Source organism: Sphingomonas sp. Leaf22 (assembly GCF_001421715.1).
Taxonomy (GTDB): Bacteria; Pseudomonadota; Alphaproteobacteria; order Sphingomonadales; family Sphingomonadaceae; genus Sphingomonas.
This window is the reverse complement of record NZ_LMKP01000017.1, coordinates 1-51,264: the sequence shown is the minus strand read 5'-3', so window position 1 is coordinate 51,264 and position 51,264 is coordinate 1. Positions and strand designations below refer to the sequence as shown.

The 51,264-nt window shown below is 67.4% G+C and carries 42 protein-coding genes and 2 tRNA genes; 22 read left to right on the top strand and 22 right to left on the bottom strand.

Annotation, left to right across the window (positions count from 1 at the left end; translation table 11 throughout):
• Nucleotides 1-272 precede the first annotated feature (272 nt).
• Both ASE70_RS09830 and ASE70_RS09825 read right to left on the bottom strand, forming a co-directional pair.
• Complete coding sequence (locus tag ASE70_RS09830; RefSeq protein ID WP_056504132.1) at nt 273-2,438, bottom strand: primosomal protein N'; 2,166 nt, start codon at nt 2,436-2,438, stop codon at nt 273-275.
• 149 nt (nt 2,439-2,587) lie between these two features.
• Nucleotides 2,588-4,666, bottom strand: coding sequence for a TonB-dependent receptor (locus tag ASE70_RS09825; RefSeq protein WP_056504129.1), 2,079 nt, complete (start codon nt 4,664-4,666; stop codon nt 2,588-2,590).
• Nucleotides 4,667-4,804: 138 nt separating this feature from the next.
• On the opposite strand from ASE70_RS09825, the gene ASE70_RS09820 reads away from it, so the two are divergent.
• From ASE70_RS09820 to ASE70_RS09800, 5 genes are all read left to right on the top strand, one after another.
• The gene (locus ASE70_RS09820; protein ID WP_056399128.1) at nt 4,805-5,617 is read left to right on the top strand and encodes an IclR family transcriptional regulator; all 813 of its coding nucleotides are present in this window, start codon (nt 4,805-4,807) and stop codon (nt 5,615-5,617) included.
• Nucleotides 5,618-5,876: 259 nt separating this feature from the next.
• Nucleotides 5,877-7,166, top strand: coding sequence for an L-fuconate dehydratase (locus ASE70_RS09815; RefSeq protein WP_056504127.1), 1,290 nt, complete (start codon nt 5,877-5,879; stop codon nt 7,164-7,166).
• Between the two features lie 271 nt (nt 7,167-7,437).
• On the top strand, nt 7,438-8,652 hold the full coding sequence (locus ASE70_RS09810; protein ID WP_235519751.1) for an efflux RND transporter periplasmic adaptor subunit: 1,215 nt from the start codon (nt 7,438-7,440) through the stop codon (nt 8,650-8,652).
• A 3-nt stretch (nt 8,653-8,655) separates the two neighbouring features.
• Nucleotides 8,656-11,844 (top strand): efflux RND transporter permease subunit, encoded by a 3,189-nt coding sequence (locus ASE70_RS09805; RefSeq protein WP_056504125.1) that lies wholly within the window; start codon nt 8,656-8,658, stop codon nt 11,842-11,844.
• Entirely contained in the window at nt 11,841-13,400 is a 1,560-nt protein-coding gene (locus tag ASE70_RS09800; protein ID WP_056504122.1) for an efflux transporter outer membrane subunit, read from the top strand. The genes ASE70_RS09805 and ASE70_RS09800 overlap by 4 nt, the downstream gene beginning before the upstream one ends.
• Nucleotides 13,401-13,671: 271 nt before the next feature.
• Here ASE70_RS09800 and ASE70_RS09795 read toward each other — a convergent pair whose 3' ends face one another.
• Together ASE70_RS09795 and ASE70_RS09790 are read right to left on the bottom strand one after the other, a co-directional pair.
• Nucleotides 13,672-14,118 (bottom strand): hypothetical protein, encoded by a 447-nt coding sequence (locus tag ASE70_RS09795; RefSeq protein WP_056504120.1) that lies wholly within the window; start codon nt 14,116-14,118, stop codon nt 13,672-13,674.
• 49 nt (nt 14,119-14,167) lie between these two features.
• Nucleotides 14,168-14,878, bottom strand: coding sequence for a hypothetical protein (locus tag ASE70_RS09790; protein WP_056504117.1), 711 nt, complete (start codon nt 14,876-14,878; stop codon nt 14,168-14,170).
• 124 nt (nt 14,879-15,002) lie between these two features.
• Between ASE70_RS09790 and ASE70_RS09785 the strand changes: the two genes are divergently transcribed.
• Both ASE70_RS09785 and rarD read left to right on the top strand, forming a co-directional pair.
• Nucleotides 15,003-15,224 (top strand): hypothetical protein, encoded by a 222-nt coding sequence (locus ASE70_RS09785; RefSeq protein WP_056504114.1) that lies wholly within the window; start codon nt 15,003-15,005, stop codon nt 15,222-15,224.
• 4 nt (nt 15,225-15,228) lie between these two features.
• Nucleotides 15,229-16,131, top strand: a complete 903-nt coding sequence (rarD, locus tag ASE70_RS09780) for an EamA family transporter RarD (protein ID WP_056504110.1) — start codon at nt 15,229-15,231, stop codon at nt 16,129-16,131.
• Nucleotides 16,132-16,143: 12 nt separating this feature from the next.
• Here the strand turns inward: rarD and ASE70_RS09775 are convergent, their stop codons facing one another.
• Together ASE70_RS09775 and ASE70_RS09770 are read right to left on the bottom strand one after the other, a co-directional pair.
• Nucleotides 16,144-16,707: a glycine zipper 2TM domain-containing protein gene (locus tag ASE70_RS09775; protein WP_056504108.1), complete on the bottom strand. Its 564-nt coding sequence runs from the start codon at nt 16,705-16,707 to the stop codon at nt 16,144-16,146.
• 93 nt (nt 16,708-16,800) lie between these two features.
• Entirely contained in the window at nt 16,801-17,625 is an 825-nt protein-coding gene (locus tag ASE70_RS09770) for a class I mannose-6-phosphate isomerase (RefSeq protein ID WP_056399553.1), read from the bottom strand.
• Between the two features lie 128 nt (nt 17,626-17,753).
• On the opposite strand from ASE70_RS09770, the gene ASE70_RS09765 reads away from it, so the two are divergent.
• The 4 genes from ASE70_RS09765 (at nt 17,754) to ASE70_RS09750 (ending at nt 21,916) form a co-directional block, all read left to right on the top strand.
• Entirely contained in the window at nt 17,754-18,752 is a 999-nt protein-coding gene (locus tag ASE70_RS09765) for an outer membrane protein assembly factor BamD (RefSeq protein ID WP_082450938.1), read from the top strand.
• A gap of 388 nt (nt 18,753-19,140) precedes the next feature.
• On the top strand, nt 19,141-20,805 hold the full coding sequence (gene recN / locus ASE70_RS09760; protein WP_056504105.1) for a DNA repair protein RecN: 1,665 nt from the start codon (nt 19,141-19,143) through the stop codon (nt 20,803-20,805).
• Nucleotides 20,802-21,116, top strand: coding sequence for a hypothetical protein (locus ASE70_RS09755; protein WP_056504102.1), 315 nt, complete (start codon nt 20,802-20,804; stop codon nt 21,114-21,116). Before recN ends, ASE70_RS09755 begins: the two co-directional genes overlap by 4 nt.
• 308 nt (nt 21,117-21,424) lie before the next feature.
• A complete protein-coding gene (locus ASE70_RS09750; RefSeq protein WP_056504099.1) occupies nt 21,425-21,916 on the top strand; it encodes a hypothetical protein in 492 nt (163 codons plus the stop codon).
• Nucleotides 21,917-22,174: 258 nt separating this feature from the next.
• Here ASE70_RS09750 and ASE70_RS09745 read toward each other — a convergent pair whose 3' ends face one another.
• Nucleotides 22,175-22,819 carry a DNA-3-methyladenine glycosylase family protein gene (locus ASE70_RS09745; protein WP_056504095.1) on the bottom strand — a complete coding sequence of 215 codons (645 nt, stop codon included), beginning with the start codon at nt 22,817-22,819 and terminating at the stop codon, nt 22,175-22,177.
• 59 nt (nt 22,820-22,878) lie between these two features.
• Here ASE70_RS09745 and ASE70_RS09740 point away from each other — a divergent pair, with 59 nt between their 5' ends.
• Nucleotides 22,879-23,196: a 2Fe-2S iron-sulfur cluster-binding protein gene (locus tag ASE70_RS09740; RefSeq protein WP_056399167.1), complete on the top strand. Its 318-nt coding sequence runs from the start codon at nt 22,879-22,881 to the stop codon at nt 23,194-23,196.
• Nucleotides 23,197-23,552: 356 nt separating this feature from the next.
• On the opposite strand, the gene rlmB is transcribed toward ASE70_RS09740, so the two are convergent.
• Nucleotides 23,553-24,305 carry a 23S rRNA (guanosine(2251)-2'-O)-methyltransferase RlmB gene (rlmB, locus tag ASE70_RS09735; protein ID WP_056003516.1) on the bottom strand — a complete coding sequence of 251 codons (753 nt, stop codon included), beginning with the start codon at nt 24,303-24,305 and terminating at the stop codon, nt 23,553-23,555.
• A 1-nt stretch (nt 24,306) separates the two neighbouring features.
• Nucleotides 24,307-25,902, bottom strand: coding sequence for a M20/M25/M40 family metallo-hydrolase (locus ASE70_RS09730; RefSeq protein WP_056399173.1), 1,596 nt, complete (start codon nt 25,900-25,902; stop codon nt 24,307-24,309).
• A 137-nt stretch (nt 25,903-26,039) separates the two neighbouring features.
• On the opposite strand from ASE70_RS09730, the gene ASE70_RS09725 reads away from it, so the two are divergent.
• Both ASE70_RS09725 and ASE70_RS09720 read left to right on the top strand, forming a co-directional pair.
• Nucleotides 26,040-26,126 (top strand) — tRNA-Tyr (locus tag ASE70_RS09725).
• 22 nt (nt 26,127-26,148) lie between these two features.
• On the top strand, nt 26,149-26,490 hold the full coding sequence (locus ASE70_RS09720; RefSeq protein WP_443024867.1) for a YnfA family protein: 342 nt from the start codon (nt 26,149-26,151) through the stop codon (nt 26,488-26,490).
• A 5-nt stretch (nt 26,491-26,495) separates the two neighbouring features.
• On the opposite strand, the gene ASE70_RS09715 is transcribed toward ASE70_RS09720, so the two are convergent.
• Nucleotides 26,496-26,569 (bottom strand) — tRNA-Gly (locus ASE70_RS09715).
• Nucleotides 26,570-26,731: 162 nt separating this feature from the next.
• Between ASE70_RS09715 and hisS the strand changes: the two genes are divergently transcribed.
• The 4 genes from hisS (at nt 26,732) to ASE70_RS19165 (ending at nt 31,397) form a co-directional block, all read left to right on the top strand.
• Entirely contained in the window at nt 26,732-28,030 is a 1,299-nt protein-coding gene (hisS, locus tag ASE70_RS09710) for a histidine--tRNA ligase (RefSeq protein WP_082450936.1), read from the top strand.
• A complete protein-coding gene (gene prfA / locus ASE70_RS09705) occupies nt 28,027-29,100 on the top strand; it encodes a peptide chain release factor 1 (RefSeq protein ID WP_056504092.1) in 1,074 nt (357 codons plus the stop codon). The genes hisS and prfA overlap by 4 nt, the downstream gene beginning before the upstream one ends.
• A gap of 251 nt (nt 29,101-29,351) precedes the next feature.
• Nucleotides 29,352-30,170 (top strand): peptide chain release factor N(5)-glutamine methyltransferase, encoded by an 819-nt coding sequence (gene prmC, locus ASE70_RS09700; protein WP_056504091.1) that lies wholly within the window; start codon nt 29,352-29,354, stop codon nt 30,168-30,170.
• Nucleotides 30,171-30,413: 243 nt separating this feature from the next.
• A complete protein-coding gene (locus tag ASE70_RS19165) occupies nt 30,414-31,397 on the top strand; it encodes a DUF4167 domain-containing protein (protein WP_235519739.1) in 984 nt (327 codons plus the stop codon).
• Between the two features lie 133 nt (nt 31,398-31,530).
• Here ASE70_RS19165 and ASE70_RS09690 read toward each other — a convergent pair whose 3' ends face one another.
• The 11 genes from ASE70_RS09690 to lgt form a co-directional block, all read right to left on the bottom strand.
• Nucleotides 31,531-32,136: a DedA family protein gene (locus ASE70_RS09690; RefSeq protein WP_056504085.1), complete on the bottom strand. Its 606-nt coding sequence runs from the start codon at nt 32,134-32,136 to the stop codon at nt 31,531-31,533.
• 36 nt (nt 32,137-32,172) lie between these two features.
• Nucleotides 32,173-33,126: a glutathione synthase gene (gene gshB, locus ASE70_RS09685; RefSeq protein ID WP_056504082.1), complete on the bottom strand. Its 954-nt coding sequence runs from the start codon at nt 33,124-33,126 to the stop codon at nt 32,173-32,175.
• 56 nt (nt 33,127-33,182) lie between these two features.
• Nucleotides 33,183-34,112: a cell wall hydrolase gene (locus tag ASE70_RS09680; protein WP_056504079.1), complete on the bottom strand. Its 930-nt coding sequence runs from the start codon at nt 34,110-34,112 to the stop codon at nt 33,183-33,185.
• A gap of 172 nt (nt 34,113-34,284) precedes the next feature.
• Complete coding sequence (locus ASE70_RS09675) at nt 34,285-37,125, bottom strand: M16 family metallopeptidase (RefSeq protein WP_056504076.1); 2,841 nt, start codon at nt 37,123-37,125, stop codon at nt 34,285-34,287.
• 118 nt (nt 37,126-37,243) lie between these two features.
• Nucleotides 37,244-37,444 (bottom strand): hypothetical protein, encoded by a 201-nt coding sequence (locus ASE70_RS09670; protein ID WP_056003549.1) that lies wholly within the window; start codon nt 37,442-37,444, stop codon nt 37,244-37,246.
• A gap of 21 nt (nt 37,445-37,465) precedes the next feature.
• Nucleotides 37,466-38,599 carry a tRNA guanosine(34) transglycosylase Tgt gene (gene tgt, locus ASE70_RS09665; protein WP_056504073.1) on the bottom strand — a complete coding sequence of 378 codons (1,134 nt, stop codon included), beginning with the start codon at nt 38,597-38,599 and terminating at the stop codon, nt 37,466-37,468.
• Nucleotides 38,600-38,971: 372 nt separating this feature from the next.
• Complete coding sequence (locus tag ASE70_RS09660; protein WP_056504070.1) at nt 38,972-40,291, bottom strand: cystathionine gamma-synthase family protein; 1,320 nt, start codon at nt 40,289-40,291, stop codon at nt 38,972-38,974.
• Nucleotides 40,292-40,468: 177 nt separating this feature from the next.
• Nucleotides 40,469-41,254 carry a peptidoglycan editing factor PgeF gene (gene pgeF / locus ASE70_RS09655; RefSeq protein ID WP_056504063.1) on the bottom strand — a complete coding sequence of 262 codons (786 nt, stop codon included), beginning with the start codon at nt 41,252-41,254 and terminating at the stop codon, nt 40,469-40,471.
• Nucleotides 41,251-41,760 (bottom strand): GNAT family N-acetyltransferase, encoded by a 510-nt coding sequence (locus ASE70_RS09650; RefSeq protein WP_056504060.1) that lies wholly within the window; start codon nt 41,758-41,760, stop codon nt 41,251-41,253. Before ASE70_RS09650 ends, pgeF begins: the two co-directional genes overlap by 4 nt.
• Entirely contained in the window at nt 41,757-42,803 is a 1,047-nt protein-coding gene (locus tag ASE70_RS09645) for a class I SAM-dependent methyltransferase (RefSeq protein ID WP_056504053.1), read from the bottom strand. Before ASE70_RS09645 ends, ASE70_RS09650 begins: the two co-directional genes overlap by 4 nt.
• Before the next feature lie 142 nt (nt 42,804-42,945).
• A complete protein-coding gene (lgt, locus tag ASE70_RS09640) occupies nt 42,946-43,845 on the bottom strand; it encodes a prolipoprotein diacylglyceryl transferase (RefSeq protein ID WP_056504052.1) in 900 nt (299 codons plus the stop codon).
• A gap of 218 nt (nt 43,846-44,063) precedes the next feature.
• Here lgt and ASE70_RS09635 point away from each other — a divergent pair, with 218 nt between their 5' ends.
• From ASE70_RS09635 to ASE70_RS09620, 4 genes are all read left to right on the top strand, one after another.
• The gene (locus ASE70_RS09635; protein ID WP_056504051.1) at nt 44,064-46,295 is read left to right on the top strand and encodes a xanthine dehydrogenase family protein molybdopterin-binding subunit; all 2,232 of its coding nucleotides are present in this window, start codon (nt 44,064-44,066) and stop codon (nt 46,293-46,295) included.
• 263 nt (nt 46,296-46,558) lie between these two features.
• Nucleotides 46,559-47,566 (top strand): ferrochelatase, encoded by a 1,008-nt coding sequence (gene hemH / locus ASE70_RS09630; RefSeq protein ID WP_056399221.1) that lies wholly within the window; start codon nt 46,559-46,561, stop codon nt 47,564-47,566.
• A gap of 30 nt (nt 47,567-47,596) precedes the next feature.
• Entirely contained in the window at nt 47,597-48,319 is a 723-nt protein-coding gene (gene phbB / locus ASE70_RS09625) for an acetoacetyl-CoA reductase (RefSeq protein ID WP_056504048.1), read from the top strand.
• 675 nt (nt 48,320-48,994) lie between these two features.
• Nucleotides 48,995-49,912, top strand: coding sequence for a DUF3667 domain-containing protein (locus ASE70_RS09620; RefSeq protein WP_056504045.1), 918 nt, complete (start codon nt 48,995-48,997; stop codon nt 49,910-49,912).
• A 474-nt stretch (nt 49,913-50,386) separates the two neighbouring features.
• Here the strand turns inward: ASE70_RS09620 and ASE70_RS09610 are convergent.
• A partial coding sequence (locus ASE70_RS09610; RefSeq protein ID WP_327196828.1) for a LysR substrate-binding domain-containing protein occupies nt 50,387-51,264 on the bottom strand: 878 nt, incomplete at its 5' end.

Genomic DNA, 51,264 nt, shown 5'->3' with positions numbered 1-51,264 from the left:
CGCTTCAACCGCCGAACCAAACGCGCCTCCAAGACCCAACAGATGCTCGAGATCACCCTCGACATCTTCCTCGCCAGAAAACGCCTACAGAGTCCGACGTGAACACTCCCCGCGTAGGCGGGGGTCCAGAGCCGAGGGTAACAACGGCTTGCGCTTGTAACTCTGGACCCCCGCCTGCGCGGGGGTACGGCAGGGGGCAGGAATCAGGACTTTTCGCAGACGTCTTGATCAAGTGCGGGGTGACGGTAGTTCTTCGAAGGCTAGGGTGCCCCCTATACGAAGCTGTACGGATCGACGTCGACGGCGACGCGGACCTTGGCGCTCCAGTCGACCCCGTCCAGCCAGTCGCGGATCACGTCCTGTATGTCGAGTGCGCGGGTGGCGTGGACCAGCAGGCGGAAGCGGTGCCGTCCGCGCAGCATCGCCAGCGGCGCGGGGGCGGGGCCATAGACGTGGCAGCCATCGACATGCGGCGCGGCGCGGCCGATCGCGCGCGCGGTCGTCTCCGCCGCGCCCTTGTCCTCCGACGACACGATGATCGCGGCATAGCGGCCGAAGGGCGGCACGCCGGCATCCTCGCGCGCTTCGGTCTCGGCGGCGTAGAAGCTGTCGGCATCGCCCGAGATCAGCGCCTGCATCACCGGGGCGTTCGGCTGCGTCGTCTGGATATAGACATGGCCGGGCTTGGTCCCGCGCCCGGCGCGTCCGGCGACCTGCGCGATCTGTTGAAAGGTCCGCTCCGACGCGCGCAGGTCGCCGCCCTGCAATCCCAGATCGGCGTCGATCACCCCGACACAGGTGAGGTTGGGAAAATGATAGCCTTTCGTCACCAGCTGCGTGCCGACGACGATATCGATATCGCCCGCCTCCATCCGCCCGACGAACTCCGCCGCCTTGGCCGGGGACCAGATGGTGTCGGAGGTGACGATGGCGATCCTGGCGGTCGGCCATAGCGCGGAGGCTTCGTCGGCGATCCGCTCGACGCCGGGGCCGCAGGCGACCAGTGCGTCTTCGGCATGGCATTCGGGGCAGGCGCGCGGGGTCGGGATGACATGGCCGCAATGATGGCACGACAGCCGGTGGATCAGCCGGTGTTCGACCATCCATGCGGTGCAATTGGGGCATTGGAAGCGATGCCCGCACGACCGGCACAGCGTCAGCGGGGCATAGCCGCGCCGGTTGAGGAACAGCAGCGCCTGTTCGCCGCGCGACAGCGTCTCGTCGATCGCCTTGACCAAGGGTGCTGCGATCCAGCGGCCGCGTTCGGGCGGTTGTTCGATCAGGTCGATCGCCTCGATCGTCGGCAACTGCGCCTTGCCGTAGCGGCCGGGCAGCTTCACCTCGGTATAGCGGCCCTGCGCCACCTGTTGCCGGGTCTCGATCGCCGGGGTCGCGCTGGCGAGGATCACCGGGCATTTCTCGAACAGCCCGCGCATCACCGCGACGTCGCGGGCGTGGTAGTGCACGCCCTCTTCCTGCTTGAAGCTGGTTTCGTGCGCTTCGTCGACGACGATCAGCCCGAGATCGGCATAGGGCAGGAACAACGCCGATCGCGCGCCGACCACGACCTTCGCCTGGCCCGACGCGATGGCCCGCCACGCCCGGCGGCGCTGCGTCGATCGCAGGTCGCTATGCCACGGCACCGGCTCGCAGCCGAAGCGCGCGGTGAAGCGTTTGAGGAACGGTTCGGTCAGCGCGATTTCGGGGAGCAGCACCAGCACTTGTCGCTCCGCCGCGATCGCCGCCGCCACCCCCTCGAAATACACTTCGGTCTTGCCGGAGCCGGTGACGCCGTCGAGCAGGAAGGGGTGGAAGGCATCGGCCTCGACCGCCGCGGTCAGCCGGTCGGCCGCCGCATGCTGGTCGGCGGACAGTTCGGGGCGGTGATGGTCGGGATCGGGCGTCGCATAGGGCTGGTCGATATCGACCGACACCGCCTCGATCGCGCCGAGCTTGACGAGGCCGCGGATGACCGCGTCGGACACGTCGGCGATGCTGGCAAGTTCACGCACCAGCCCGCGCCGCTCGCCGATCCGCTCCAGCGCCTGTGCCCGCTGCGGGGTCAGCCGGTCGGGGATTTCGCCGGTCGCGCGATATTCGATGGCGAGCTTCGCCCCCTCCAGCGCGGAATTCGAGGCGAGGCACATGCGCAGCACCGATGCGGGTGCCGCCAGATAATAGCCCGCCGTCCATTCGACCAGCCGGCGCAAGGGCGCGGCGATCGGCGGCACGTCGGCAACGGCGAGGAGCGGCCGCAGGCGATTGTCGCCGACTTCCTCGGTCGCCAGCCGCTCGGCATCCCACACCACGCCCAGCAACTGGCGGGGGCCGAGCGGGGCGGTGACGATCGAGCCCGGCTCGACGGTCATGCCATGCGGCACCCGGTAGTCGAGCGGCCCGAGTGCGGCATTGAGCAGGAGGACGCGGGCGCGGGACATGGACGGGTAGATAGGGTGGTCGGTTCCTCCCGTCATCCCGGCGCAGGCCGGGATGACGGGAGGAGCGAGACGATGACCCCCTTCGTCATTCCCGCCTTCGCGGGGACGACGGGGTATGTGCGCCGCGAGGGCCTCCCCCGCAACCGCGGTTACAGCGCCAGCCGCGCCGTCACCCGGACATCGCGCCCGGCCAGCGGGGCGAAGTCCTTGAGGAAGCTCGCATGGCGGCGCGCCTCGACGTCGAACAGGTTGTTCGCCGACACCATCAGCGTCGTCTTGCTGTCGCGGCCGAAGGGGCGCAGCGAGACCGAGGCGTTGACCATCGTATAGGCCGGGGTCGTCGTTTCCAGATCGGCGACGCGGTCCTGGCGGGTCACATGCTCGACCTCGCCGCGCACCTGCACCAGCCGGCCCTGCGCCTCGATCCCGCCGAGCACGCGCAGCGGCGGGATGCGCGGGGCGGGGCCGCGATCGACGATCGTGGCGCGGGTATAGTCGGCCAGACCGTCGAGGTTGATCGCGGTCTCGCCGATCTTCGCCAGTCGTGCCGACGCCTCCGCCTCGAACCCCCATAGCCGGGCATCGGCCTGCTGGTACTGGAACACCGGCAGGTCGTCCTGCTCGGCACCGGTCGGGTTCTCGTAGATGAAGTTGCGGAACCAGTTGTGATACGCCGACAGGCCGAAGCTGTAGCCGTCGCCCGACCCCTTCAGCGTCGCTTCCAGCCCGTCACTGATTTCCTTGGCAAAACCGGGGTTGCCGACCTCGAACGCCTGCGTGCCGGCATGCGGCCCGTTGGCGAACAGTTCCTCGGCCGATGGCGCGCGTTCGGTGTGGCTGGCGTTGATGCCGATGCGGACATGGTCGGCCAGCGCGACGCTGCCGCCCAGCGATCCGGAAAAGCTGTCGAAGCTGCGACGGATATCGTCGTTGCCGAGCAGCGCGTCGGCCGCGGCGCGCGCGGTGGTATATTCATACCGCCCGCCCGCTTCGGCACGGAACGCGCCCAGATCGAACGACTGAAGCGTGAAGAGGCCGAATTGCTGCGTCTCGCTCTTGGGCAGGAATTTTTCGTCGCCGACGATGTTCAGGTCGCGGAGGAACATCTGTCCGCCCACCGCCCCGCGCCACCCGCCGCGCGCCGCCTGCACCAGTTCCACCCGTGCCTCGATCCCCCGGTTGAAGAAGCTGGTGCCGATTTCGCCGGTATCCTCGATCTCGTCATGGCGGTAATCGGCGAAGCCCGCGCGCAGGCGGATCTTTTCGAGCAGGCCGCCGCCGGTATCGACCTCGGCACGCATGTCGGCGCGGGTCTGCTGGACATGCAGCGTCACTTCCTCCGCTTCGCCGCCGTTCAGCGAATAGCGGATCGGCACCCCGTAGCGGTTGTCGAGATGGTTGACCGAAAAACCGAGATTGCCGGTGTCGGTGACGATCGCGGCACCGCCGGCGACTTCCCACATTTCCGACTGCGAATTGGGCAGCTTGCCCCGCAGGTCGGCCAGCGAACGGACGTCGGGATCGGTGCTGGCGGCGGCCTGCCGGCGCAGCGGCTGCGACAGGATATACCCGCCGGTGTCGAGGTCGTCGGTCTTGCCATAGGTGCCGTCGAGGTGGAACACGACCTTGTCGGTGACCGGCACGTCGACCGCCGCCGATCCGCTCCGCTCGTTCGCGGCCGAGCCATAGGTGGCGAGCGCGTCGACATGGACGGGTTCGGTAGGCACGCGGCGCGGAATGCGGCTGTCGATGACGTTGACCACGCCGCCGATCGCCGACGATCCGAACAGCAGCGCCGAGGGCCCACGCAGCACTTCGATCCGGTCGGCGGTCAGCGGGTTGATCGCGACGGCATGGTCGACCGAGGTATTCGACACGTCGAAGCTGCCGATCCCGTCGGTCAGCACGCGCACCCGCTCGCCCTGAAGCCCGCGCAGCACCGGACGCGAGGCGTTGGGGCCGAAGCTGGTCGCCGACACGCCGGGCTGCCGCGCCAGCGTCTCGCCGATGGTCGGGCGCAGTTCGCGGGTCAGTTCCTCGCCGCTCAGGACACTGGTGCCCGACAGGATGTCGGCCTGGGTGCGGGCATAGGGGGCGGTGACGATGATCTCGGGCGGCGCATCGCGGTGATAGTCGTCGCCGGTCGCCGGTGCGGCGGCAGTCTGGGCGAAGGCGGCGGCGGGAAGGAACAGGGCGGCGCTCGACAGCCACAGGGCGGCACGGACCATTTGATACGACTCCGAAGTACGATGATCCGTCGCGCTACCGTAATATGATACAACATATCAAGTCGTTTGTGCGATGCAGCGACGACGGTACGGCGCATCGGGTTGCACGGGCAGCGTTTTTTGGCGAGGGTTGCGGCCATGACCACCGTTGTCCCGGACCCCGCCGCCGAACCCGATACCGACGCCGGGGACGATCGCCGCTATCGTGCGCCCGCGCTCGAAAAGGGGCTCGACATCCTCGAACTGCTGGCCGGTTGTGCGACGCCGCTGACGCTGACGCAGATCGTGCAGCGGCTGGGGCGGTCGCATGGCGAGTTGTTCCGGATGGTGCAGGTGCTCGAATATCGCGGCTATCTGACGACCGAGGCGGGGGGCGAGGGCTATAGCCTGAGCGACCGGCTGTTCTCGCTGGGCATGAACCAGCCGCGCACCCGTTATCTGATCGAGGTCGCGTTGCCCGAAATGCGGCGGCTGGCGCAGGATACCGGCCAGTCATGCCATGTCGCGGTCCATACCATGGGCGACATGGCGGTGGTCGCGCGGATGGAATCGGCCGAACAGCTCGGGTTCTCGGTGCGCGTCGGCTATCGCCGGCCCTTGTTGCAGGCGGCGTCGGGGGCGGTGCTGTATGCGTTCCAGCCCGACGACGTCCGCGCCCGCTGGGAAAAGCTGCTCGACCCGCAGCCCGATGCCGCAACGCTGGCGGCGTTCCGCATCCATGCCGACGAAATCCGCCAGCGCGCGGTCGAACGCACCCCCAGCCGCTTCGTCAGCGGCGTGACCGACCTGTCGGCCCCGATCCTGCGCGGTGGTGGTGCGGCAGCGGCGCTGACCATGCCCTATCTGGCGAAGCTCGGCGAACCCGACGCGATCGATGCGGCGGCGGCCGCGGTGCAGGCGGCGGCGGCGCGGATCTCGGCGCAACTGGTGGACGACGACCATCATCCTTGAAGTTTGCAGTCGGGTTCCGAAACGCACGTCACCCCGGGCTTGATCCGGGGTCCCGCTTCTTCTGCTACACTGGAAAGAAAGCGGGACCCCGGATCAAGTCCGGGGTGACGAGAGAAGGAGCTAGCCCCTTCAGACTACCCGACGCTTTCCAGTTGCAAGCAAAAATCCGTTCACATATGAAAACGGTTCGGCATCGATATCGCGGTGACCGGAACGGGGCGGATCGATCATTACCGGCGATGCCCCATGGGGGCTGCACATGACGATCATCACCCGGCTATCGGTGCACGACATCCGGTTTCCGACCTCGGCGTTCCTCGACGGATCGGACGCGATGAATCCGGAGCCGGACTATTCGGCGGCTTATTGCATCCTCGAAACCGACACGCCGGGGCTGGAAGGGCATGGCCTGACCTTCACCATCGGTCGCGGCAACGACCTGTGCTGCGCGGCGATCGCGACGCTGGCGCCGTTGGTCGAGGGGCTGTCGCTCGACGATATCCGCAGCGACGGCGCAGGCTTCTGGCGGCGAATGACCGGTGACAGCCAGCTGCGCTGGGTCGGCCCGGAAAAGGGGATCATCCACCTCGCCACCGGCGCGGTCGTCAATGCGGTGTGGGATCTGCTGGCCAAGGCCGCCGGCCTGCCGCTGTGGGATTATATCGGGTCGATGTCGGCGGCCGAGATCGTCGGCCTGATCGATTTCCGCTACATCACCGACTGCATCACCCCCGACGAAGCCGTGGCGCTGCTGGAAGAACGCGCGATCGGCAAGGCGGAGCGGCGGCAGACGCTGCTGGCGGAGGGCTATCCGGCCTATACGACGTCGCCCGGCTGGCTCGGCTATTCGGACGAAAAGCTGGTCCGGCTGTGCCGCGAGGCGGTGGCCGACGGCTTCACCCATATCAAGCTGAAGGTCGGCGGCGATCCCGAAAACGACCGCCGCCGCGTGGCGCTGGCGCGGGATACGGTCGGGCCGGACATCGACCTGATGATCGACGCCAATCAGGTGTGGGAAGTGTCCGACGCGATCGCGCGCGTCAACGACCTCGCCTTCGCCAAATTGCGCTTCATCGAGGAGCCGACCTCGCCCGACGATGTCGAGGGGCATCGCGCGATCCGCGAGGGCGTGAAGCCGGTGCAGGTCGCCACCGGCGAGATGTGCCAGAACCGCATCGTCTTCAAACAGTTCATCATGCGCCACGCGCTCGACGTGGTGCAGATCGACGCCTGCCGGCTGGGCGGTGTGAACGAGGTGCTGGCGGTGCTGCTGATGGCGGCGAAGTTCAACCTCGCCGTCTGGCCGCATGCCGGCGGCGTCGGGCTGTGCGAATATGTCCAGCACCTTTCGATGATCGACTATCTGTGCTTTTCGGGCGTCAAGCACGACCGCGCCGCCGAGTTCGTCGATCACCTCCACGAACATTTCGTCGATCCGTGCATCGTCGAGCGGGGTGCCTATCGCGCACCGACCCTGCCGGGCTGTTCGATCGAGATGAAGCCGGAATCGCGCGAGGCGTATCGCTGGACGGGCGGCGCATCGGTTTAAACCGGCACCTATCGTCACCCCGGGCTCGACCCGGGGTCCCGCTTCTTCTTCGTCTTCGGTCGGGGAAAAGCGGGACCCCGGATCAAGTCCGGGGTGACGATCCGATGCGGCCGGACGGTCCGGGCCAAACCCCGCGACAATTTGCGACAACTCGCGCATTGCGTCGCTTGACGCCAAGCGTATGAAAACGGTTCATGAAACTTTCGGGTGTCCGGCCGGTTATGCGGCCGGCGCATCCGCGCCGTATCCCGTCGTGAAGGTTGCCGCCTTGATCCGATCCGCGTCGTCGCGCGTTCGCCCGTGCCTGTTGCTGTTGTCGTCCGCCTTGCTCCTGTCGAGTTGCGGCAGCAGCGGCGAAAGTGAGGAAAAGGGCAAGAACGGTCGCGGCAATCAGGGACCGGCCGCGGTCGGCTTCGTCGTCGTCCAGCCGACCAGCGTCGCCCAGACCGCCGATCTCGCCGCGCGCGTCGTCGCCTTCCAGCAATCCGAAGTCCGTCCGCAGGTCGCGGGACTGATCCGTCGCCGCTTCTTTACCGAAGGTGCGTTGGTCCGCGCCGGACAGACGCTCTACGAGATCGACCCGCGCCTGTACCGGGCGCAGACCAACGAAGCGGTCGCGAACCTGAACAGCGCGCAGGCGAATGCCGAGGCGACGCGCGTCCGTGCCGAACGCTATCGCCCCCTTGCCGAGATCGAAGCGGTCAGCCGTCAGGACTATACCGATGCCGCCGCGCAGGCGCGGCAGGCCGCCGCCGCCGTCGCGCAGAGCCGCGCCCAGCTGGAAACGGCGCGCGTGAACCTGTCGTTCACCAACGTGCCCGCGCCGATCACCGGGCGGATCGGGCGCAGCTATTTCACCGAAGGCGCGCTGGTCACCAGTAACCAGACCGATCCGCTGGCGGTGATCCAGCGGCTCGACCCGATCTTCGTCGATATCCAGCAATCGGCCGCCGACCTGCTCGCGCTGCGCCGGCAACTGGCGAGCGGCGGGGCGGTGCCGGCATCGGCGGCGGTGCGCCTGACGCTGGAGGATGGCAGCGATTATGGCCGGACCGGCAGCGTCCAGTTTGCCGAGGTGATGGTGAACGCGCAGACCGGCACGGTGACGCTGCGCGCCCGCTTCCCCAATCCACAGGGCGTGTTGTTGCCCGGCATGTTCGTCCGCGCCAAATTCGCGCAGGCGATCGACACGCAAGCAATCCTCGTGCCGCAACAGGCGGTCAAGCGCGATCCCAAGGGGCTGGCGACGGTCTTCGTCGTCGGGCCGAACGATACCGCCGTGCAGAAGACGGTGCAGGCCGATCGGACGCAGGGTCAGTTCTGGGTCGTGACCGGCGGGCTGAACCCCGGTGACAAGGTGATTACGCAGGGTACCGCGAACCTGCGCCCGAACGCGAAGATCCGGCCGATGCCGGCGAACGCGCCGCAGCGTATCGCCCCCAAACCCGCCGGTGACGCCGCGTCCGCGCCCGCAAAGGCCGGATAACGCATGTCCCGCATCTTTATCGACCGCCCGATCTTTGCATGGGTGATCGCGATCATCACCATGCTGGCCGGGCTGGGCGCGATCCTGTCGCTGCCAATCGCGCAATATCCCGACGTCGCCCCGCCGCAGGTCAATATCCGCGCGACCTATCCCGGTGCCAATGCCGAGACGATCCAGAATTCCGTCACCCAGATCATCGAACAGCAGCTGACCGGCATCGACGGCCTGCTCTATTTCAGCTCGCAAAGCTCCTCGCGCGGGCAGGTGACGATCAGCGCGACCTTCGACAAGGGCGTCGATCCCGACATTGCGCAGGTGCAGGTCCAGAATCAGGTGCAGCAGGCGCTGTCGCGGTTGCCGCAACAGGTCCAGCAACAGGGCATTCGCGTCACCAAATCGAACCCCGACTTCCTGATGATCGTCGGCATCTTCGACGAAACCGACCAGCGTACCAATGGCGACGTGTCGGATTATATGGAGGCGAACCTCGTCGAGCCGCTGGCGCGGATCAACGGCGTCGGTGAAACCAACGTGTTCGGGTCGCAATATGCGATGCGTATCTGGCTCGATCCGGCGCGGCTCGCCTCCTTCTCGCTGATGCCCGGCGACGTCATCACCGCGATCCAGAACCAGAATACCGAAGTCGCCGCCGGCGAGCTGGGCGGCCAGCCGTCCGGCCCCGAACAGCAGCTGAACGCGACCGTCACCGCGCAGTCGCGGCTGCAGACCCCGGCGCAGTTCAGGGCGATCATCCTGAAGACCCTGCCCGACGGGTCGACCGTCCGGCTGTCCGACGTCGCGCGGATCGAACTGGGGCAGGAAAATTATTCGGCATTGAGCCGGGTCAACGCCCATCCCGGCGCGGGCCTCGCCATCAGCCTCGCGCCCGGTGCCGACGCGCTGGAAACCGCCGAGCTGGTGAAGGCGGAGGTCGAAAGGCAATCGGCCAAATTCCCCGCCGGCCTGACCTATGCCTATGCCAACGACACCACCGCCTTCATCAAGCTGTCGATCGAGGAAGTGGTCAAGACGCTGATCGAGGCGGTCATCCTCGTCGTCATCGTCATGTTCGTGTTCCTGCAAAGCTGGCGCGCGACGCTGATCCCGACGATCGCGGTGCCGGTGGTGCTGCTCGGCACGTTCGGCGTCTTCTATCTCTTCGGCTTCTCGATCAACACGTTGACGCTGTTCGGCCTCGTCCTTGCCATCGGCCTGTTGGTCGACGACGCGATCGTCGTCGTCGAGAATGTCGAACGGTTGATGGAGGAGAATCCCGACCTCTCGCCGCGCGACGCGACGATCCAGTCGATGGAGGAAATCCAGGTCGCCCTGATCGCGATCGGTATCGTCCTGTCGGCGGTGTTCCTGCCGATGGCGTTCTTTGGCGGATCGACCGGGGTCATCTATCGCCAGTTTTCGGTGACCATCGTCGCGGCGATGATCCTGTCGGTGCTGGTCGCGCTGATCCTCTCGCCCGCGCTCACCGCGACGCTGCTCAAGCAGAAGAAGCGCGGTGAGGACGGCAGCTTTGAGGGCGGCTGGCTGGAGCGCAAATTCCCGCGCGTCGCCCATGTCGGCGAACGACTACGCAACGGCTTCAACAGCCGCTTCGACAGGGGCGTCGCGAAATACGAACGCGGCGTTATCCACGTCATCGACCGCAAATGGCTGTATCTGCTGCTCTATACGGCGGTGCTGGCGATCCTCGCGCTGCTATTCTTCCGCCTGCCGACCAGTTTCCTGCCGACCGAGGATCAGGGTGCGGCGTCGATCCGCTTCCAGTTGCCCGCCGGATCGACGCGCGGTCGTACCGAAGAGGTGCAGCGCGCGGTCGAAAAATATCTGATGACCTATGAGAAGGACAATGTCCGCACGCTGCTGACCGTCGCGGGTGGCGGCGGTGGCGGGGCTGCGGGGCAGAATACCGGACAGGGGTTCATCAACTTCACCGACTGGGCGGACCGTCCGGGCAAGGACAACGGCGCCGATGCGATCATCGACCGCGCCTCGTCCGCGTTCCGCAATTTCCGCGATGCGCAGGTCTTCGCGCTGCTGCCGCCCGCCGTGCGCGGGCTGGGGCAGGCGAACGGCTTCACCATGGAATTGCAGAACGCCAGCGGGATGAGCGCGGCCGATTTCGCCGCCGCGCGCGACAAGCTGCTCGCCGCCGCCAGCGCCGATCCGATGCTGACCGGCGTGCGCCTGTCCGAACTGCCCGACATCGCCACGCTGAACGTCGATCTCGATCAGCAGCGGCTGTCGACGCTGGGGCTGACCCAGGGCGACGTCAACAACACGCTGTCGACCGCATGGGGTGGTCGCTACGTCAACGACTTCATCGATCGCGGCCGGGTGAAGCGCGTGTTCGTGCAGGGGGACGCGCCCTATCGCAGCGAACCCGGCGACCTCTCGCAATGGTTCGTGCGCGGCAGCAACGGGCAGATGGTGCCCTTCTCGTCCTTTTCGCGCACCGGCTGGACGGTCGCGCCGACCACGTTGTCGCGCTTTCAGGGCCTGCCCTCGTTCGAATTTCAGGGGCAGGCGGCGTCGGGCGTCAGTTCGGGCGAGGCGATGGACCGCATCGCCGAACTCGCCGGACAGATTCCGGGTACCAGCGTCGCATGGGCCGGGCTGTCGTTTCAGGAACGGCTGTCGTCGGGACAGGCACCGATCCTCTACGGCCTGTCGATCCTCGTCGTGTTCCTGTGCCTTGCCGCCCTGTACGAAAGCTGGTCGATCCCGATCGCGGTGCTGCTGGTCATCCCGCTCGGCCTGATCGGCGCGATCGCGTTCGTGACGCTGCGCGGGTTGGAGAACGACGTCTATCTCCAGATCGGGTTGCTGACGACGATGGGCCTTGCCGCCAAGAACGCGATCCTGATGATCGAATTCGCCGAACAGGCGGAAAAGAAGGGCGCACGCGTCATCGATGCCGCGCTGGAGGCGGCGCGCATCCGCCTGCGTCCGATCCTGATGACCTCGCTCGCCTTCATCTTCGGCGTGTTGCCGCTCGCGATCTCGACCGGGGCGGGGGCGAACAGCCGCATCGCCATCGGCACGGCGGTGATCGGCGGCATGTTCACCGCGACGGTGCTTGCGATCTTCTACATTCCGCTGTTCTTCGTGCTGGTCCGGCGCGGGGTGCGCGACGGCCTCGCCAAGTTGCGCGGCCGCAAGGAGGTGGCGGCATGAAGCGGCTGACGCTCGCGCTGCCGGCGCTGTTGCTGGCGGGTTGTTCGATGACCCCGGCCTATGAACGGCCGCAGGCGGTGGTGCCGCCGTCATGGCCGGTCGGCGATGCCTATTTGAAGCAGCGCGAGGCGACGCTGCCCGCGCTGACCTTCGAACAGGTGTTCACCGACCCGCGCCTGCGCACGCTGGTCGGACAGGCGCTGGTCAACAACCGCGACCTTCGCATCGCCGCGGCCAATATCCGGGCGGCGCGCGCCCAATATCGCATTCAGCGCGCCGACCTGTTCCCACAGATCGATGGCTCCGCCCGCTACAGCTATCGCGGCACCGGCGACGGCGCGACCACGACGACCATTCCCGGGACCGTTGGCAACGGGACGGGCACCGGCGGCACCGGTACCGGCGGGACGATCGTCACCAGTGGCCGGTCACCGAGCGCCTTCTCGCTCGATCTCGGCGCGACCGCGTTCGAAATCGACCTGTTCGGCCGCATCCGGTCGCTGACCGAGGCCGAACAGAATCGCTATTTTGCGACCGAAGCCGGCGCACGCGCCACCCGCCTGACGCTGGTCGGCGACATCGCCGAGGCATGGGCCGCCTATGGTGCCGACCGCAGCCTGATGACCATTGCCGAGGCGACGGCGGCCAGCGCCCGGCGCAGCGTCACCCTGACCAGCGCGCGGCTACAGGGCGGCGTCGCGCCGCGCACCGACCTGCGGCAGGCCGAACAGATCCTCGCCACCGCGCAAAGCGACCTCGCCGAACAGCGGACGCAGGTGGCGCAGGACGTCAACGCGCTGCAATTGCTGGTCGGTGCCCCGGTCGATCCGGCGTTGCTGCCCGCATCGATCGACATCGTGTTGCCGACCATCGCCGACCTGCCGGCGGGAATCGATTCGGGGATATTGCTGCGCCGACCCGACGTGGTGCAGGCCGAATATGAACTGCTCGCCGCCAATGCCGATATCGGTGCGGCGCGTGCGGCGCTGTTTCCGCGCCTGTCGCTGACCGGGCTGGTCGGTTTCGCCAGCGATGCGCTGCGCACGCTCTTCACCGGTGGCGCATTCAACTATTCGGTCGCGCCGTCGCTCAGCTATCCGATCTTCCGCGCCGGGGCCGGCCGCGCCGGCGTCGAATTCAGCCAGGCCCAGCGCGACGCGCTCCTCGCCACCTATGAACGCACGATCCAGTCGGCATTCCGCGACGTATCCGACGCGCTCGCCCGGCAGGGGACGATCGCCGAACAGACCCGCGCCGACCGCGCGAACCTGCTCGCGGCGCAGGACACGTTCCGCCTGACCGAGGCACGGTATCGCGGCGGCATCGACACCTTCCTCACCAGCCTCGACGCGCAGCGATCCTATTACACCGCACAGCGCCGGCTGGTCGCGACGCAGCTCGTCGCGGCGACCAACCGGGTGACGCTGTACCGGACGCTGGGCGGCGATTCGCTGCTGGAGGCCGGCGCGAACGGGCCGGTGCCGGTGGCGGATACCGTCGCCCCAGCCACCAACCGTGCCCCCGCGCAGGCGGGGGTCCAGAGCCAGGATCGATAGGCTCCGTTGTATCGCCCTGGACCCCCGCCTGCGCGGGGGTACGGCGGAAGGCAGGGAACCGGCACGTTCGTGAGAACCCGGATCGATTCGGGACCTCTACGAAACGCCGTTTACCGTACCCCGGCGAAGGCCGGGGCCCAGTTGGGGGACGTTCGTACCGTACGGAAAAGCCTTCCCAACTGGACCTCGGCCTTCGCCGGGGTACGGCGCGGTTTGGTTCAGCGCGCGACTTTCGCAAAGGTCTTGATCGAGTCCGGGGCAACCATCGGGTTCAGGCCAACGCCAGCCAAACCCCCGCCGGCTCGTCATCATTCGCCGCCTTGCGCGCCGCCCGCACCCGCCGCGTCCGCCGGCTGCGCGGCCGGGGCAGCAACCGCCCGACCCATAGCCGCACTGCCGTCCCGCGCACCGCGCTCGCCACCGCAAGCGCCGCCAACACTGCATCCAGATACGCCGCGACATCGATCATCGCGATCACGCCGGCCAGTTCGGGCGCGCCCATGGCCGACACGACGATCATGTCGCCGCCCATCCACAACACCGTGCCCGCCGCCGCCGACAGACCCGCGAACAGCAGCCAATGCCCCGGCGTCATCCGCGCCATCCGCCGCGCCGCCGGCACGACCAGCATCGCCGCCAGCGCCTGCGCCATCGGCAGGTCCGGCCACAGCCGCAGGATGGTAATACAGGCGATCAGGACGGCGCTTACGATCAACATATGTTTCCCCTCCGCAACGAAATAGGGAGCCGGCCATCGCCCGTAAAGATCAGCCGCCGTCGACGATCAGGTCGACCGACGTGCCCTGTCCCTCGGGCGACAGGAACACCGCATAGGCGGCGTTGCCGCGCGTGCCGCCCAGCACATGCTGGTCGCCATCGGCCTGATGCTGCGCCGAATATCCGCCCTTGGTCGCGCGCGTGTAATACCAGTCGACCATCCGCCCGACCGGCTGCGCGATCGTGAAGCTGACCACCCGCAACCGGCAACCATCGGCATCGGTCCCCGCCGCTTCGGTCACCCGCGCATCGGGATGCAGCGCGAAGGCGGCGGGCAGGCGATTGGCCCAGCCCGCCGAATAGCCGACCTTGTTCGCGCATTGCCGGTTGCCGCTGCGCTGGACGCTGGCCAGTTCGCCCAGCGTCAGCGCCTCGCGTCCGCCCCTGCACGACGGGCACGCTCCCGGTGCCGGTGCGGATTGCAGCGTCTCCTCCGGCGCGGCGCTGCCCGCAGCGACGGTCGGCGCGGGGGCGGCGGCGCTGTACGGCCGGTCGGGCGGGCGCACCGCATCGCCATTGGCTTGGGCGGTCAGGGTCGGATCGACCATGATCTGGTCCTGCAACGCCGCCGTCACCGCCGGATCGGTCGCATTGGCCCCCGCCAGTTGCGCATCCAGCGTGTCGAGGCTGTTGCCGGGATCATTCGCGCCACCGCATCCGGCCAGCAGCAACAGGATCGTCAGGGGCAGGGCACGAATCATCGACGGGCGGCTCCGGTGAACAATCGGCGGCGACCCTATGGACCCGCGCCTTAAGATTCAGCCCTACTGTAAAAAACCATTGCTGCCATTGCTCCGCGCGGCGCGGCGGGCCATGTCCTGTGCCATGCTGAACATCTTTTCGATCCTGATCGGCCTCGTCGCGCTCGTGCTGGCGATCCCGGCACTCATTCCCTTCGTCTCGCTGATGAACTGGATCGTGTTCCCGATCGCGCTGGTCGGCTTCGTCGTCGGGCTGTTGTCGTCGAAGACGTCGGGCCGCAACCTGAACCTTATCATCCTGATCGTCAGCGGCCTGCGCCTGTTCCTCACCGGCGGCCTGATCTGATCCGGTGAACGACGGGGCGGACCGGCAGGGGCTGGCGTTCGGCGTCGGCGCCTATCTGCTATGGGGGTTGCTGCCCCTGTATTTCCGGCTGTTGGGGCCGATCGACGCGGGCGAGATCGTCGCACAGCGCGTGCTGTGGTCGGCGCTGCTGGTCGCGGGCATCGTCCTCGCCGTGCGTCGCGGCCCGCAGTTGCGCGCCGCATTCGCCGATCGCAAGGCGCTGGCCAACCTGATCGCCAGCGCAGCGTTCATCGCGATCAACTGGCTGGTCTATGTCTGGGCGGTCCTGCACGGGCAGGTTCTTGCCGCCAGCCTCGCCTATTTCCTCAACCCGCTCCTCAGCGTCCTGCTCGGCGTCGTCCTGCTGGGCGAACGCATGAACCGGACGCAGGGGGTTGCGGTCGCGCTGGCCGGGGCGGGGGTGGCGCTGTTCGCGTTCGGATCGTCGTGGATCGCGCTCGGCATCAGCCTCAGTCTGGCGATCAGCTTCGCGCTGTACGGCCTGATCCGCAAGACGGTGTCGGTCGGTGCGCTCGAAGGACTGATGGTCGAAACCACCCTGCTGGCCCCCGTCGCGCTCGGCTATCTGCTGTGGCTCGGCAGTAAACAGCCGATGGCGTTCGAACAGGGGGCGGGCATGGCGGCGAAGCTCGTGCTGGCCGGCGCGGTCACCACCGCCCCGCTGCTGCTGTTCGCCGCCGCCGCGCGCCGCCTGCGGCTGGCGACGATGGGCATGTTGCAGTTCATCGCGCCGTCGCTGCAATTCCTGCTGGCGATCGTCGTGTTCGGCGAGACGTTGACCCCGACGCGTCTGGCCTGTTTCGGCCTGATCTGGGCCGGGCTCGCCGTCTATGTCGTCGGCGGGCGTCGGCCGGGGCGGCAATCCACCGCCCCGGCCACCCGCTAGTCGTTCAGCGGATCAGCGGCAGACCACCTGCCCGCGATCGACCGACCGGCCGAGCAGCGCACCCGCACCACCACCGATCAGCGTGCCGAGCAGCCGCGAATCGCCGCCGGCGATGACGTTGCCGAGCACGCCGCCGCCCAGACCACCGATGATCAGGCCGGTCGTGCCGTCGCTGCGCCGGCAATAATAGCGATTGTCCTGCCCGCGATAGATGCGGTCGTTGCGGCTCAGCGCGCGGGTCCGGTAATATTGGCCGTCGCGATAATAGCGGTCGGCGAAATAGCGGTTCCGGCCCGGTTCGAACCGGTTGTAGTCATAGTTGCGATAGCCGCGCCAGTCGCGCTGGTTCTGCCGCAGGTCGCGGCGCGCCTCGCGCACGTCGCGGCGATAGTCGTTGTCGGCCCGGCGCACGTCGCGACGGTCGTCGGCCCGGCGGACATCGCGGCGGTAGTCGCGTCGCGCATCGCGAATGTCGTCGCGATATTCCTGACGCGGCGTCTGTGCCATGGCCGGGGCGGCGGCGATGGTCGGCAGCGCAATCGCCGCGACCAGCGCGGCCAGGATCGGGGTACGCATCTTATTTCTCCACTCCGTGAGGACGGAAAACAGAACGGCGTACCCCGTGTCCAAGTTGCGTGAACGTAAAACTACGTTCCGTTCACTTTCGGGTCAGCTATACTGTTCGCCCGGATAGGCGAAGAGCAGGTCGGAATCTTCGTCGGCGTTGACGGTAACTTGTCCCTCGAACGTCAGGCAGTCGCCCGCCGCCCATGCGACGCCGTCGGCGCTGCCCTTGCCCGTTACCGGCACGAACCAGCCCTTGACCCCGGCCGGCACCGTCACCGTGCGCGCACCACCGGTCCAGCGTTCCAGCACGAATTTCGGCCCGTCGACCAGGATGCTGCGATCCTCGGCGATCTTGCCCGGCGCGGCCGGTGCCACGAACGGCCGCGCGTCGGACACCGCGACCCCGTCTTCCAGATGCAGTTCGCGCGGACGGCCATAATCGTACAGCCGATAGGTCGTTTCCGAATTCTGCTGGATCTCGATCAGCGTGATGCCCGCGCCGATCGCATGGACCGTGCCCGACTTCGCGTAAAAGAAATCGCCGGCCTGTACCGGCTTCCAGTCCAGCTTCTGCTCGATCGACCCGTCCAGCGCCGCATCGCGCAGCTGTTCGGCGGTCATCGGTTCGAGCGTACCCAGCGCGATCGTCGAATCGGCTTGCGCCGCGAGTAGCGTCCAGCATTCGTCCTTGCCGCGCGGCAGCCCGCGGGCCTGGGCCTGCTTGTCGTCGGGATGGACCTGCACCGACAGTTTTTCCGACGTAAACAGATATTTGACCAGCAGGTCGGGGGTGTCGTCGCCCGGCGTCTTGTACCAGATTTCGCCGACCGGATCGCGGTCCGCCGGCTGGTCTGCGAAACCGAAGCCGAGGTGGTGGCGGCCCCACGGCTTTTCGACGCGGTGCATTTCGAGCTTGGTAACGGGCATGAACACGCTCCGGATCAGCGTTGAAAGAGTCGCGCACCCCATGCGCGAAACGCCGGGGTTACGCTACCCCCGGCCAACGCGCGAAAGGGACTGTTCGCGCTACCCCTTGCGCAGTAGAAGCGTCGCCCATGCGTACCGTATCTTCCCTCGCATCCGCGCTCATCCTCGTCGCTTTCGCCGGCGTCGGCCTTTCCGCCTGTGCCCGTGGCGGCGCCGGTGCCGGCCGCGACCTGCCCTATGTCGCCCGCGACGTGGGCACGCTGTACACCGCTGCGAAGGGCCGGCTCGACCGCCAGCAGTATAAGGTAGCGGCGGCCCTGTTCGACGAGGTGGAGCGCCAGCACCCCTATTCGATCTGGGCGCGCCGTGCGCAGCTGATGGGGGCGTTCAGCTATTATCTCGAAGGCGACTATACGAAGTCGATCGCCGGCGCGCAGCGTTTCCTGTCGGTCCATCCCGGCAACCGTGATGCGCCCTATGCCTATTATCTGATCGCGCTGTCCTATTACGAACAGATCAGCGACGTGACCCGCGATCAGAAGATCACGATGCAGGCGATGGACGCGCTGGGCGAATTGTCGCGCCGCTACCCCAATACTGCCTATGCCGCCGATGCCCGGCTGAAGCTCGACCTCGTTCGCGATCACCTTGCGGGCAAGGAGATGGAGATCGGTCGCTTCTATCAGCAGCGCGGCCAGTGGCTCGGCGCATCGATGCGCTTCCGCGCGGTCGTCGATCAGTATCAGACGACGACGCACGCGCCCGAGGCGCTGATGCGCCTGACCGAAACCTATCTGGCGCTCGGCGTGCCGGGTGAGGCGAAGAAGTCGGCCGCCGTGCTCGGTGCCAACTATCCAGGCACCGACTGGTACAAGCGGGCCTACGACCTCATCAACGACCGGACGCCGCCGCCGCCCAAGCCGATCCCGGTCAAATATGCCGACCCGGCCCCGCCGCCGGTCGGCACCGTGACCGTCGAGCCGGCCGAGGATACGCCGGACGCGAAGATCAACCCGCCGGCTCCGCCCGCGACCACGCCGGGGCCAGTCACCGGATCGCTGACCGGCCCGACCACCGGCGCATCGGGGGGCAGCCCCGGCGGACCGGCCGGCACCCCGCGCAACTGACCGGGCGATTCGCGGCATTCGGGAAGCCGCACGCGATCGGCACCCCGGGCTTGCCCCGGGGTCCCGCTGATGTTTCGACTGCTGGATAAGCGGGACCCCGGATCAAGTCGAAACCTCTGCGAAAGTCGTAATCATAGCCGCAAGCTAACCGTACCCCCGCGCAGGCGGGGGGCCAGAGCCAAGCAGAACAACGGCTTGCGTTTGAAACCCTGGACGACCGCCGACGCGGGGGTACGACAGGGGGAGGGGTCGGGACTTTCGCAATGGTATCGATCACGTCCGGGGTGACGAGATAATTTTGGCGGTCCCCCTATCACCGACCCCAAACCCGCACCGACCCTCACGAAGGGGTTTGTTCTCCGGCTGTTCCACGGGTAAGGAGGGCGCGATGCTGACGGCGCTTTCCATTCGTGACGTGGTGCTGATCGAGGCACTCGACCTCGACTTCGTCGGCGGCCTCGGCGTGCTGACCGGGGAAACCGGCGCGGGCAAATCGATCCTGCTCGACGCGCTCGGCCTCGCGCTCGGCGCGCGCGGCGATACCGCGCTGGTCCGGCATGGTGCGAAACAGGCGGCGGTGACCGCGATCTTCGCCGCCCCGGCACAGGACGGCCCGGTCGCGCGGCTGTTCGACGATAACGGCCTCGACCTCGAACCCGGCGAACCGCTCATCATCCGCCGCATCGTCAAGGCCGATGGCGGCAGCCGCGGCTTCGTCAATGATCAGCCCGCATCCGCCGGATTGCTGCGCGATCTCGCCCCGCATCTGGTCGAGATTCACGGCCAGCACGACGACCGCGGCCTGCTCAACCCGCGCGGCCACCGCGCGCTGCTCGACGGGTTCGGCCGGATCGATACCGGGCCGCTGACCCGCACCTATCGCGACTGGCGCGATGCGGAGGCGGCGCGCGGCGTCGCGCTGGCGGAGATCGAGGTGGCGCAGCGCGACCGCGACTGGCTCGAACATGCCGTCGGCGAACTGACCGCGCTCGCCCCCGAAACGGGCGAGGAAGAGGCGCTCGCCGAACGCCGCCGGTCGATGCAGCGCGCCGAAAAGGTCGCGGGCGACTTGGCCCAGGTCGAGGAACGGCTCGACGGTCCCAATGGCGCGCTGTCGGTGCTGCGACAGGCGGCACGCGCGCTCGAACGCATATCCGAAGCGCATCCGGCGCTGACCGAATCGCTCGCCGCCGTCGATCGCGCGCTGGTCGAGGCCGAAGCCGCCGAAACCGCGTTGCGCGACGCCACCGATGCGCTGGCGTTCGACGCCGGCGCGCTGGAGGACGACGAGGCGCGGCTGTTCGCGCTGCGGGCGATGGCGCGCAAGCACCGGGTCCAGCCCGACGACCTCGCCACGCTCGCCGACGACCTCGCCGCGCGGCTGGCGCTGCTCGAATCGGGTGAGGCCGGCATCGGCAAGTTGGAGGCGGCGGTTGCGACTGCACGCGCGGCCTATCTGGCGCAGGCCGATCGCGTCCACGCCGCCCGCACCGAAGCGGCGACGCGGCTCGACGCGGCGGTGGCGGGCGAACTCGCCCCGCTGAAACTCGACGCCGCGCGGTTTCGCACCGTCGTCGCCGATCTCGACGAAGGCCAATGGTCGTCGTCGGGCCGCGACCGGGTGGAATTCGAAATCTCGACCAACCCCGGCGCGCCCTTCGCCCCGCTCGCCAAGATCGCGAGCGGCGGCGAATTGTCGCGCTTCATCCTCGCGCTGAAGGTCGCGCTGGCTGAAGAGGGCGGGGCGGCGACGATGATCTTCGACGAAATCGACCGTGGCGTCGGCGGCGCGGTCGCCTCGGCGATCGGTGACCGGCTCCACCGCCTGTCGCGCGCGACGCAGTTGCTGGTCGTCACCCACAGTCCGCAGGTCGCGGCGCGCGGCGACCGCCACCTGCTGATCGCGAAGGCGCATGACGGCATCGTCACCCGCACCGGCGTCCGCCCGCTGTCCAGTGACGAACGCCGCGAGGAAATCGCGCGGATGCTTTCCGGTGCGGAAATCACCGACGAAGCCCGCGCACAGGCCCGGCGCCTGATCGAACCGGCATGACCGACCCGCCCCGCACGCCCGATGGCCGCTATATCGTGGTCGACGGCGTGGTGTGGCGCGCGACCCGGCCGGACCTGTCAAAGGGCGAACGCGACCGGCTGGTCCACGACCTGATGGACGCGCGGCGGGCGGTAGGGGCCGGCAAACGCGCGGGCGACGACACGGCGGTGGCGACGGCGCGCAAGGCGGTCGATGCGGCGAAGGTGGCGTTGGGCGAACGTGGCCCGGTCTGGTGGGACGACGGCGCACCCGACTATAACCGGCACAAGGTGGAGAACACGCCCTATGCCGATTGGTGGGCGGGGCGGTAGATTTGCGGTCTACCCACCGACCGCCGCGCTACAGCACCCGACCGATGCCGCGAAAGGCGCACGCCTCGCGGACCCGCGACGGTAGCGAACCACTGCGATGGTCCGCGTCATCCCGGACCTGTTCCGCAGCGACCGTTCTGCACCCCGACCGAGTTTCCGGCTGGATTTCCTTGCCAGCAGGTGCGGGGTCGGCTGTTGCAGGTCGATGATAGACCCGACAGCACGACCGAGATAGGCTGGTCGGAACGGGGGGCGATCTTGCCGAAGGTCGCTATCCTACGAAAAACGCGTTGGTTCAGGGGACGACCATGTTGCTTGCCACCCTTCTCCTGCTCGCCACGCCACAGGCGGCACCTGCAACGGACTGCCCGGCGACCCCGGTGGCGCTGCCCGCCGGCATGGACGGCTGGCGGCGTCCGGTGTCTGTCACGGCCAGCGCCGATGCGGCCCGGCCGGCCGCGCTGACGATCGGCACGGCGGTTACCGCGACGTTGCTCCCGGCGTCGCGCCTCGCCTACGCGGCACCGCCGGCGAAGCCCGGAAAACCCGGCACCCATGGCGGCGTCCTTGCCTTCACCGTGACCAGGGCGGGGCGCTACCGCGTCGCGCTCGGGGCGGGGGCATGGATCGATGTGCTGCGCGGGACGACGGTGGTGGCTTCCGTGGCGCACGGCCATGGCCCGGCCTGCTCGACGATCCGCAAGATGGTCGACTTCGACCTCCAGCCCGGCCGCCACCTGCTGCAGATCGCCGGCATTGAACCGGCGGTGCTGACCGTGATGGTCGTCGCGATGCCGTGACCGGCGCGGGGCGCTGTCCTACAGCCGCCCGACCTGCCATGGTCGGTCAGGCTCTTTGACAGTCCTGTCTTCGATGCCTGACCGACACACTTTGGGCGAAACGCCCGCAAGTGTGACTTTTGTGACCTTTGGCGGAAATCCGCGGTTTTTCGAAGGCCCGCCACGGGCAAAGCCCGTGTCGTCGGATGGCGCTTTTCGCGCCGCCGGCCGGGCGCGGCTTGAGCCTCAGTCCAGCTTTGCTGGACCTTGGCCGCCGCGCTAAATCGCGCTGTTCTTCGCTGACTGCGTGGCCGGATCGAACATATAATGGTGCCACGCAAACACCGTCGCGGCGCTGCGATGCGGCCGCCATTTCTCCGCCAGTTCGCGGATCGCCTTCTCGCTCGGCCGTTCGGGCAGGCCCAATATCCGTCCGATCTCGACCTGCACCGCCAGATCGCCCGCCGGCCAGACATCGGTCCGCCCCTCGGCGAACAGCAGATAGATTTCGGCCGACCACCGCCCGATCCCCTTGATCCGCACCAGTTGTACGATCGCTTCCTCGTCGTCGGCGGGCAGGTTGGCGAGGTCGAGCCGCCCGCTCAGCACTTCCTCGGCAAGGCTGCGGGCATAGCCGGTCTTCTGCCGCGACAGCCCGGCCGCGCGCAGGTCCTCGTCGCTGGTCGCTGCGATCCGCGCCGGATCGGTCGCGTCGACCAGCACCGCCTCCAGCTTCGCCCACACCGCATCCGCCGCCTTGTAGCTGACCTGCTGCCCGACGATGGTCCGCAGCAGCGTCGCATAGCCCCGGTCGCGGATGCGCGGTTCGGGATAGCCGGCATGGGCCAGCGCCGCCGCGAACGCCGGCTCGATCAGCGCCAGCGCGTCGAGCGAGCTGCGCAATTGTTCGGCGGAAAGTCCCATGACCGGTCCTTGAAAAGCATCGACCGTCCCGGCATGGGGCGGCGACAGGAGAACGAACGATGCCCAAGCTTACCGTCGTCACCCGCGCCGGGGAAGAACGAACCGTGGACGGCGAGGCCGGGCTGTCGGTCATGGAAGTGCTGAAGATCAACGGCTTCGACGAACTGCTGGCGCTGTGCGGCGGCGGCTGTTCGTGCGCGACCTGTCATGTCTATGTCGACCCGGCATTCATCGACCGCTTGCCGCCGATGGGCGAGGATGAGGACGATCTGTTGGATGCGGTCGATGACCGGCGCGATACGTCGCGGTTGTCGTGTCAGGTGAGGTTCGAGGCGGGGCTGGAGGGCCTCACCGTGACCATTGCAGATGAAGATTAGAGACGCAGCACAGCGATAGCCCCGGTCGCACCATGCCCCGCCCGGTCGGCGGGCGATCGGCCCGACCGACGACATGGGCTTCGCCCATGTCGGGCTGCGTATGCGGAACCCCGTTCTCGATACGGGCTCTCGACGATGCTCGATCCCTACTCGAACCAAACGGGGTCGTTGGGGGGTAGGGAGTAGGGGAGCACCCCCCGTTCAGTTCGAGCAGCTTCGAGCGAAGTCGAGAAGCGTCCGTCGAGAACCCGGCTCCCCAAACAACAACCCGCCATGGGCAAAGCCCATGGCGTCGGTCGGGAGCTTTGCCCCGCCGGCCGGGCTTGGGAGGGCTGCGAACCAGCTTCGCTGCTTCGTCAGTCTCCCTTCGCCATCGCCACCGCATACAACGCGATCGCCGCCGCGTTCGACACGTTCAGACTTTCCACCCGGTCCGAAATCGGCAGCTTGGCGAGGATGTCGCAATGCGCCTCGGTATTCTGCCGCATGCCCTCGCCCTCGGCCCCCAGCACCAGCGCGACCCGCTTCGGCCCCAGCGCCTGTGCCAGCGTCGTGTCGGTCTTGCCGGTCAGCCCGACGCGCCAGTATCCGGCCTCGCCCAGCTCGACCAGTGCCCGCGACAGGTTCACCACCCGCACCCACGGCACGCTTTCCAGCGCCCCCGATGCCGATCGCGCGACCGTGCCCGATTCGGGCGGGGCGTGCCGGTCCTGCGTCACGATGCCCAGCGCGTCGAACGCCGCCGCCGATCGCAGGATCGCGCCGACATTATGCGGGTCGGTCACCTGATCGAGCAACAGGATCGGCCGGTCGTCGTCGCGCCCCTGTTCGATCAGGTCGGCCAGCCAGATATCCTCCAGCGGATCGGCCTCGATCACGATGCCCTGGTGCGGCGCATCGGCCGGGACCAGCCGCGCCAGATCGGCGACCTCGGCATAGACCACCGGCACCCCCTCGGGCAGCACCAGTTGCGCGCCCATTTCATGCGTGCACCAGATCTTGCGGATCACCCGCTCGGGATTGTCGAGCGCGGCAAAGGCGGCATGCCGGCCCCAGAAGCGTGGACGCTGCGGTGAAGCCTTGCTGGGGCGGTGTCCTTTGCGGGCCATGTCAGTCTTTCTCAGGGATTGCGTAGGGGTCGGTGGCGACCGGCTGGGTGGGCAGGGGCGGACGCGGCAGCGGCCGTTCGGCATTGGCCGCGCTCAGCAGGATCGACGCGAGGATGATCGCGTTCTGCCGCATATCGGGGCCTTTGAGGTGATCGTAGGTATCGACGCTCGTATGGTGCAAGCGGCTGCCATAGTCGAGCGGGTCCTGAATGAACTGGTATCCCTGCAGGCCCACCGACTGGAAGAAATAGTGATCGGTCGATCCGGTCCGCCGGTTGGCGACGGTGGTCGCGCCCATCGATGCGAAGGGGCTGAGCCATTCGCGCAGGGTCGGCACCGCGGCGACATTGTTCTCGGCATTGATCCCGCGGATCTTGCCCGATCCGTTGTCGATGTTGAAATACGCGGTCATCGCATCATAGCCGGGCTTCTTCGTGATCGGAAAGCGGTTGGTCCAGCCATAGAAGCGCGCCAGCCCGCCATCCTTGCCGCCCGCCGGTTCGGGCCGCGCCGCGATATGCTGTTCGACATAGGCGAGGCTGCCGAGCAGCCCCTGTTCCTCGGCATTCCACAGCGCGAAACGGATGGTGCGCTTCGGCCGGACCTTCAGCGTCGAGAGGATGCGCGCCGCCTCCATCACCACCGCGGTGCCCGCGGCATTGTCGGCGGCCCCGTCGCCCGCGACCCAGCTGTCGAAATGCGCGCCCGCCATGACATAGCCGGCCTTGGGATCGGTGCCGGGCAGGTCGGCGATGATGTTGTAGGCAGTGGCGTCGCTGTCGTCGAAGCGAACCTGCGTGTCGATTTCGATCGTCGGTGCCGCGCCGTCGACCGACAGGCGCGCGAGCCGGCGATAATCCTCCGCCGCGATCTCGATTGCTGGCAAGGCGGGCGCGACCTCGCGGGTGAAGAGGTAACCCGACCCGTGCAGCAGCTTGCCGTCGCGCGACGACATGGTCGCCATCGCCACCGCGCCCTCGCTTTTCAGGAACGCATCGAGCTTGCGCGCGAAGTCGAGCCGCTTGGCGCGGCGATCGGTATCGGCGGGGTCGAACACCGGCTCGCGCCAGCTATCAGCCTTGGCCAGATCCTCGCCGGTCAGGCGGCGGAACGGCGCTTCATCCGGTTCCGATCCGGTGCCGGGCTTGCTGACCATCACGACCTTGCCCGACAGCTTGCCGCGCCAGTCGGCAAAGTCCTTTTCTTCCGCGATCGGGGCGACGATCACCGGCGCGGTGATGCGGCCGTTGGTGCCGGGCGTCCACGCGATCGGGATCGCGGTCAGCTGTACCGGTCGCGGTGTGACCATGCGGACGCTGGAGCGTTCGATCGTCCAGCCGCGCCCGAACTCGAACCCTTCCTTGCTCGCGGTGAGACCCCATTCGCGAAACTTGGCCTCGGTCCAGCGTTCCGCCTCTCGCATCGCCGGCGAATTGGGCAGGCGCGGGCCGATCCGGTCGGTCAGGTGCTGGGCGATCGGCATGACCTGCGTATGGCTGGTGCCCTCGTCGATGATCCGGTTCACGGCGTCGCGATCGACGCTCTGTGCCGCCAGCGGAGCGGCGATCAGGGTGGTGGCCAGCAGGATTGCGCGCAATGGGGTGCCCTCACATCAAAAAAGTCAGGGCTGCGACGCTAAGTTGCCCGACAAAGTGGCGCAAGGCGTTGACAGCGCCGCTGCGGACCGGCAATGGGCGCGCTCGCTTGAACGGCCCGCCCGTTCAGGTGGCGGCTGGACAGGTGGCCGAGTGGTTAAAGGCAGCAGACTGTAAATCTGCCCGGGTTTCCCGTACGCTGGTTCGAATCCAGCCCTGTCCACCACCGCCCGCGCTTCGGCGCGGCGGTGCTTTTACGGGAAAAGCCTATCCCGACCCCGATCCTCTTCGCTATCGCCGCACTGCTCGAAATCGGCGGCTGTTTCGCCTTCTGGGCATGGTGGCGGCTCGACCGTTCGCCATGGTGGCTGCTGCCGGGCGTCGCGGCGCTCGCGGCATTCGCATGGGTGCTGGCGCAAAGCGATGCCGCCGGGGCCGGGCGCGCCTATGCGGCCTATGGTGGCGTCTATATCCTGAGCGCGGTGCTGTGGGGCTGGGCGGTCGAAGGGCTGGTGCCCGACCGGTTCGACCTGACCGGGGCCGCGCTGTGTGTCGCCGGCTGCGCGGTGATCCTGTTCGGTCCGCGATAGGGGATTGGAGCGGGTAACGGGAATCGAACCCGTGTATTCAGCTTGGAAGGCTGCTGTACTACCATTGTACTATACCCGCCCGCACGCTGCGGCGTGGAGGCGATGCCACTGCCACAGTCGGGCGGACATGGTCAATGGTGCGCGTTCGCGACGTCGCCGCCCGACCGGGCAGGCGCGAACGCCGTACCGTCACGCTAATCGCTGGCGTTCGGACGGCGAAGACCATAAATACCGCCGCCCAATGGCCAAGATCACCACCCCCCGCCCCGTCCGGGGCACCCAGGACATATTCGGCGATTTCGAACGGCGCTTCGCCCATGTCGCCGAAACGTTCGAACGCGTCCGCCGCCTGTACTGCTTCTCGCGGGTCGAGGTGCCGGTGTTCGAATCGACCGCGGTCTTCGCGCGCTCGCTGGGCGAGACGACCGACGTCGTGTCGAAGGAAATGTATTCGTTCGAGGATCGCGGCGGCGATTCGCTGACGCTGCGTCCCGAATTCACCGCCGGCATCGCCCGCGCGTACCTGACCGAGGGGTGGCAGCAATATGCGCCGCTCAAGCTCGCGACGCATGGGCCCGTGTTCCGCTACGAACGCCCCCAAAAGGGCCGCTATCGCCAGTTCCATCAGATCGACGCCGAAGTGATCGGCGCGGCCGAGCCGATGGCCGATGTCGAATTGCTGGCGATGGCCGATCAGCTGCTCCACGAACTCGGCATAGCCGACGGCGTGACGTTGCAGCTCAACACGCTGGGCGATGCCGCGACGCGCGACGCTTGGCGCACCGCGCTGGTCGAGCATTTCATGGGCCATCGCGGCGACCTGTCGGAAGATAGCCTCAAGCGGCTCGACAAAAATCCGATGCGCATTCTCGATTCGAAGGACCCGCGCGATCGCCCGATCGCCGATTCGGCACCGGGCATCGACGGGTATCTGACGGCGGAGGCGGCCGACTTCTTCGCGGCGGTGACCGGCGGGCTGGACGCGGCGGGGGTGAAGTGGACCCGCAACGACCGGCTGGTGCGCGGGCTCGACTATTACCGCCACACCGCGTTCGAATTCGTCACCGACCGGCTGGGCGCGCAAGGGACGGTGCTGGCCGGCGGACGCTATGACGGGTTGATCGAGAGCCTCGGTGGCCCCGCCACGCCCGGCGTCGGCTGGGCGGCGGGGATTGAGCGGCTGGCGATGCTGCTGCAGGAGCCTGAGGCCGTCTATCCAACTGTCACCGTCATACCCGACAAGCCCGATCTCGAAAAAGACGCTGTCGAAGCTGTCGCTCTTCTACGCCGAGCAGGAATTTCAAGTATCCTTGCGTATCGAGGCAACGCGAAGCGACGAATTGAGCTTGCAAAGAAGGATAAGACTGGATCGGTACTGTTCATACGGCAGGGCTCTTCTGTTCAGTCAGTATTGAGTATGAGCCATTTCCGATCGAACGCCCCAAACTACGAGCAGGACCGAATCAACGACTTAGTTCGGAATGCACTTGGGGAGCGTTTCGGCTGGGACATGGCTAGCGCGGGTTTCAATAATCCATGACCATCGCTCCCGAACGCATCGCCCAAATCGAGGCGCGGCGCGACGAACTGGCGGCGCAGATGGCGACGGGCGACCTGCCCGGCGACCGCTTCGTCGCGGTGTCGAAGGAATATGCCGAGCTCGAACCCGTCGCACAGGCGGCGGGCGAGGTGCGGCGGCTGCGCGCCGAGAGCGAGAGCCTCGCCTATATGACGCAGGACGCCGATGACGACCTGCGCGCGATGGCGGTCGAGGAACTGCACGCCAACCGCCAGCAACTCGACACGGCCGAACGTGCGCTCGCGCTGGCGCTGCTGCCGCGCGACGCCGCCGACGAACGCGCGGCGATGCTCGAAATCCGCGCCGGCACCGGCGGCGACGAAGCGGCGCTGTTCGCCGGCGACCTGTTCCGCATGTACCAACGCTATGCCGACAATCGCGGCTGGCGGGTCGAACTGATCTCGGCATCGGTGTCGGACGCGGGCGGTTACAAGGAAGTCGTCGCCAGCGTGACCGGCGCGGGCGTGTTCGCGCGGATGAAATTCGAAAGCGGCGTCCACCGCGTCCAGCGCGTGCCCGCGACCGAGAGTGGCGGGCGCATCCATACCAGCGCCGCGACCGTCGCCGTCCTGCCCGAAGCCGAGGAAGTCGACGTCCAGATCGACGAGGCGCGTGACCTGCGCATCGACGTCTATCGCTCGTCGGGGCCGGGGGGGCAGTCGGTCAACACAACCGATTCGGCGGTACGCATCACCCACTTGCCGACCGGGCTGGTCGTGATCCAGCAGGACGAAAAGTCGCAGCACAAGAACAAGGCCAAGGCGCTGAAGGTCCTGCGCACCCGACTGTACGAGGCCGAACGCGCGCGCCTTGCCGACGAACGCGCCGGCACGCGCCGGTCGATGGTCGGATCGGGCGACCGGTCCGAACGCATCCGCACCTATAATTTCCCGCAGGGACGGGTGACCGATCACCGCATCAACCTGACGCTGCATCGCCTGCCGGAAATACTGGAAGGCGAGATGGAAGAACTGATCGGCGCACTGATCGCGCAGGACGAAGCGGAGCGGCTGGCGACGCTGGATGCTTGATTTTGGTTCACGCGAAGGCGCGAAGACACGAAGAAGAAGGTTAGATTTCGCGCAGAGGCGAAGAGGCGCAGAGAGGTTGCGAAGGCTGATCGCGCAGCGATCCCTCTCAACCGTCATCGCAATCCAGTCGGAAGGCGCCTTACAGCGTAGAATGTCGCCCATAGGGCACCCTCTCTGCGCCTCTGCGCCTCTGCGCCTCTGCGCGAAATCTCTCTTCTTTCCTTCGCGTCTTCGCGCCTTCGCGTGAACCCATGACCACGCTCCGCAAAGCGCTGACCGAAGCAACGGCGCGGGTCGCCCCCGTCTCCGACTCCCCTCGTCTCGACGCCGAACTCCTCGCTGCCCATGCGCTAGGCTGCACGCGGGAGGCAATGCTGCTTGCCCGGCTCGACGATCCGGTGCCGACAACGTTCGAGCCCTTGGTTCGACGACGCCTGACCCACGAACCGGTGGCCTACATCACCGGCAGCCGCGCCTTCTGGACGATCGATCTCGCGGTCGGTCCCGGCGTGCTGGTGCCGCGCGCCGATAGCGAGACGCTGATCGAGGCGGCGGTCGACCATTTCGCGGAACGTCCGCCACGACGCATCCTCGACCTCGGCACCGGACCCGGCACGCTGCTGCTGGCGGCGCTGGCCGAATGGCCGCAGGCGAGCGGGCTGGGCATCGACGCGTCGGAAACGGCGCTCGACTATGCCCGCCGCAATGCTGTCGCGCTGGGATTGGCGGATCGTGCCGTCCTGCAGCCGGGCGACTGGACCGCCGGGATCGACGAACGCTTCGACCTGATCCTCGCCAATCCGCCCTATATCGGGACGGCGGAGGCGTTGCCGCAGGAGGTGGCCGGTCACGAACCCGCGGCGGCATTGTTCGCCGGAGCGGACGGGCTGGACGATTATCGCCGCATCGTCCCCGACCTGCCGCGCCTGCTCGCGCCCGGCGGGATCGCCGCGATCGAGATCGGGCATGAACAGGGCGATGCCGTCCTCGCGCTGGTCCGTGCCGCCGGCCTGTCGGCGCGACTGGTACGCGACCTCGGCGACCGGCCGCGCTGTGTGGTTGCCGGTTGAAATCCGGCGCTTCGAAGCCATATTTTCCTTGGAGAAGCCGTGCGCAGCCGCTAAGACCGGCTTGGGGCAGGCACCATCGACCAGGTCGTTGATTGCGGGGCGTGGCTCCTTCCATCGTCATGTGCGCCACTGTCGTCCGGTGGTCATGGCAGGCGGACGGTGCCCGTGCATCGCCTTGCGGATTTGCTCGCATCCGCGATCGGTAGATCGACGGACAGGTAAGGACAGGACAACCAACCCTTGATGAACAATCGTCAGGCCGGCCGCCGTCGCGGTCGCGGTACTCAGCGTCAGCCGGGAACCGGCGGCGGCAATTCGCGCGACAACGGCAATCGCATCGACAATCGCGCGCGTGGCAATGCGGCGCAGTTGCTGGAAAAGTACAAGAACCTCGCCGCCGACGCCCAACGCGCCGGCGATCGGGTGAACACCGAATATTACCTCCAGTTCGCCGACCATTATTTCCGCGTGCTCGAAGCCGGTCGCTCGCGTGTCGAGGAACAGCGTCGCGCCCGCGACGATTTCGACGGTGCCGATGACGAGGATTTCGATCTCGACGAGAACGAGGCCGGCAACGATCGTGGCAACCAGCGCGACGATCGCCCGCGTGAAGATCGTGGCAATCGTGACGACCGCCAGCCCCGCGCCCAGCGCGACGATCGCTACGCCCGGGACGATCGCCAGCCGCGCGAAGACCGCGGCCAGCGCGAAGAGCGTCAGGCCCGCGACGACCGCGCTCCTCGTGAGGATCGCCAGCCGCGTGAAGAACGTCAGGCTCGCGACGACCGTGCCCCCCGTGACGACCGTCAGCCACGCGAAGAGCGTCAGTCGCGCGAAGACCGCGCGCCGCGGGAAGAACGCCAGCCGCGCGAGCGTCTGCGCCGCGACGGTGGCCGGATGCAGCAGCCGGCCGCCGATCCGGGCGAACGGCGCGGTGTCGAGGGCGAAGTCGGCACGCAGCAGGCCGAGCAGCAGATCGACGTGGCTCCGGTAGCCGAACCGGCACCCGTTCCGGTTACTGCTGAAGCGACCGAAGCGAAGCCGGTCCGTCGCCGCACGCCGCGCGCCCGCGCCGAAGCTGCGCCGGCCCCCGTCGAGGAAGCGGCACCGTCGATCGAAGCCGACCGCCTGCCGCCGGCGCTGTCGGCCGGCGACGATGCTGCCGACCGCCCGCGCCGCCGCCGGCGCGTGCGTACGGAAGAAGAGGCCGCCCCGCCCGTCGCCTGATCGGGCGCGCACGGCACGTAAACGAAATCGCCCCGGGTCACACCGGGGCGATTTTCATGTGGGGCTGCATTGGTTCGCGTGACGCGCTGCGCCAGTGCCCGCTCTGATCGGCCGGTACCGCACGCGATCGACGTCAGCGTTGCGCCCGCGGCTTCCACGTGACGACGCGGTACACGTAGAACAGCACGATCGCGACCGACATGCCGATCGCGACCGGGCCGACATACTGGTCGAGCTGTTCGAAATTCGATCCCAGCCACAGCCCGGCATAGGCGAGCACCGCATTCCACACGATGCTGCCGGTGAAGGTCGCGAGAAAAAAGCGCCAGCGCGGCATGCACGCCATGCCGGCGGGCAGCGAGATCAGCGTGCGGAACGTCGGCATGAACCGGAAGACGAACACCGTCTTGCCGCCATGTTTGCGGAAAAAGCGGTGCAGCTTCTCGACATCCTCCCATTCGACGGTCAGCCACCGGCCCCAGCGATCGACGAACGGCTTGAGCCCGTGATAGCCGAACCGCCGCCCGATCGCGTACCAGAAGTAATTGCCGGCCGTAGTCCCGGCGGTCCCCCATAGCAGCAACGGCACCATCGTCATGTCGCCGCGCGCGACCGCCATCCCGCCAAGGCCCATGATGACCTCCGACGGGATCGGTGGCACGACATTTTCCAGCGCCATCAACAGGAAGATGCCGATATAGCCGCCGCGCGCGATGGCATCGAGAATGAAGGTCGTCATGGGGTCTGGGAACGTGCGGACGCGGCTTTCGTGCCGTTACCGCGCCGCCACCCGTGCCTCGATCGCGTCCCAGATCATGCCCGCAACGTCGGTGCCGTCGAATTTCTCGATCGCGACGATGCCGGTGGGGGAGGTGACGTTGATTTCGGTCAGCCATTCGCCGCCGATCACGTCGATCCCGACGAAGATCAGCCCGCGCCGCTTGAGCTCCGGCCCGAGAGCCGCACAGATCTCGCGCTCGCGCTGCGTCAGTTCGGTCTTGGCAGCGGTGCCGCCGACCGCGAGGTTCGACCGGATCTCACCCGCGCCCGGCAGGCGGTTGACCGCGCCCGCGACCTCGCCATCGACCAGCACGATCCGCTTGTCGCCCTGCGCCACCGCTGGCAGGAACGCCTGCACCATGTGCGGTTCGCGGTAGGCGGTGTTGAACACCTCGATCAGCGACGACAGGTTCTGCGCATTGCTGTCGATTTTGAAGATCGCCTTGCCGCCATTGCCGTGCAGCGGCTTCACCACGACCGACCCATGTTCGGCAAGGAACGCGCGCGCTTCGTCGACCGACCGGGTGATCAGCGTCGGCGGCATGAACCGCTGATAGTCGAGCACGAACAGCTTTTCCGGCGCATTGCGGACTGATGCCGGATCGTTGACGACCAACGTCCGGTCGCTGATCCGCTCCAGCAGGTGCGTCGCAGTGATATAGCCGAGGTCGAACGGCGGGTCCTGCCGCATCAGCACGACATCGGCCTGTTCGCCGAGGTCGAGTAAGACCGGATCGCCGAGCGTGAAGTGATCGCCGACCACCCGCTGCACCGTCACCGGCTGTGCCCGCGCCCATATCCGATCGCCCGACTGGTTCAGGTCTTCGGCGGCATAATGGAACAGCCGATGCCCGCGCGCCTGCGCCGACAGCATCAGCGCGAAGGTCGAATCGCCTGCGATGTTGATGCCCGATATGGGGTCCATCTGGACGGCGACGGTCAGCGACATGGGAAACTCTCCGATGGTTCGCGGTGCAGGTAGGCGCGGGACACGCGAATGTCACGTCAGCGCAGCGGCCGACCCGAATCCTTCCACCGGTCGAGGATCTGCGAATCCGCCGGTAGCGTGACCGGCGCAGGTGTCGCCGTTGAAACCGGCACGGGCAGCGGCAGCGCCGCGATCGGAGGCGGTACCGTCGCCATCGGTACCGTCGTCGCGGGCAGCGGCACGGCCTGAGGCGGCCCCGGCAGCGGCTCGCCACCGACATAGCGGTCGCGAAAGGCGGCGGGCGTGCCCCATCCGCCCTTCCACCGATGAAAAAAATGCGCGCCGAACACGCCGGTCATCACCAGTGTCCGGTTCCACGACGGGGTGACGGCATAGGTATGGTAATGCGTCGCCAGCCCGACCGGCGCGAACACCTCGCCCGCCAGCGCCCGCGCCGCAACCCGCCGGGCGCGCAGCCAGACTGCCGGAGCCGGCGTCCGCGCCATCGCGCCGTCGCATGCGAAGCTGAATTGGCAACGCGGGTGATCCGAACCCTGAAACACCACGCCGCACACCGTCGCCGGAGAGGCGGGGTGCCGCACGCGGTTCAGGACGACCTGCGCCACCGCACGCTGCCCCGCATCGGGTTCGTTGCCGGCCTCGTAATAGATCGCGCTCGTCAAACACTGCAGCGCGCGGGCACGGTCGATCTGGCTGCCGCGTAGAGCAAAGGGTCGGGCGGCGCGGATCGAGGTGTCGGTGGTGTCGTTCGGGACGGGTAGCGGGGGCAGGGCGGTCGTGCCGGTCTCGCCGCGGCCGACCGGGGCGTCGAGCAACAGCAGGGCCGCGCCTGGAAAATGGTCGTCGGCTTCGTAGCCCGATCGGGCGGGCGGGGGTGCCGGTTGCGGTTCACGGGGGTGGAAGGTCGCGAGCACGGTCCCGGCGAAGATCAGGGCGATGCCGATCGCTATCCACCGGTTCCGGACAAGGGTCGAAAACGTCGCCATCGTGCTGGCCTGTAACCGAAATATCTGCCCGTCTCGTGAAGAAATCCTCCCCGGCATGGGGGGGTGACCGCCGCGAAGCGGTGGTGGAGGGGGATCGCCACAAGCGCACCGCTCGCGGACATCCCCCTCCACCAGCCTGTGGCTGGTCCCCCTCCCCGCGGAGCGGGGAGGATTATTTGGCGCCCAGATTCGCGCTTCCGAGATCGACCGACGCGGCGGGGATCACCACCAGCTGCGGATAGGCCGCCCGCAGCGGTTCGAGGAACTGCTTGGCGTCGCCGACCACGACGATGCTTGCCGCCTTCGGGTCCATCACCCGCGCCGCCACCGACTGGACCGCCGCCGGCCCGACCGCCTCGACCGAGGGGAGGAAGGTCGCGATGCGCGCCAGCGGCACGCCATCGGCGACATAGGTGGCGAAGGTGCCGGCAATACCGCTGGTCCGTTCGATCGTCCGCCCGAAATTGCCGGTCAGCACCGCCTTGCGCGTCGCCAGTTCGGCCTCGAGTGCCGGTTCGCTGCCCAGTCGGCGCAACTCGTCGGTGATGATCTTGACCACCTCGGGTGCCGACGGGTTCTTGGTCTGGGTCGACGCGCCGATGGCACCGCCCCGGCGCCGGGCGTCGAGCTCGGATCGCGCACCATAGGCGAGACCGCGCTTGATGCGGATTTCCTGGTTGAGCCGCGAGGAGAAACCGACGCCGAGCGTCGCATTGGCAACGGCGGCGGGGAAATAATTCTTGTCGTCCCGCGCGATGCCGGGACGGGCGACGACCACACCCGCCTGTCCGGCACCGGGCATGTCGACCACGATCACGCGGGGTTGCGGCGCGGCATATACCGGCGCGGGCGCGGCGGCAGAGCCGGGTTGCGCCGTCCAGTCGCCGAACAATCGCGTGGCCAGCGCCATCCCGGCGTCCGCCGTCAGATCGCCGACCAGCACCAGCGTCGCCTCCGCCGGCTGCCACGCCCGACGATAGGCGGTGACGACATCGTCGCGCGTGATCGCCTTCAGCGATGTCGGCGTGCCCGTTGCCGGATGGCCATAGGGCGATGCGCCGAACACGACGCGATCGGCGACTAGGCCCGCCAGCTGCCCCGGATCGGTCAGCGCCACCGACACGCCGTCGATGGTCCGTGTCCGCAGCCGCTCGATCTCGTCCTGAGCAAAGGCCGGGTTGCGCGCGACATCGGCAAGGATGGCGAGCGCGGGCGCGGCCTGTGCCGATCCGACGGTCAGCGTCACGCTCTGCGAATCCCAGCCCGCGCCGCTGCCGATGCTGCCGCCCAGCGATTCGACCGCGCGGGCGATCTCGGTCGCCGAGCGCGTCTTGGTGCCTTGGGTCAGCAATCCCGCGGTCAGTTCGCCGACGCCCGCGCGGTCCTGCGGATCGGCCACCGCGCCACCGCCCCCGACCAGCGCGGCGGTGATGATCGGTACCCCGCGCTTTTCGACCAGCACGATCCGCATGCCGTTGGGCAGGCGCCGTTCGATCGGCACGGGGATCGCGACCTGCACCGGTGCGGCCGGGGCGGGGGGCAGGATGCGCTGGCCTTCGGGGGCGGGGGTGTACACCGCGATGCCGGGCGGCACCGCCAGCGGCGTGGTGACGACGCTGCTGGCGATGGCGATCGGGTCGCTGGTCGCGTTCGCCGGTTTGGCGGTGTCGGGCAGATAGCGGACGGTCGCCGCGCGGTTGGCGGCCAGCCAGGTCCTGGCGACGCGCTGCACATCGGCGGCGGTGACGCGGCCGATCGCGGCCAGGCCCTTGTCCGCTGCCTGCGGATCGCGCTCGACGATGACGCCCTGCGCCAACGCCGACGCCTTGCCCTCCGCCGTTTCGCGCGACAGCAGTTCGGCGGTGGTGATCTCGTTCTTCGCCTCGGCCAGTTCGGCCGCCGTCGGCGGGGTCGCGATCAGGCTGGCGACCTCGCGCTTGAGCGCCGCCTCGCCATCCGACACCGATTTGCCGCCGGCAAGGATCGCGTAAAGCGACAGCGTGCCCGGCCCCTGTTTGGCGTCGAGCTGGACGCCGACATCCTGCGCGATCTGGTCGCGATAGACCAGCGACTGGTGCAGCCGCGAATTGTCGCCGCCCGACAGGATCGCGTCGAGCACCTTGAGCGCCGCCTGATCGGGATGATTGGCGGGCGGCAGGGGATAGCTGATCAGGACGGCGGGCAATGGCGTGTTCGCCTCGTACACCGTCTTCGTCACCGATTGCTGGCGAACGGGTTCGTCGATCGTCACGCGGGGGATCGGGCGGCCGGGCTTGGCGATCGGACCGAAATACTGGTCGACCCAGCGGTTCAGTTGCGCGGGATCGAAATTGCCGGCGACCACCAGCACGGCATTGTCGGGCCGGTAATAGGTCGCGTGGAAGGCGCGGATATCGTCGATCGTCGCCGCGTCCAGATCGGCGATCGATCCGATGCCGGGCCGGGCATAGGGATGGCGGCTATACGACACCATCGGCGCATACAGGCCGAACAGCTTGCCATAGGGCTGCGCGAGGATGCGGCTGCGCAATTCCTCCTTCACGACCTCGCGTTCCGACGCGAAGGTCTTGGGATCGACGACCAGCGTCGCCATCCGGTCGGCCTCGGCGAACAACAGCCGTTGCAGATGGTTGGCCGGCACCACCTCGAAATAATTGGTGTAGTCGTCGGCAGTCGACGCGTTGTTGTACCCTCCGACATCCTCGGTCAGCCGGTCGAGCTGTTCGGGCACCAGATTGCGCGTCGCCTTGAACATTAAATGTTCGAACATGTGCGCAAAGCCGGACCGCCCGGCGGGATCGTCCTTTGACCCGACATCGTACCACACCTGCACCGACACGTTCGCGCTCGACGTGTCGCGAATGGCATAGACACGCAGGCCGTTGGGCAGGGTGCGTTCGGTATAGGCGATCGGCGGGACCGTCGCCTGCGCCGCCGCGGGCACGGCACGCGGCTGCGCATAGGCGGGGGCAAACAGGGCGGTCGAAATCAGCAACGCAAGGCCGAGACGCATTGGGAAACTCCGGCAGGAAGAATGCCGGAGATGTGGGCCGCGCGGGCGGCGGGTGTCAATGTATCATCGGCTACGGGCGTCACGCCGGATCAGCCCCCGTGACGCTCCCGCCGGCCGATCAGCCCTTTTTACGGCCGGCATTGGCGTAGAGCAGCGCAGCGGCAAGCGCGGCCGATCCGATGCCGATACCGACGCCGATCGGCACCAGCGGCCATGCCTGTCCCTTGGACGGCTGCCGGGTATCGGCCGCGGCGTCGGCGAGGCGCTTGGCTTCCTTGGCCGCGGCGGCAACCTCGTTCAGTGCGGTTTTTTCGGTCATGATCCTCTCCCTCTTTTATGCTCAACGCTTCCCGGCCGTGTAGCGTGCCCGGAAATCGTCGGAGAAAACACGCAGCGTGTCGCTGGCGATGGCGGCGCGCAGATCGGCCATCAGCGCCTGATAGAAATACAGATTATGCTCGGTCATCAGCATCGCCCCCAATATCTCGCCCGCACGGACCAGATGGTGGAGATAGGCGCGGCTGAAATTGCCGCAGGTCGGACAGGCGCAGTCGGGGTCGGCGGGGCCCAGATCCTCGGCAAACTTGGCATTGCGGATGTTGATCGGGCCGGTGCGCGTAAACGCCTGGCCGGTGCGACCCGATCGGGTCGGCAGCACGCAATCGAACATGTCGATGCCGCGCTCGACCGCGCCGACGATGTCGTCGGGCTTGCCGACGCCCATCAAATAGCGGGGTTTGTCGACCGGCAACTGGCCCGGTGCATAATCGAGCACGCCGAACATCGCCTCCTGCCCCTCACCCACGGCAAGGCCGCCGACCGCATAGCCATCGAAGCCGATATCGATCAGCGCATCGGCGGACGCCTTGCGCAGCTTTTCGTCGAGCGCTCCCTGCTGAATGCCGAACAGGGCGGCGCGTGAGGCATGCTCCTCGCCCGAGTCGAACCCGGCACGGCTGCGACGCGCCCAGCGCATCGACCGCTCCATCGCGCGGGCCTGTACGTCGGGGGTCGACGTCGTCGGCACCAGTTCGTCGAACGCCATGACGATGTCGCTGCCCAGCAGCCGCTGGATTTCCATCGATCGTTCGGGGCTCATCAGATGACGGGTGCCGTCCAGATGGCTCTTGAACTCGACGCCATCCTCCGACCGTTTGGTCAGTTCGGACAGGCTCATCACCTGATATCCGCCGCTGTCGGTCAGGATCGGCCGGTCCCAGCCCATGAAGGCGTGCAGCCCGCCTAGCCGCGCCACCCGCTCGGCGCTGGGCCGCAGCATCAGGTGATAGGTGTTGCCGAGCAGGATGTCGGCACCGGCGGCGCGCACGTCCTGCGGCTTGACCGCCTTGACCGTGGCGGCGGTACCGACCGGCATGAAGGCGGGGGTGCGGATTTCGCCACGCTGCATGGCGATAGTCCCGGTGCGGGCGCGGCCGGAGGTGGCGGTGACGGTAAAGGCGAAACGGGGCGGCATAAGGGGTCGCGTCATGCCGGACCTTACCCGCGCTGTCGACCGTTGTGGCGGCCTGTGGATGGGAGAGACGACATGGCCGAACCGCTGAACCCCGGTGACGACGCCGCACCCGGCACGCCGGGTACGGGTGAGGATGTATGCCCGCGTTGTGGAGGCACTGGCACGATCGACGGGGGCGAGTGCCAGAATTGCGGCGGGACGGGCAAGGTGATCGAAGGTATAGGCGGCGCCTAAGTCCTCCCCGCTCCGCGGGGAGGGGGACCAGCGAAGCTGGTGGAGGGGGGTGTCGGCGTACGCGTCGGTTGCGTTGCGCGGCAAACCCCCTCCACCACCGCTTCGCGGCGGTCCCCCTCCCCACGCAGTGGGGATGAGCTAGATTGCTTCGAGCGCCTGTTCGAAATCGGCGATTAGGTCGTCGGCATCCTCGACCCCAATCGAGATCCGCACCAGATTGTCGGTGATCCCCAGCGCCGTCTTGCGCGCATCGGGCACCGACAGATGCGTCATTCCCGCCGGATGGCTGGCGAGTGTCTCGGTCCCGCCGAGACTGACGGCCAGCTTGGCGATGACCAGCGCGTCGAGGAACGCGAACGCCTCGCGCTCGCCGCCCTTCAGATACAGCGAGAAGGTCGACCCGCCGCCGGTGCAGTGGCGGGCATAGATGTCGGCCTGCCGCGCCATGCCTTCGGCATCCTTCAGGAACCCCAGATAGCCGACCCGCTCGACCTTCGGATGATCGCGCAGGAACGCGCAGACCCTTTCGGCATTCTCGCCCGCCCGGCTCATGCGGAGTTCGAGCGTTTCGAGACTGCGCAGCAGCATCCACGCGGTGTTCGGGTCGCAAATCGTGCCGATGGTGTTGCGCATCGACCGTATCGTGTTGATGTGAGCCTTCGAACCCAGCACGCCGCCAGCCACCAGGTCACTGTGTCCGCCGGCATATTTGGTCAGCGAATAGACGACCAGATCGGCACCGTGTTGCAGCGGTTGCTGCCAAAGCGGCCCCAGAAACGTGTTGTCGATCGCGATCGGCGGCTTTTCCGCCCCGTCGCCGAACACCGCGTCGCGGGCGGCCGCGACCGCTTCGATATCGACCAGCGCGTTGGTCGGGTTGGCGGGACTTTCGAGATAGATCAGCGGGACCGGACCTTCCGCCTGCCGCAGCACTGCCTCGATCTCCTCGCGGGTCGCGCCGGCCGGAAAATCGAGATACTTCACCCCGAAGCGGCCGAGCACGCGGCCGATCAGCGTTTCGGTCGCCGCATAGAGCGGTCCCGAATGGATGACCGTGTCGCCGGGCTGGACCATCGCCAGAAACAGCGTCGCGATCGCCGACATGCCGCTGGAGAAGACCAGCGCATCCTCTGCCGCTTCCCAGACGCCCAGCCGGTCTTCGAGGATTTCCTGATTGGGGCCGTTGAAGCGCGAATAGACCAGCCCCTCCGCACCGCCCGGCCGCTTGCCGGTCACGCCCTCGAAATGGCGCTTGCCCGCCGCGGCGTTGGGAAAGACATAGGTCGAGGTCGCGAAGATCGGGGGTTTCAGCGACCCTTCGGAGAGGACCGGGTCATAGCCATGGCCCATCATCAGCGTCGCGGGTTTCAGCCGGCGACCGCCAACGGTGTCGACCGAGGGCTTGGGGCGACGGCGCGGCGGAACGCCGGTCAGGTCGGCTTCGGTTTCGTCGGGCATCTGAGTCTCTCCTGCTTTTTCAGGAGAGCGTAGCGATAGTTACGGGAGAAACCAAATCGGGTGGCCGTGCCTGCCCGTCATTCCGGCGAAGGCCGGAATCCATGGACGGAGTGACGTCGCGGCAGAAACGGGCGCACCCGACACAATGGATCCCGGCCTGCGCCGGGATGACTAGCGTTACGGTTGGGCGATCCCGATCACCGACAATTGCCGCCCATAATCCGCCTCGCCGCGGTGCGTCGCGCGGCGGAAGCTGAAGAAGCGATCCGCCTGCGCATAGGTGTCGAGCCCCAGCGCCTCGATCCGCCGCACGCCCGCTGTCGCCAGCCGGTGCACCACATAGGCTTCAAGATCGAACCGGGCATGGCCGGGCCGGTTTTCGGCGAAGAACCGCTCATTGGCCGGATCGGTCAAACAGAAGCGTTCGACGAAGCCCATATCGACCTCATAGCTTGCCCGCGCGATGCACGGGCCGATCGCGGCGGCGATCCGGCCGCTGCGTGCGCCGAGCTTTTCCATCTGCGCGATCGTCGCATCGGTAATGCCCGCCAGCGCGCCCTTCCACCCGGCATGCGCCGCTCCGACCACGCCGGCCTCCGGATCGGCGAGCAGCACCGGCGCGCAATCGGCGGTGACGATGCCGAGCAGGATGTCGGGCCGTTCGGTGACCATCGCGTCGCCCTGCGGCCGGTCGGCATCGGGAAAGGCGGTCAGCACCCGCACGACCGAGGCCGAGTGCGTCTGATACAGCCCGCACAGCGCCGCGCCGGGCAGCACCGCCGCCACGGCCCGCGCGCGATTTTCCGCCACCGCCGCCGGATCGTCGGCCGATCCGAGGCCGACGTTCAGCCCTGCGACGACCCCGGTCGACACGCCGCCGCGCCGCCCGAGAAAACCGTGCGCCACGCCGTCCAGCGCGGCGGCGCGGACCACGTCGACCTCGCTCGCGCCGTTGCCCGTCACAGCGCCACCCGCATCACGTCGTCCACATCGCGATGATTACCGACCATGAAGTCGTAGCTGCCGACCCGTTCGAAGCCATAGCGTTCGTAAAACCGCCGGGCGCGATGATTGTCGACGAAAACCGACAGATAGAGTTCGTCGGCACCGGTCGCGCGCGCCGTCGCCAGCATATGCGCCATCATCCGCGCGGCGAGCCCGCTGCCCTGCCATGCGGTTCGCACATAGAATTGGCGCAACTCGATCGGCCGTCCGCGCGGTTCGAACGGCAGCGACGGCGGGCCGAGCTTGGCGTAGCCGGCCGCGTCGTCGCCAGCCATCGCCAGCACGACATGAAATCGCGGATCGGTCAGTTCCCCGGTCCACTTGTCGGGCGTGTGATTGGTCAGGAAGGCGGCAAGATCGGCCGGGTCGTAGAGCGTGCCGAACGTCTCGGTAAAGGTTTCCGCCCCGATCCTCGCCAGCAGCGCGGCATCGGCGGTCGTCGCCGCGCGCAGTACCGGGGTCATGCGAACCCCGCCGGAACCGGCCAGCCGGGGCTGGTGATCGCGATCGCCTTGAACAGGCTGCCCATCTGTTCGTCCTCCACCAGTCGGTCGCGATCGGCGCGCAACCCGTCGGCGCGGTCGGGCGACCGCGCCGATAATGCCTGTACCCGCGCATCGATGCCAAGCGCCTTCAGCAGCGCGCCCTGTTCGATCGGGCCATAAGTCATAGCGTCCTCGGCCCGCGCGGCTTCGGCGAGCGTCGCGAAGTCGACATGCGCGGTCAGGTCCTGCTCGCCCGGATTCTCATAGGGATTGACGAAGCCGTGCCCGCGCACCGCCTGCAGCGTGTCGCCGATCGCCGGGCCGCTATAGCCATAGTCGATGAGGAGCGCGCAGCCGCCCTGCGCGACGATCCGCTTGGCCAGCTGGCGCAGGATGGCGACGGCGGCCGGGGCGGTTTCGAGGACCGAGCCGAGCGGCGCCCCCCGCAGATGCGGGGGGATGATCGGGTCGAAACCGCGCGTGCCGACGATCGGCAGGAACAGCGTATCCTGACACGCGACCAGCCGTTCGCGCCAGCCCTCCGCCGTCTTTACCAGTTGCCGGATCGGCAGCGCGTCGAAAAATTCGTTGGCGACGACCAGCAGCGCGCCGTCGTCGGGCAGGCCGACACCGTCCATCGCCCATTCGGCCTGCGGCACGCGCTTGGCCTGTTCGGCCCGCAGCGTCGGCGAGGTCTCGACGAAATGGACGCCGGGGGTACAGCCCGCCGCTGCCATGGCGCGGAGCGCGTCGGCGGCGAGGGTGCCGCGACCCGGACCGAATTCGACATAGCGCGCCGCCGGCTGCCCGGCGCGATCCCATCCGTCGGCCAGCGACAGGCCGATCAGCTCGCCGAACATCTGGCTGATTTCGGGCGCGGTCGTGAAATCGCCCTTCGCGCCGAGCGGGTCGCGCGTGGCGTAATAGTGCGCGTTGGCCGCCCCCATGAACTGGGCGAGGCTGATCGGCCCGGCCAGCGTGATCGCGCGGGCGAGGCGTTCGGGCAGGGCGGCGTCGGTCACGCGAAATCCTCCCCGCTGCGCGGGGAGGGTGACCGTCCGCAGGACGGTGGAAGGGGGTATCCGTAGACGCAACCGTGGTGGAGCAGGCGAACCCCCTCCACCATGCTGCGCATGGTCCCCCTCCCCGTGTCGGGGAGGAGCTTCACGCGACGCTCTCCGTGCCGGCGATCGGCTCTACCCGTACGCGGCGCTTCTTCGCCGTCGCCATCAGATACCCGCCGACCGCAATCATCGGCAGGGTCAGCCACTGGCCCATATGCAGCCCGGTCGCCTGCGCGAATTCGACCAGCTGGGCATCGGGTTCGCGCCAGAATTCGATGACGAACCGCGCCACGCCGAACCCGGCCATGCCGGTGCCGAGCAGGAAGCCCGGCTTGTACCGCGCATCGGTCCGCCAGAAGAGGAAGGCGAGGATCAGGAACAGGATCAACCCTTCGCCCATCGCCTCATACAGCTGGCTGGGGTGACGCGCCGGATCGAGACCACCGGCGACGGTGCGCGGGAACACGACCGCCCATGGCGCGTCGCTGGGCTTGCCCCACAGCTCGCCGTTCACGAAATTCGCGAGCCGGCCGAGGAACTGGCCGATCGGCGCGACGCAGGTGACATAGTCGGTGACCCGGAGCGCGCGCAGGCTGTGTTTGCGCGACAGCCACCAGATGCCGAGGATCAGGCCGACCATGCCGCCGTGGAACGACATGCCGCCGTCCCACAGGCGCAGGATCTTGATCGGATCGGTAATCATTTCCGGCGCATAGAACAGGACGTAGCCGATCCGCCCGCCGAGGATGATGCCGAGCGTCGCATAGAAGACGAGGTCGTCGGCATGCCGCCGTGCCATCGGTGCGCCGGGCTGGTCGAGCAGCTTGAGCATATACCACCAGCCGGCGAGGATGCCGGTGATATAGGCCAGCGAATACCATTTGAGCTGAAAGAAGCCGAGGTTCAGCGCGACCGGGTCCAGCCCCAGATCGCTGTAGCGGATATGGCCTGCGGCCATGCCGATATCGCCGGTCGCAGCGGCGAGGGTGGAAAGGATCAAGGGAACGCTCCGGCTGTGTGGCGGCGGGTAATATCGGGGAAGCGCGTGGAGGGGAACACAAGATCCTCCCCGCTCCGCGGGGAGGGGGACCGTCCGCGTAGCGGATGGTGGAGGGGGACGTCCGCAGGAGCAGCCGTCGTGGAGCAGGCCACCCCCCTCCACCATGCTCCGCATGGTCCCCCTCCCCGTGCCGGGGAGGATTTGCTACGGCCTTTCCTATGGCAGCTTCCGAACGTCCGACCGTCACCCGCCGCAACCTGCTGATCGGCGGCGGGGCGGGCGTCGGACTGATCGTCGCATGGGGGCTGTGGCCGCGCCGCTATGGCGTCAATCTCGCGGCTGCCGAGGGCGAAAGCGTGTTCGGCGCCTATCTGAAGATCGGCAGCGACGGACAGGTGACGGTCGCGGTGCCGCAAACCGAGCATGGGCAGGGCGTCTATACCGCATTGCCGCAGATCGTGGCCGACGAACTGGGGGCCGACTGGCGAACGGTCGCGGTCGAGGCGGCACCGATCAACCCGCTCTACGCCAATCCGCTGGCCGCCGGCATCCTGTTCGGCGACGCGCTGGCGCTGCTTCCCGAAGCGACGCGCGCGACCCATGCCGAGCGGGCCGCCTTGATGCTGACGGCCGGGTCGACCTCGGTCCGCCGGTTCGAAGCGCCGCTGCGCGCGGCGGGGGCGGCGGCGCGGGTGTTGCTGTGCAAGGCGGCGGCGCGGGGCTGGGACGGCGACTGGCGCAGTTGCGGCACCGCCGATGGATTCGTCGTGATGGGCGACCGCCGCGAACGCTTCGGCGTGCTGGCCGAACGCGCGGCGCGCGAGAGCCTGCCGGGGGGCGAGCTCCCCTTGCGGACCGGCGACGACAAACGGCTGACCGGCACGCCGGCCCCCCGGCTCGACGCCCCGGCCAAGGTCGATGGCAGCGCGACGTTCGCCGGCGACGTGCGCAAGCCGGGCATGGTCTTCGCCTCGATCCGGCAGGGGCCGATCGGCGATGCGAAGCTGCTGAGCGCCGACAAACCGGCAGCGGAGGCGGTGCCCGGCGTGGTCAGCGTGATCGAAACCGATCGCTGGGTCGCCGCCGCCGCGACGACATGGTGGGCAGCCAATCGCGCGGTCGACGCGATGGCCCCGCGCTTCGAAACGCATGGGCTGATCGACGACCGCTCGATCGCGGCCGCCCTCGACGCCGCGCTCGCGGGGGAGGGCGCGCGGGTGCATGATGCTGGCGATATCGATGCGGCGTTCACCGGCGGGCGGACCCAGACCGCGACCTATCGCGTCCGCGCCGCGCTCCATGCCGCGATCGAACCGACCTGCGCGACCGCCGAATGGAATGACGGCACCCTGACGCTGTGGATGCCTACGCAAGCGCCGACGCTGGCCCGCGCTGCCGCCGCGCGCGCGATCGGTATCGGCGAGGACCGCGTCGTCCTGCACCCGACCATCGCCGGCGGATCGTTCGGGGCCAATCTCGACCATCGCGTCGCCGAACAGGTGGCGGTGCTGGCGCGCCGGCTGGAACGGCCGGTGCAACTGACCTGGTCGCGCGGCGAGGATTGTCTGGCCGATCGCTATCGTACGCCCGCCGCCGCGCGGATGACCGCCCGGCTGGGCCGCGGCGGTCGCATCCTTGGCTGGCGCGCGCAGATCGCCGCGCCGCGCACCGGGCGCGATCTGGCGCGATTGCTGCTGGGCGGCGACGTCGCCGCCTCGCTCGGCATGGCACTGCCGGGTGACCGGGGCGATGCGCTGGCGACCGAGGGTGCGGTGCCGGCCTATGGCGTTTCTAATGTCGCGGTCGATCATCATCCCGCCGATCTCGGCCTACCTGCCGGCTGGTGGCGCTCGGGCGCGCATAGCTACACCGCCTTCTTCACCGAATGCTTCCTCGACGAACTGGCGGGGTTTGCCGGAATGGAGGCGCATTCGTTCCGGATCGCGATGCTGGGCGGCGATGTCGCGCTCGCCCGCTGCCTGTCGACGGTCGCGACGATGGGCGGCTGGCAGGGCGGGGTGCCGGGCAGTGCGCAGGGCATCGCCTGTCACCGGATGCGCGGATCGGCGATCGCCTGCATGGCGGAGGCGCATATCGGTGATGACCAGCGGGTGAAGGTCGACCGGCTGGTCGTCGCGGTCGATTGCGGGCGGATCATCAACCCCGATCTGGTGCGCCAGCAAATTGAGGGCGGTCTGATCTTCGGCATGGCGCAGGCGACCGGTGCCGCCACCGGCTTCGACGCGAACCTGCCCGATGTGCGGGGCTTTGGCGGGTTGCATCTGCCCCGGCTGGTCGATGTGCCGGACATCATGGTCGAACTGATCGAATCGGACGGCGATCCCGGCGGCGTGAGCGAACTGGCCGTGCCGGTCGTCGCCCCCGCCATCGCCAACGCGCTGCACGCCGCGACGGGGCGGCGGTATCGGACGCTGCCGCTGCTCGGGTGATCGGGAAGAACGCAGAAGCGGATGTTCGCGCAAAGGCGCAAAGGACGCGGAGAAGAGGTGCTCTTGGAAACGCTTCGCGCGTAAGCGCCTTCGATATCCGGTTGCAGCGGACGAAGAGGTCTCCCGGTCGCGAAACGCCAGCCAATAACGCAACCCCTCTACGTCCTCTGCGCCTCTGCGCGAAAACAAACCTTCTTCTCCGCGCCTCTGCGCGAACCAAATCCCCTTGCACCAAAGCCGGAGCTAAAGCGTTACACGGCGCCATGGACCTGCCGTCGAATCACCCCGCCATTCCCCAGCGCCGCGTCGGCGTACTGCTGATGAACCTCGGCACGCCCGACGATCCGTCGCCGCGATCGGTGAAACGCTATCTCGCCGAATTCCTGTCCGACCGCCGTGTCGTCGAAATCCCGCCGATCGCGTGGCAGCCGATCCTGCGCGGCATCATCCTCAACACCCGTCCGAAGAAATCGGCGCACGCCTATCAACAGGTGTGGAGCGAGCGCGGCTCGCCGCTTGCCGCGATCACCCGCGCCCAGTCCGACGCGATGCAGGGCGCGTTCGGCGACGGCGTCGTGATCGACTGGGCGATGCGCTACGGCAATCCCTCAATCGCCAGCCGGATCGACGCGCTCCGGCAACAGGGCTGCGACCGCGTCCTGCTGGCACCGCTATACCCGCAATATTGCGCAGCAACGACCGCCACCGCCAATGACAAGGCGTTTGCCCATCTCGCGACGTTGCGCTGGCAGCCGGCGATCCGCACCCTGCCGCCCTATTACGACGATCCGTTGTATATCGATGCACTCGCGACGACCCTGCGCGAGGATCTGGCCAAGCTCGCCTTCGAACCCGATGCGATCGTCGCCAGCTTCCATGGCATGCCCAAGCGCACGCTGGCACTCGGCGATCCGTATCACTGTCATTGCCAGAAGACGGCGCGGCTGGTGTCCGAAGCGCTCGACCGGCCGCTGACCATCGCCTTCCAGTCGCGCTTCGGCCCGGCGAAGTGGCTTGGCCCGGCCACCGACGAAACGCTGGTCGAACTGGCGAAGGCGGGCAAGCGCCGCGTCGCGATCTTTGCGCCGGGGTTTTCGGCGGACTGTCTGGAGACGCTGGAGGAACTGGCGATCCGTGGCCGCGAAAGCTTCGAAACAGCGGGCGGCACCGATTTTGCCTATCTTCCTTGCCTGAACGCCGAGCCCACAGGCAATAAAATGTTGCGCAACATTATCGCGCGCGAACTTGCGGGCTGGGTCGACCCCGCCTAGCAGGGACGAAACAGTCGTAGGAGAGAATGCATGGCACGGGTAGCGATCGTCACCGGCGGCACGCGCGGTATTGGCGAGGCGATCAGCCTCGCGCTCAAGGATATGGGCGTCACGGTTGCCGCCAACTACGCGGGCAACGACGAAAAGGCGAAGGCGTTCAGTGATCGCACCGGCATTGCCGCCTTCAAGTTCGACGTGGGCGATTTCGAAGCGACGCAGGCGGGCGTGAAGGCGATCGAGGAAGCGATCGGTCCGGTCGACATCGTCGTGAACAATGCGGGCATCACCCGCGACGGCACCTTGCTCAAGATGACCTACGACATGTGGGACGACGTGATCCGCACGAACCTCGGCGGTTGCTTCAACCTTGCCAAAGCGACCTTCCCCGGCATGCGGGACCGCAAATGGGGCCGGATCGTCAACATCGGTTCGATTAACGGTCAGGCCGGCCAATATGGTCAGGTCAACTATGCCGCCGCCAAGTCGGGCATCCACGGTTTCACCAAGGCACTGGCCCAGGAAGGCGCGCGGTTCGGCGTGACCGTGAACGCGATCGCTCCGGGCTATATCGATACCGACATGGTTGCGGCGGTACCGGCCGACGTGCTCGAAAAGATCGTGGCGAAGATTCCGGTCGGCCGGCTGGGTCAGGCGAGCGAAATCGCACGCGGCGTCGCGTTCCTGTGTTCGGAAGAAGGCGGCTTCGTGACCGGCTCGACGCTCAGCATCAACGGCGGCCAGCACATGTATTGATCGCGGTCGGCGGGGCGGGACCCTGCCGGGTTGATGGACTGGAAGCGCCCCGGTGAAAGCCGGGGCGTTTTTTGGTTAAGGAACAGAATTGGTTCCCCGTGTCGACGGCATCTGCGGAGCGGCATTCGTCCGCACGAAGCCGCACTTGGTTGGCGTTGATGCAGGGCCAGGGCAGCCGCAGAGACAGATCGAGCGAAGCGTCTCCCCCTGCTGCCTCGTCGAATGTTCCCACGGTTTGATGGTGCGATCCTTCCATTGGAATGGAAGGGATGCCTATGGAACAGCCCCGTCAGCGTCGCGCCACGACCACACACACCTCGTCCCAGCTTCTCGCAAGCTCTGCTCACGACGGTAAGCCGTAAGCCGGGTATCAGCACCGGTACGCTGCTTTTGATGGGTCATGGTCGAATGCGAATTCGACCGATTGCCGCAGTGCAACAGGTGATCTAGCATGGCCGCTTAGCGGGGGTGAAACATGCAGGGGCTAGACGATGCGGGCGCGCTGGCGACCGGGGGATTGATCGCACGGGCGGCTCGCACGCCTCGACCGACGACCGGCACCATCTCCATGCCGGACGCTGCCTCAACTGCGGCTCGGCTCGAATTGGTGCCTTTTGCCAGGAATGCGGGCAATCCTCGCATCTGCACAGCGACCTGATCGGTTTCGCGCATGACGTGCTGCACGGCGTCTTCCATTTCGACGGCAAGTTCTGGTCGACGCTGCCGCTCCTCGCCTTTCGTCCGGGCCAGCTGACCCGGCGGTATATCGATGGCGAGCGGACGAAGTTCGTCACGCCGATGGCGATGTTCCTGTTTTCGGTGTTCCTGATGTTTGCCATCGTATCCAACGTGCCCGGCTGGACCGATGGCGGGATGGTCCCGGCAATGGGTGAGGCGACGCCGTCGCTGGGTAGTGTCCACCGGGGCATCGGGCAGGCGGTCCGCGACAAGACCGAGACGATCGCCATGCTCGAGCGCGACCGCGCCGCGGCCGTGGCCGCCGGCCGGTCAGTCGCATCGATCGACACGCAGTTGACCCGGTTTCGCAAGGATCTGGCGAAGCTGACCACCGCCGCGCGGATGCTGCCCGACCTCAACACGGCCAGCCCACGGCTCATCGCCCGCTCGCTGGGCGAACCGGTCGATCAGGACTTGCTGGACTGGCTGTTCGTCAAGGTCGAACATGCCCGCGAGAATCCCAAGCTGCTCATCTACAAGATGAAGAGCGCCGGCTATAAGTACAGCTGGGCGCTGATCCCGCTGACGCTTCCGTTTCTGTGGCTGATGTTCGCGTGGCGGCGAAGGTTCGGGCTGTACGACCACACCGTCTTCGCGACGTATTCGATCGCCTTCATGTCGCTGCTGGTCGTGGTGCTGACTCTGCTCGGCTATGCGTTCGGCGGGGCGGGGCGGACCTTTGCCTGGATCGCGCTGCTCGCGGTGCCGCCAGTCCATATGTACAAGCAACTCCGCTACGGCTACGAATTGCGCCGATTGAGTGCCGTATGGCGGACGGTCGCGCTGCTGCATGTGGTATCGATCACCTCCACGCTGTTCTTCCTGCTGCTTCTCTACCTTGGCGTCGCCGACTAGGGGGTTAGTCCCGGCATCTGGAGGATCGGATTAAGGACGAACCGGTTTGGGTCGGCGGTTCTGATTCTAGCGGCATGTTCGTAGGGCTGAAGCCGGCTGTGAAGCGCGAGACCACCAAACGCGTAACGCCGGGAGATGATGGATGCGTTCAGCGCGTTGATGCGTGAGAGCTTGAGCGGGGACGATCCTACGCTCCGCAAATGCTGTTTGGTCCGTTTAATCTACGAAGTGCGGACGATCAGGAAACGACTCGAATTTTTAGTTCGTCTTGGCTCGATCGGGAGAACGGAGCTGGTCATCATGGGCATGGTGCCGATGTTTGACTGGGAGTGGTGCCGCCCGTCAGACAAAACTGGGCACTCAGAATGCTGGCAAATTTCAGTTCTGCGGCGCTGACCCGAGGTGCGGTGTTCGTCCGAAACGGTTGATAGCAATTCCCAAGCCGACTCTAATCCGCTCCATTATTCCATTGCATTAGATCCAATGACGTAGCGCTTCCAGCACCAAGCTGAATGCGGGGGAAGGCTGTCGCCGGCTGGGATAATAGAGGTAGTAGCCATCGAACGGTTCGCACCAGTCTGCGAGCACTCTGATAAGCGAGCCATCTGTAAAGTGACGAGCGACATGACCTTCGATCGTAAACGCTATGCCACGGCCAGCCAGAGCAGCAGCGACAATCAGGTCAGCGTCGTTGAATACGAGCTGGCCCTGTGTCTTGACCTTCAACTCCTTGCCATCGCGCTCGAATTCCCAGGCGTATAAACCACCCGAGGTCGCCATTCGGAGGCTGATGCAATTGTGCTTCGCCAGATCATAGGGGGTCTGAGGCGTCCCGTGCCGGTCCAGATACCCCGGTGCCGCAAACGCAGCCATGCGCAGCTTCGGGCTGATAGGCACCGCGATCATGTCCTGATCCAGTCGCTCGCCTAGCCGAACGCCGGCGTCGAACCTGCCGCTGACGATATCGACGAGGCCGCTGTCGATACTAATCTCGACATGGATGTCGGGATTTTCCGCGGTTAGTCGATCAACGGCTGGCCACAGCACGGCTCGCGCCGCATGGGCACTCGAAGTGATCCTGACGGTGCCGGCAGGACGCTCGCGTAGCTCGGTCAGCGATGCAAGCTTGTTGTCAATCTCCTCTAGAGCCGGCCGCAATGTTGCGATCAGCCGCTCACCGGCTTCGGTAGGAGCGACGCTTCGCGTCGTCCGGGTCAGCAATCGCAGACCCAGCTTCGCTTCCAGGCGGCGCATTGAGCTGCTGCCGGTTTCGTGGACACCGAGATAAGGTGTTTTTCGGAACCGGAGGATGGAGATGCAACGACGGAAGTTCAGCCGCGAGTTCAAGCTCG

Bases quoted from the DNA above. Each gene is read 5' to 3' on its own strand.
- ASE70_RS09750 (WP_056504099.1), top strand. From the start codon at position 21,425: ATGTTGCTTGCCACCCTTCTCCTGCTCGCCACGCCACAGGCGGCACCT.
- tgt (WP_056504073.1), bottom strand. From the start codon at position 38,599: ATGCCGCCCCGTTTCGCCTTTACCGTCACCGCCACCTCCGGCCGCGCC.
- ASE70_RS09680 (WP_056504079.1), bottom strand. From the start codon at position 34,112: ATGGCGACGTTTTCGACCCTTGTCCGGAACCGGTGGATAGCGATCGGC.
- gshB (WP_056504082.1), bottom strand. From the start codon at position 33,126: ATGTCGCTGACCGTCGCCGTCCAGATGGACCCCATATCGGGCATCAAC.
- ASE70_RS09660 (WP_056504070.1), bottom strand. From the start codon at position 40,291: ATGCCCGACGAAACCGAAGCCGACCTGACCGGCGTTCCGCCGCGCCGT.
- ASE70_RS09825 (WP_056504129.1), bottom strand. From the start codon at position 4,666: ATGGTCCGTGCCGCCCTGTGGCTGTCGAGCGCCGCCCTGTTCCTTCCC.
- ASE70_RS09670 (WP_056003549.1), bottom strand. From the start codon at position 37,444: ATGACCGAAAAAACCGCACTGAACGAGGTTGCCGCCGCGGCCAAGGAA.
- ASE70_RS09635 (WP_056504051.1), top strand. From the start codon at position 44,064: ATGGCAGCTTCCGAACGTCCGACCGTCACCCGCCGCAACCTGCTGATC.
- ASE70_RS09805 (WP_056504125.1), top strand. From the start codon at position 8,656: ATGTCCCGCATCTTTATCGACCGCCCGATCTTTGCATGGGTGATCGCG.
- ASE70_RS09800 (WP_056504122.1), top strand. From the start codon at position 11,841: ATGAAGCGGCTGACGCTCGCGCTGCCGGCGCTGTTGCTGGCGGGTTGT.
- ASE70_RS09690 (WP_056504085.1), bottom strand. From the start codon at position 32,136: ATGACGACCTTCATTCTCGATGCCATCGCGCGCGGCGGCTATATCGGC.
- phbB (WP_056504048.1), top strand. From the start codon at position 47,597: ATGGCACGGGTAGCGATCGTCACCGGCGGCACGCGCGGTATTGGCGAG.
- ASE70_RS09740 (WP_056399167.1), top strand. From the start codon at position 22,879: ATGCCCAAGCTTACCGTCGTCACCCGCGCCGGGGAAGAACGAACCGTG.
- ASE70_RS09815 (WP_056504127.1), top strand. From the start codon at position 5,877: ATGACGATCATCACCCGGCTATCGGTGCACGACATCCGGTTTCCGACC.
- ASE70_RS09820 (WP_056399128.1), top strand. From the start codon at position 4,805: ATGACCACCGTTGTCCCGGACCCCGCCGCCGAACCCGATACCGACGCC.
- ASE70_RS09830 (WP_056504132.1), bottom strand. From the start codon at position 2,438: ATGTCCCGCGCCCGCGTCCTCCTGCTCAATGCCGCACTCGGGCCGCTC.
- ASE70_RS09775 (WP_056504108.1), bottom strand. From the start codon at position 16,707: ATGCGTACCCCGATCCTGGCCGCGCTGGTCGCGGCGATTGCGCTGCCG.
- ASE70_RS09790 (WP_056504117.1), bottom strand. From the start codon at position 14,878: ATGATTCGTGCCCTGCCCCTGACGATCCTGTTGCTGCTGGCCGGATGC.
- prfA (WP_056504092.1), top strand. From the start codon at position 28,027: ATGACCATCGCTCCCGAACGCATCGCCCAAATCGAGGCGCGGCGCGAC.
- hisS (WP_082450936.1), top strand. From the start codon at position 26,732: ATGGCCAAGATCACCACCCCCCGCCCCGTCCGGGGCACCCAGGACATA.
- ASE70_RS19165 (WP_235519739.1), top strand. From the start codon at position 30,414: ATGAACAATCGTCAGGCCGGCCGCCGTCGCGGTCGCGGTACTCAGCGT.
- ASE70_RS09765 (WP_082450938.1), top strand. From the start codon at position 17,754: ATGCGTACCGTATCTTCCCTCGCATCCGCGCTCATCCTCGTCGCTTTC.
- prmC (WP_056504091.1), top strand. From the start codon at position 29,352: ATGACCACGCTCCGCAAAGCGCTGACCGAAGCAACGGCGCGGGTCGCC.
- ASE70_RS09785 (WP_056504114.1), top strand. From the start codon at position 15,003: ATGCTGAACATCTTTTCGATCCTGATCGGCCTCGTCGCGCTCGTGCTG.
- ASE70_RS09650 (WP_056504060.1), bottom strand. From the start codon at position 41,760: ATGACCCCGGTACTGCGCGCGGCGACGACCGCCGATGCCGCGCTGCTG.
- recN (WP_056504105.1), top strand. From the start codon at position 19,141: ATGCTGACGGCGCTTTCCATTCGTGACGTGGTGCTGATCGAGGCACTC.
- rlmB (WP_056003516.1), bottom strand. From the start codon at position 24,305: ATGGCCCGCAAAGGACACCGCCCCAGCAAGGCTTCACCGCAGCGTCCA.
- hemH (WP_056399221.1), top strand. From the start codon at position 46,559: ATGGACCTGCCGTCGAATCACCCCGCCATTCCCCAGCGCCGCGTCGGC.
- ASE70_RS09675 (WP_056504076.1), bottom strand. From the start codon at position 37,125: ATGCGTCTCGGCCTTGCGTTGCTGATTTCGACCGCCCTGTTTGCCCCC.
- ASE70_RS09745 (WP_056504095.1), bottom strand. From the start codon at position 22,819: ATGGGACTTTCCGCCGAACAATTGCGCAGCTCGCTCGACGCGCTGGCG.
- ASE70_RS09770 (WP_056399553.1), bottom strand. From the start codon at position 17,625: ATGCCCGTTACCAAGCTCGAAATGCACCGCGTCGAAAAGCCGTGGGGC.
- ASE70_RS09755 (WP_056504102.1), top strand. From the start codon at position 20,802: ATGACCGACCCGCCCCGCACGCCCGATGGCCGCTATATCGTGGTCGAC.
- ASE70_RS09795 (WP_056504120.1), bottom strand. From the start codon at position 14,118: ATGTTGATCGTAAGCGCCGTCCTGATCGCCTGTATTACCATCCTGCGG.